Origin of the sequence: Flavobacterium sp. IB48 (assembly GCF_016405855.1) — a bacterium.
GTDB lineage: Bacteria > Bacteroidota > Bacteroidia > Flavobacteriales > Flavobacteriaceae > Flavobacterium > Flavobacterium ginsengisoli.
In genome coordinates this window covers 1-51,839 of record NZ_JAEFCA010000013.1, presented here as the reverse complement: position 1 = coordinate 51,839, position 51,839 = coordinate 1, and the positions used below count along the sequence as shown (strand labels likewise).

Below are 51,839 nucleotides of genomic sequence, written 5' to 3'. Positions count from 1 at the left end.
GCCTTTCTTTTGAAAACCCTATCCAAAACGGATAGGGTTTTTTGTTTTATACGCAGTTTTTAAAGTATCAGATTTAAGATGTGTCTTCTAATGTTCGTATTTACCTCTAGAGAATAATATGCTCCTCCAATAAAATACGCGTTAGGATGGAAATGGCATCTTTCTTTGGAAAAAGAACATTAGTATTATCCAAAAACTTCTTCCGTAGAAGATAGAGCGGATAGTTCGGTCCAAAGGGAGATATTATAATTTTTTTGTAGTCTGTAAATCAGTGCGTTATGTTTTTTTTGTTTTAATTGAATTTTTTGTCGTCAACATCATGTATGAACTGAATTACGCCATCCATAAAAACTTTTTGATCATCCCACATGGCCAAGTGACTTCCGTTTGGACAGTATAAATAACGTCCTTTTTTCACTAATTTACTTTGCTCTTCCATTGCTTTTGGATCCATTGTGTCATATTTTGCACCAATCATTAAGGTTGGAATTGTAATTTCATGTAATCGATTTTTAATGTCCCATTTGGCTAATCTTCCGCTTATTCCAAATTCGCTTGGACCTTGCATTAAAGTGTAAATTTCTCCATTTGCATGCTTGCTAGCTCGATTTAAACCGTCTGGCCATTCCTCAAGTCGACATAAATGCTCTTTATAAAAATTAGGAATCAATAACTCCATATATCTTGGATTATTAAAGTCTTTTTTGGCTTCCAAAGCCCTTATTTCTGCTAAAACTTCTGGTTTCATTTGTTTTGCTAGAACTTCGTCAGCATATTTTCCATATTCTGGAGCACTCGCCATCATGTTTGATACTAATAAACCTTTCATATTTTGCTGATATTTCAAAGCATATTCCATTGCTAGAATTCCTCCCCATGAATTTCCTAATACATAAAAATTCTCTTTATCTGCGTTAATAGCTTTTCTAACTTGTTCAACTTCTTCAACAAATCGTTCTGTAGTCCATAAACTGCTGTCTTTTGGCTGATCGCTGTAATAAGAACCCAATTGATCATATTCATAAAATTCAAAACCTTCCCTTTGAAAAAATGTTTCAAAACATTCCATATATTCGTGAGTCATTGCTGGTCCTCCATGTAATAATAAAACTTTTATTTTTGGATTGTTTCCAAATCGTTTTGTCCAGACTTTAAATTCTCCAATAGGTGTTTTTATTGGAATCATTTTTACTCCAGCCGATTCAACTTTATCTTGATTATAGGTAAAATAAGCAGGTAATATTTTAGCTTGATTTTCATTTTTGCATGATGTAATTAATAGTGTAAGTACTAGAATAGAAATGTAACGCATATGTTTTTGTTTGACGGTTTATACTAAATTACAAATTTTAAGATGTAAATTAAGAACTTTTTTGGATGTAAGTGCTGTTTTATCAATGTGTTATAGAGATAAATGTTTCTTAAATTAATTTGTAAGTGCTTTTTCTTATTGTAAATTAGTGAAAGTATACTTAAAAAGTGAAATTATGAAAACGAGAGTATTTTTTACTATTATATTGCTATGTATAACAATATGCGTCAGTGCGCAGAAGAAAATTGAAGTAACAGAACTTCCAAAATCAGCACAGGAATTTCTGAAAAAGCACTTTAGCCATACTTCAATAGAAATTGCTAAAAAAGATGCTGAACATGGAGAAAAAGGTTTTGAAGTAAAACTAAAAGACGGAACAGAAGTAGAGTTCTGGAAAGATGGTTCCTATCGAGAAGTAGATGGTGGAGATAATCCAATTCCAACAGATTTTATTCCAGATGCAGTTAAAGCTTATGTTGCCAAAAATTATCCTAATGAAAAAATTACTCATATAGACTATGGGCATAAAGATTTGGATGTCGATTTAACCAATAATATTGATTTGGAGTTTACGAAAGATGGTAAAATTTTAAAAGATAGGAAACATAGGTAATGTGTTTTATTTTTTAAGTGATTTTTGAAAATATAAACGTGAGAGAAAATAGTTTATATTTACATCTTCTATTAGTTGTTTTTATGGAAGAAAATAAACATGTAACGATTTATGATATTGCTGAAAGACTTAATTTGGCAACATCGACCATTTCACGAGCTTTAAAAGACCATCACACAATTAGTGATAAAACTATAAAGAAAGTGAAAAAAACTGCAGAAGAAATGGGATTTGTTCCTAATACTTTGGCTGCAGGTTTACGAGGTAATAAAACTAAAACCATTGGGGTTTTAATTCCAACAGTTACACAGCCCTTTTTATCTTCATTAATCAGCGGAATCGAAATTACGGCTCAAAAGTCTGATTATACTGTAATCATTATGCAGTCACATGACTCCTATGAAGAAGAAGTCAATATGGCGAAATCTCTTTACAGTAATCGTGTGAGTGGTGTAATTTGTTCATTGGCAATGGAAACGCGCGATACGTCACATTTTCATCAATTTTCAAACAATAATATTCCGTTAGTTTTTGTCGATAGGGTTCCTAAAGATTATAATACTTTTAGAGTTGTAATTGATAATTACTCAGCAGGTTACAAAGCTACAAAACATCTTATTGAACAGGGCTGTATTCGTATTGCCCACATTACGGCAGGATCAGAATTAGGAAATTTATATAATGAAAGAAAAAGAGGCTATATTGAAGCCTTGAAAGATCATAATGTTGATATAGACGAAAACTTGATTGTCAATTTAAATTCAGTTACTTACGAAGACGGTGTGAAAGCCAGCAATGCTTTATTTGATTTGAAACCAATGCCAGACGGATTATTTGCTCCTGGAGATATTATTGCTGTAAGCGCCGTACAAACGGCTAAAAAACGCGGTATAAAAGTGCCAGAAGAATTTAAAGTAATTGGTTTTAATAATGATCCGATTTCGCAGATTATCGATCCTAATTTGTCGACTATAACACACCCAGCTGAAAAAATGGGAAAGGCGGCAGCAGAAATCATTATCAAGAATTTGAAATCGGCTAAAAATGATGACGCTAAAGAAATTACTTTTTTAAACACAGAAGTACTCGCTAGAGAATCTACTCAGAAATAAAATCAAGAATATTTAAAATAATAAGGCTTATCGATTTATTTGGTAAGCCAATATTTTTTATGAAAACAATTACACTTCCAGACGAGATGAATTTAGAAAAATCACAACAGGTGCATGTTGTGGGTTACAATAGTTCTAAAGACGTTTCGAAACAGCAGATTATTTTAAATAAGAATATAATTAGTTTTTTGATTGAAGGAACAAAAGAAGTTATTTTTGATAATGAAGCCTTGTCAATAACACCTTCTAAGTTTATTATAATGAGATCTGGAAATTGTTTAATGACAGAAAAAAGAACTTCTGAAACTTCTCTTTATAAAAGTGTTCTTTTGTTTTTTTCTAACGAAATGCTTCATAATTTCATTAGAAAAATGGAATCTGAAAATTCAGAATCTAGTGAGCCAAAATCAGTTTATGCGTTTGATTATGATGATTTTCTAAAGCGTTTTGTAGAAAGTTTGGTCGATATTGCTAACCTTTCAAAAGCTATTCAGCCAAAATTATTAGAAGTAAAATTTGAAGAAATTATGTTCTATCTCATTGATAAATATGGAACTAATTTTCTTTATTCTTTAACTACAAACAGCGATGATGCTGCGCAAAAATTCATTCGAACTATCGAAAACAGTTATTTAAGCAAACTGACTTTAAAAGAATTAGCCTTTTTATGTAATATGAGTGTTTCGACTTTTAAAAGAGAATTCGAAAAATACTATTCAGAATCTCCTATAAAATGGTTTCAAAACAAAAGGCTTGAACATGCGCATTATTTGTTGAGTCAGGAAAAAAGCCCTTCTGAAGTTTATTTTGAAGCTGGTTACGAAAATCTTTCAAGCTTCAGTCAGGCTTATAAAATCAAATATGGCGTAACTCCAAAACATCATAAAGCAGTTTGAGCTTTTTGCAACAGTTTTTGAACCTTTTCCTAAAATTATTCAATTATTCCAAATCTAACTTTGCTTAAAATTTTAAATCAGATAAAATGAAAAAGCTTAGTTTAATTTTAGCGATGTCAGCGATTTTCTCGACATCTATTTTTGCACAAAAAACATTTACCTTAACTAGTAAAGATTTAGGAGGGGAAATTACTAAAGTTCAGGAATTCAATGGCTTTGGATGTTCAGGAGAAAACCAATCTCCACAGTTGTCTTGGAAAAACGCTCCAGAAGGAACCAAAAGTTTTGCTGTAACTATGTACGATCCAGATGCGCCTACAGGAAGCGGATTCTGGCACTGGGTTGTAGTTGATATTCCAGCAAATGTAAACGAATTGGTAACTAACGCAGGTACTAAAAATCTTGTTCCAAAAGGAGCAATTCAAAGTGTTACCGATTACGGTATTAAAGGATTTGGAGGGCCTTGTCCGCCAGTTGGTCACGGATATCATCAATATATCATTACCGTTTATGCTTTAAAAACTGATAAATTGGGAACAGATGAGAATACAAATCCGGCAGTAGTAGGGTTTAATCTTTGGAATCAGACTTTGGCAAAAGCCAGTATTGTAGCATATTACAAAAGATAAAGTATCAGTAAAGAATTCTAATCTCTGAATTCTTAAAATCTAAAATTTACGGTACTTTAGGCAGGATAGTTTTTTAAATTATCCTGCCTTTATTTGTTAATAAAATTATTTTTTTGAAAAAAGCAGCGTTAAAATTTTTTTCTTAAATAACAATCTTATATTTTTACGCAACCGATTGCAATTGTTGTTTTGTTTAAGATTGTTTATTTTTTAAATTAAAATTTTATTAAATATTCTTAATTGAGAATAAAACATTGATTCTTTTAAAATAGTGATTGTAAAGAATAAATTAAAACCAGATGACTTCATTAAGATTTGTTTTCCTGTTTCTTTTGATTTCCTTTTCGGCTTTGGCACAAAAGGATTATAAATTATGGCTTCAGTATAATGCCGTGAGTAATTCTGCAATGGCTTCAGAATACAAAAACAATCTTAAAGGAATTGTTGTTTTAGGAAATTCAGAAACCATTAAAATTGCGGAGAAAGAACTTAAAACAGCTTTTGAAGATATGCTGAGTGTTATTCCAGAAATCAAATCAGATATAAAAGGAGAAAATAATCTAATCGTTGGTTCGCAAATAAGTTTAAATGCTGAAATCAAAAATGAACTGAAATCTGATTTTGAAAAAATAAATGACGAAGGTTTTATTATCAGATCCATTTCTTTTAAAAACAAAAAACAAATCATTATTACAGGAAAAAATGACGTTGCCGTTTTATATGGAGTTTTCAATTTCCTGAGAATATTGCAGACTAATAAATCGATTAAGAATTTAAATATTGCTGATTCTCCAAAAACAAATATCAGAATTCTGAATCATTGGGATAATTTAGATAGAACAATCGAAAGAGGTTATGCTGGATTTTCGCTTTGGAATTGGCAGAAACTTCCAGATTTTATCGACGAGCGCTATATTGATTACGCTAGAGCGAATGCCTCAATCGGAATTAACGGAACGGTTTTGACCAATGTAAATGCCAATGCTTTAATTCTGACTCCACAATATTTAGAAAAAGTTGAAGCTTTGGCAAATGTCTTTAGACCTTACGGAATAAAAGTTTATTTAACAGCAAGATTTTCGGCACCGATCGAAATTGGAAACTTAAAAACAGCCGACCCAAAAGATGCTCAAGTAGTTGATTGGTGGAAAAATAAAGCAGCAGAAATCTATAAACGAATTCCAGATTTTGGAGGATTTTTGGTGAAAGCTAATTCTGAAGGTCAGCCAGGTCCACAAAACTATGGAAGAGATCACGTTGATGGAGCAAATATGCTTGCTGATGCCGTTGCGCCTTTTGGCGGTGTAATTATGTGGAGAGCATTTGTATATTCTGGGCATGATGCTAATGACCGCGCCAAACAAGCTTATGCTGAATTTCAGCCTTATGATGGAAAATTCAAAGAAAATGTAATTGTTCAGGTCAAAAATGGAGCAATCGATTTTCAGCCAAGAGAACCTTTTCATCCGTTATTTGGCGCAATGCCGAAAACGCCTTTAATGATGGAATTTCAAATCACGCAGGAATATTTAGGTTTCAGTACACATTTGGTTTTTCTGCCTAAATTATTTCAAGAAGTTCTGGAATCTGATACCTATCAAAAAGGAAAAGGTTCGACTGTTGCGAAAGTTGTAGATGGAACTTTATATCAAAATAAACTAACTGGAATTGCTGGCGTTGCCAATATCGGAAACGATTTAAACTGGACAGGACATCCTTTCGCACAGGCCAATTGGTATGGTTTTGGGCGATTGGCTTGGAATCCGTATTTGGATTCAGAAACCATTGCTGATGAATGGTTAAAATGTACATTTTCGAATGACGAAAACTTCATTAAACCTGTAAAAGATATCATGATAGAATCGCGCGAAGCCGTTGTAAATTATATGACACCGCTAGGTTTACATCATATTATGGATACGGGACATCATTACGGACCAGGACCTTGGGTTTCTAATTTATCAAGACCAGAATGGAATCCGACTTATTATCATAAAGCCGACAAAAACGGAATTGGTTTTGACCGATCAAAAACGGGAACTAATGCGACTGCACAATATGCACCCGAAGTTGAAAAACTTTTTGATAATTTAGAAACTTGCCCAGAAAAAGATCTTTTATGGTTTCATCATGTTTCATGGGATTATAAACTGAAAAACGGTCAGACACTTTGGAATGGCATGTCATTGAAATATCAGGAAGGCGTAAATCAGGTAAAAGAGATGCAGAATGTTTGGAAGAAAACCGAAAAATATATTGACAGCGAACGTTTTAACGAAGTAAAAATGCTATTAGAAATTCAGTATAAAGAAGCAAAATGGTGGCGCGATGCATGTTTGCTATATTTTCAGCAGTTTTCAGGGAAAGAACTTCCAGCGGGAGTAGAAAAACCAACACAAATTTTAGAGCATTTTGAATCATTAAAATTTCCTTTTGCGCCAGGAAATGGATAATAAATTTGAGTAATTGTAACGCGGATAAAACGGATTTGCTATCGCAAAGACACGGAAAAAAGGCGGATTTTTTTAATGAAATTGAGAAAAAAAATCCGCGTAAATCAGCGATTTCGCGATAACGAATCCGTTTCATCTGTATACAAAAAATATATTTTATAGAAAATTATGAGTAAGAAAACAGCAATTGTAACTGGAGGAAATTCAGGTTTAGGTTTTGCGACAGCAAAGAAATTATGTGATAACGGAATAAAAACTTACATAATTGGAAGATCAAAAGAAAAAACAGAAGATGCTTGTAAGGAAATTGGAGAAAATGCTATTCCAATAATTTTTGACTTAAATAATCTAGCTGGAATTCCTGCGATGATTGAAAGCATCACAAAAGAAAATTCAATTGATATTTTGGTAAATAATGCTGGAATCAACATGAAAAAAGAAATTCCAGGGGTAACTGATGAAGATTTTCTTTCGATAATTCATACTAATTTATTGAGTGTTTTTGCGGTAAGCCGCGAAGTCATAAAAAATATGAAATCTAACAGAAGCGGCAGTATCATCAACATTAGTTCGATGGCATCTCAATACGGGATCCCAAAAGTAATTGCTTATTCGGCAAGTAAAGGCGCAATTGAATCGATGACACGTGCAATGGCAACTGAATTAGCGCCGGCAGGAATACGTGTAAATTGTGTTGCTCCTGGATTTATTAAAACCAAAATGTCTGCTGCTGCTTTGGATAATGATCCAGAAAGAAAAAATAAAGTATTAGGAAGAACTCCAATGGGCTTTTTAGGAGAACCTTCAGACATTGCAGATGCGGTATATTATTTCGCTTTAAGCGAATCAAAATATACTACTGGTACAGTTTTGCCTGTTGATGGCGGAAATAGTATAGGATTTTAAGTCTAGATGAAATAGCTCGCAAAGGCGCGAAGCCGCAAAGTATTTTGCCTTTAAGTTTTTTTAAATAAAACTTTGTGACTTAGCACCTTCGTGGCATAAAAAAAGAGAAGTATGATAAAAATGCAACAAACCATGAGATGGTTCGGTCCAAGTGATAGCGTCAAGTTGATCGATATTCGACAAGCTGGAGCAACGGGAATTGTAACCGCATTGCATCAAATTCCGGTTGGAGATATTTGGACGATTGAAGCAATAAAAGAAAGACAGGAAATCATTCGCAATTATGGTTTGGAATGGACTGTGGTTGAAAGTCTTCCGGTTCATGAAGAAATCAAACGCGCTTCTGGAAATTATTTGCAATACATTGAAAATTATAAAATCAGTTTAAAGAATCTGGCAGATTGCGGCATCAAAATTATAACCTACAATTTTATGCCAATTCTGGATTGGGTAAGAACCAATCATAATTTTATAAATGAAGATGGAAGCAAAGCTTTACTATACAATCAGGATGCATTTACTTATTTTGATGTGTTTCTTTTGAAAAGACCGAATTCTGAAAATGATTATTCTGATACTGAAAAAGAAAAAGCTTTAAAATTTGGTAATCAATTATCTGAAGATGAAAAAGCTTTACTGTTTAAAAATGTTTTACTGGGATTGCCAGGAAGCAAAATCAATTTTACGGCAGAACAGATTTTATCGCTTTTAGATAATTATGCTGCTATTAATAACGAAAAACTAAGAGAAAACCTGATTTATTTTCTATCTGAAGTAACGCCAATTGCAGAGCAAAACGAACAAAAACTAGCGATTCATCCAGACGATCCACCGTTTTCGGTTTTAGGACTTCCAAGAATTGTTTCAACAGAAACCGATTTGAAAGCTATTTTCAACGCCGTTCCTTCAACAGCAAACGGATTGTGTTATTGTACAGGCTCATTAAGTGCAGATCCAAAAAATAATCTTGAAAAAATAATAGACGATTTTGGAGAGCGAATTCACTTTTTACATCTTAGAAATACTATCCGCGAAAGCGAAACTATTTTCAGGGAATCAGAACATTTAAACGGCGATGTTAAAATGGAAATAATTGTGGAGAAATTATTGTTGTTGATGAACAAAACCAAAATAAGTTTTCCAATGCGTCCGGATCATGGTTTTCTTCATCGAGTTGATGAAGCAACAGAAACTTATCCAGGTTATTCTTTAACAGGAAGATTAAAAGGTCTTGCTGAATTGAGAGGTTTGGAAATGGGAATTGGTTATAAATTGGGTCTATAAATAAAGTTAAGTATCCTAACATTTTTTTAAACCGGTTAGGTTTAAGATTATAAACGTACTGTTTTGTCATTTCGACGTAAGGAGAAATCTTTGTTAGTAGCTCCGAAACGTAAACCCAATCTTTGTAGAGTTTCTTGCGAAGATTTCTCCTTACGTCGAAATGACAAAACTGGTGCTAATTGTAATGAATTTAAACCTGTCGGATTTAAAACAGCAGAAACTATGTTTGTTTAAACAAATAAAATACCTTTTGCAGACAAAGAAAATCTATGATTCTATGTGTTTAAAAATTAAAACTTCATGTCTAATTCTATTACTTCTCCTAATCGGATTAAGTACAAATTCGTACGCTATAAATCCAGATAAATATGTAGTAAATCAGGCTTCTGCTGGAAACTTTCCTTTAGTAAGTAAAGGAAAAACGGCTTCGATTTTAGTTGATGATAAAGATTATGCAGGAGTTTTAAAAGTGGTTGGACATTTAGAAAACGATCTTTTTAAAGTTTCAGATTTACATCCAAAAAGAATTAAAAAAATTTCTGAAGGAGAAGATTTTGTTGTCATAATTGGAACATTAGGAAAAAGTAAAATCATTGATCAATTAGTCCAAAAAGGAAAAATCGACAGAAGTGCGCTTCAGGGAAAATGGGAAAAATTTACAACACAGATTGTTGAAAATCCGTTTAAAGGAATTAAAAAAGCGCTTGTAATCGCAGGTTCAGATAAAAGAGGAACGATTTACGGAATTTACGATTTATCGAATCAAATTGGAATTTCGCCTTGGTATTTTTGGGCAGATGTCCCAGTGAAAAAACAATCAGAATTACATGTTTTGCCTGGAGTTCACACGCAGGGAGAACCAAAAGTAAAATATCGTGGAATTTTTATAAACGATGAAGCTCCAGCTTTAACAGGATGGGCTTTTGAGAAATATGGCGGATTCAATTCAAAATTCTATGATACGGTTTTTGAATTGATTTTGAGAATGAAAGGCAATTATTTGTGGCCAGCAATGTGGGGCAGAATGTTTTATGTTGAAGATCCGCAGAATGCTGTTTTGGCCGATGAATACGGGATTGTGATGGGAACTTCGCATCATGAACCATTAACAAGAGCACACGCGGAATGGGGAAAATCAAATGGGAAATGGGATTTTAATACCAATTCGGAAGCCTTGATTAATTTCTGGAAAGACGGAATTAAACGAATGGGAAATAAAGAAACCATTGTTACAATCGGAATGCGTGGTGACGGTGACGAACCTATGACGGAAGGAACTGCAATTGATTTATTAGAAAATATTGTAAAAACCCAACGAAATATCATTCAAGAAGTAACTAAAAAACCGATTGAAGAAACGCCTCAAATGTGGGCGCTTTACAAAGAAGTTCAAGATTATTACGACAAAGGAATGACTGTTCCAGATGATGTAACACTATTATTGTGTGATGATAATTGGGGGAATATTCGAAAACTTCCAGAGCTTGATTCAAAACCAAGAAAAGGCGGTTACGGAATTTACTATCATTACGATTATGTTGGAGGACCGAGAAATTATAAATGGATCAATACGAACCAAATTGAGCGTACTTGGGAACAAATGGATTTAGCATATCAATATGGAGTTGATAAAATCTGGATTGTAAATGTAGGCGATATCAAACCAATGGAATTTCCGATTGCCTTTTTCTTGGATATGGCTTGGAATCCTGAAAAGTTTAATGCGGAGAATCTAGAAGATTATTATGTGAATTGGGCAAAAGAAAATTTCGGAAATCAGTTTACAGAAGAAATTGCCACTATTTTAAAATTATATACCAAATACAACGCGCGAAGAAAACCGGAATTATTAGATGCTAAAACATACAGCGTAACCAATTATAACGAAGCTGATCAGGTTGTTACTGATTATCAAAAGTTGGTAGAAAAAGCCAATTCTATTAACGAAAAATTACAACCAGAATATAAAGATGCTTTTTATCAGCTAGTTTTGTTTCCAGTTTTGGCTAGTTCCAATTTAAATGAAATGTATGTTGCAACAGCCAAAAATCAGCTGTATGCAGCACAAGGTAATGCCGTTGCAAATGCGTATGCTGAAAAAGTAAAAGAGTTATTTGAAAAAGATAGTGAGCTTACCAATTATTATCATACGAAATTGGCAAATGGCAAATGGAATCACATGATGGCACAAACGCATATTGGTTACGATAATTGGCAACAGCCAGAAAAAAATGTGATTCCGAAAACAAAAACAGTTGAAATTTCAATCAAAGCTCAAGCAAAAATTTCGACTGAGAATTCTCCAAAGGTTGAAACATCGATTACTAAAAATTTAGAAAATGCTCATGGTTTTATAGAGAATGACGGTTACATTTCAATAGAAAGTAAAAATTATTCTAAAGCTATAAATTCAGATTTAGTAAAATGGACTTTAATTCCAAATTTGGGTAAAACAGATTCTGGAATAACGATAAAGCCTTCAAATATTCAACCGTTTGAAATTTCAGAACAATCGCCAAGATTAGAATATGATGTTTGTTTTTTCAGTAAAGGAAAAGTAAAGGTAAAAGCATATTTTTCGCCGACAATCAATTTTAAAATAGGGGACGGATTAAAATACGGAATTGCTTTCGATTCAGAAAAACCTCAAATTATGAACCTCAACGAAGATTCTTCGGAGAAAAATTGGGCAGAATCGGTGGCAAACAATATTAAAATTATAACCTCAACTCATCAAATAGAAAATGCAGGAAATCATGTTTTGAAAATTTATGCGATTGATTCGGCTTTAGTGCTTCAAAAAATTGTAATTGAAACGGAAGAAAGAAAAGTTTTGGAGTCATATTTGGGGCCGCCAGAGAGTTTTAGAAAGGAATGATTCCATAACTTAATTTGTTCTGTTCAAGAATGGACAAAACTAAACGAATAAAAACTATTAACTATTAAACCAAAAGATATGAAATTTATTAAACCTTATTTATTTGCCGTCACGACTTTGTTGGCTATGAGCTGCACTTCGCAAAAAGAAACGCCTTCATTAAAAGATGCTTATAAAAATGATTTTTATATTGGAACCGCTTTAAGTGCGGATCAAATCGAAGTCAAAAATGCTAAAGAAGATTCTCTTATTCGAAAAGAATTTAATGCAATTACGGCTGAGAATATTATGAAATCTATGTATGTACATCCGCAAAAAGACAAATATGATTTTACTTTAGCAGATAAATTTGTCGCGTATGGAGAAAAGAATAAAATGTTTATTCACGGACATACTTTGATTTGGCACAGCCAATTGGCACCTTGGATGGAGAAAATCGCAGACAGCACAGAAATGAAAGCTTTTATGCAAGATCATATCAATACGATTGTTTCCAAATACAAAGGAAAAATCAATTCTTGGGATGTTGTAAACGAAGCTTTAAATGAGGACGGAACTTTGAGACAATCTGTTTTTTTGAAAACACTCGGAGAGAAATATCTTGTTGATGCATTCAAATTAGCGGCAAAAGCAGATCCTAAAGCAGAATTGTATTATAACGATTATAATATTGAAGAACCAGCAAAAAGGGCAGGAGCGATTGCCTTAATCAAAAAAATAAAAGCAGAAGGAGGAAAAGTAGATGGCGTTGGAATTCAAGGACATTGGAGGTTAGGAAGCCCGTCAATAGAAGAAATTGAGAAAAGTATTTTAGAGTATTCGGCTTTAGGAGTTAAAGTAGCGTTTACAGAATTAGATATTACAGTATTACCAAATCCGTGGGATTTAAAAGGGGCAGAAATTAGTCAAAATTTTGAAGGAAGCGCGAAAATGAATCCGTATCCTAAAGCATTGCCAGATTCTATTCAAAACAAGCTTGCAGAACGTTACGCTTCGATTTTTAAATTATTTTTGAAACACAAAGATAAAATCAGTAGAGTTACTTTTTGGGGCGTTCATGATGGACAATCTTGGTTAAATGATTGGCCAATAAAAGGAAGAACAAATTATCCGTTACCATTTGATGCAACTTTAAGACATAAAAAAGCTTACGATAGTATTTTAAATCTTAAAGAGACCAAAGAATAAATAATAAAATGGCGTAAGGATTGATGAATTACCCAACAATCGGTTGTGGTTTGAAAAATAACTTAAATAAAGTGAAGTAAATTTGCATAATATGTTTTTTTGTCTAATTTTACACAACCGATTGTTTTAATTGTAATTTGCATTCCTGCAAGGTTTTCATAACCTTGTAGGAATAAAATTGAAGAGCAGTTTTAATCAATAGGAAACCTACAAGGTTATGAAAACCTTGCAGGAGTAAAAACTAACTAACCAACAAAATGACCACAAACCCACCAATGACTAAAATTTCACAAAAACTATCCATCAAAGAAAAAATTGGATACAGTTTAGGAGATCTTGCTGCCAATCTCGTTTTTCAAACTTTGATGACCTATCTGGCGTATTTCTACACCGACATTTACGGATTATCACCAACTGATTCTTCCATTATTATGCTGATCGTTGGATTAATCGCCGCTTTTATTTTTAACCCAATTATTGGAGTTGTAGCAGATAGAACGAGTACCAAGTGGGGAAAATTCAGACCATGGATTTTAATAACAGCGATTCCGCTTGGAGTAGTGGCCTTATTAGCATTTTCAACTCCCGATTTCTCTTATAAAGGAAAAGTAATTTATGCCGTTGTAACATATACTTTATTGTTGCTTTTTTATGCAGGAAACAATTTGCCGTATTCTGCCTTAAGTGGTGTCATTACAGGCGATATGAAAGAAAGAAACAGTATGTCTTCGTACCGTTTTGTGGCGGTTATGTTTGCTCAGTTTTTTGTTCAGGTTTTTATGCTTGGAATTATTAAAAGTGCTGGAAATGGCGATAAAGCAATTGGAATCGAGAAAGTAATGACTGCTCTGGCAATTATTGGAACAATTATGCTTTTAATTACTTTTTTAACGACAAAAGAAAGAATCATTCCGAAACCAGAACAAAAATCAAGCGTTAAAGAAGATTTAAGCGATTTAATCAAAAACAGACCTTGGGTAATTATGCTTACCCTGACGACTTTGGTTTTTGTGACTCTGGCAATGAAAGGCGGTTCTTATGTATATTATTTTGAAAACTATGTAAACAAAGAACAGTTAGCCGTTTTTATTCAGCCAATATTAGATTTTCTAACTACGATTGGGCTAAATCATTTTGGTAATGATCCGGTTTCTGCGGGCTTCGGTTTATTCAATGCGGGAGGAATTATCTTTATGATTGTCGGTATTACATTATCTAAGAACTTGGCAGACAAATATGGAAAACGAAATGTTTTTGGAGTGTTTTTATTCATTTCGACTTTATTCATTATTGCTTTCTATTTCTTTCCGCCAGCTTCAATTGGATTGATGTTTTTTTCTCAAATCTTACACGGATTTTTCTACGGAATCACAATACCAATTCTTTGGGCTATGATTGCCGATGTTGCCGATTATTCAGAATGGCTGAATAACCGTCGTGCAACGGCCATTATTTTCTCTGCAATGATGGTCGGATTGAAAACAGGATTAAGTGTTGGTGGCGCTTTAACAACCTTGTTTTTAGGCTATTTCCATTACGTTCCAAATGCTTCTCAACAATCAGAAACAGCTATAAACGGAATCAAATTACTAGTGAGTATTTTCCCTGCAATCCCTTTTTTAATTGGAGCTGGATTGCTGTTTTTCTATAAAATCAATAAAGAAATGGAAGTGCAAATCGAAACAGAACTTAAAGAACGAAGAACTTAATTATTTAAACAAAATATCACTATGCCTGAAGATAGCATTGAACACATTAATTTTGAGGAAATTAATGAACTGGCGATTTCAAAGCCTTTAGTATCACATATTTATACAGCCGATCCTTCGGCACATGTATTTAATGGTAAAATTTATATTTATCCTTCACACGACATCGATGCTGGAATTCCATTTAACGATAATGGAGATCATTTTGGGATGGAAGATTATCACGTTTTTTCGATGGAAGATATTTCATCAGAAGCGGTTGATAACGGTGTAGCGTTACACGTAGACGATGTTGCTTGGGCAGAAAAACAAATGTGGGCGCCAGATGCAGCCCACAAAAACGGAAAGTATTATTTGTATTTTCCTGCCAAACGTGCTAACGGAATTTTCCAGATTGGAGTGGCTATTTCAGATTCGCCTGTTGGACCTTTTATTCCTGAAAAAGAGGCTATAAAAGGAAGTTACAGTATTGATCCAGCAGTTTTTGAAGACGAGGATGGCAAACATTATATCTATTTTGGAGGAATTTGGGGCGGACAGCTTCAGAAATACCGAAATAACAAATACGATCAGAATAATGAAGAACCTTTAGCAAATGAAAAAGAGTTAGGCCCTATTGTAGCTAGACTTCGAGAAGATATGTTGGAATTTGACGAAGAGCCAAAAGAGATTTTAATTCTGGATGAAAATGGAGAAGTTATAAAAGCAGGCGATAACGATCGTCGTTTTTTTGAAGCTTCTTGGGTTCATAAATATAACGGAAAATATTATTTCTCTTATTCGACAGGAGATACACATTTTATATGTTATGGAATTGGCGATAATCCGTATGGGCCTTTTACATATCAAGGAAGAATTTTGAATCCTGTTGTGGGTTGGACATCGCATCATTCGATTTGCGAAGTAGAAGGTGAATGGTATTTGTTTTACCACGATTCTAGTTTGTCAAAAGGAGTAACACATTTGCGAAGCATGAAAGTAACCAAAATCGATTATTTAGAAGATGGTTCGATTATCACAATAGATCCTTACGGAATAAGAAGATTAATAGATTAGTTTTTCTGTATAAAAAAATTTGAAAAAAAATACAATCGGTTGTGTTGTTTTTGAGTTTTATAATGATGTGTTATATGTCGCCCCACTGGAGCTTTTAATAGGTGAGGATTTTAATTTTATATAAATATTACGCTCTTCCAGAGCTATGATAGAAAAAAATACTATAGATATTTCATCTAGTTTGTCATTTCGACGGAGGAGAAATCTCCACAAGAAACTCGACAAAGATGGGAGTCTTATTTGGAGTTACTCGCGAAGTCCCAGAGGGACGAAATATTTATAGAATTTTTAGAACGCCCAATTGTAAAAAGCCTCAGCGGGGTGATATATTATTTTGCGATAAATGTGTCGCTCCGCCGGAGTTTTTAATCTATGTGCATTTTAATTTTCTATAAATATTACGCTCTTCCGGAGCTAAAAAAAAATAACATAATTCATGTAAAAAATAATTTTTTATAAAAGATTTTTAGCTACTTTAGCATAACAGAACGGAACAGAACGGTATGCTAAAAGAAGAAGAAAAATTTGAATTTATAATAAATCACGAAAGTGATATTCCGAAGTACCAGCAGTTGGTTGACGGAATTACAAATGCTATTGCGGAAAATATTTTGCAAAAGGGAGATTTGCTCCCGTCTGTAAATGTGATTTGCAAAACATATCAGCTTTCTAGAGATACGGTTTTTAAGGCGTATTCAATTTTAAAAGATCAAAAAGTAATCGATTCTGTGCCTAACAAAGGCTATTATGTAGCGGGTGAAACAAGAAAAGTGCTTTTGGTTTTGGATACCTTTAAAGCTTATAAAGAGGTTTTGTATCATTCGGTTGTGAATAATTTGCCTGATAATGTGATTATCGATGTGCAGTTTCACCATTATAATATTGATGTTTTTAAAACGATCATTAATAACGGAATCGGGAAATATTACAAATATGTGGTAATGAATTTTGACCACAAGGATATTCCGCCAGCATTGTCGGCAATCTCAAAAGATAAACTGCTTTTGATTGACTGGAATATTAGAGCAGATAAAGCGAATAATTATGTTTTTCAGGATTTTGGGAAAGCGTTTTATGAGTCTTTGAAAGAAGCAGGAGATCTGTTTAAAAAGTATAAAAAAATACAATTTGTATATCCAGATTTTACAAATCATCCGTGGGAAACGGTAGAATATTTTAAAAAATTCTGTGCCGATTTTGGTTTTGAATATGAAGTGATTACAGATCCAAAAAAGTTCAATATCGAGAAAGGAATTGCATATATCAGTGTAAGCGACCGAATTTTGGGACACTTTTTAGAACAGTGCAAGGAGAAAGATTATGAACCAGGGAAAGACGTTGGATTTTTATCTTATAACGAAACCCCAATGAAAAAGTTTATATACAAAGGAATTTCGGTTGTTTCAACTGATTTTAAAGAACTAGGAACCAAAGCAGCGGCATTTATCACGCATGACGAAGAAACGCAGTGTTATGTGCCAACAAAATTAATAATAAGAGAATCATTATAGTATGTATTATATCGGATATGATATTGGAAGTTCTTCTGTCAAGGTGGCCTTGGTAGAAGCAGAAACGGGCAAAAAAGTAATCGTTCTGAATGAACCGCAGAACGAAATGGAAATCCTTTCGATTCACCCAGACTGGGCAGAACAAGATCCTGAAATTTGGTGGCAGCACATTTGTACAGCGACTAAAAGAGCGATTAAAGAATCAAATATCGATGCTTCTAAAATTCAGGGAATTGGTATTTCGTACCAAATGCACGGATTGGTGATTGTGGACAATGACGGTAGTGCGCTTCGAAATTCAATTATCTGGTGTGACAGCCGTGCGGTTGAAATTGGAAATAAGGCTTTCGCCGAAATTGGAGAAGAAAAATGCATGTCGCATTTATTGAATTCGCCAGGAAATTTTACTGCTTCAAAGTTAAAATGGGTGAAAGAAAACGAACCTGAAGTTTACAATAAGATCTCTAAATATATGCTTCCGGGAGATTACATCGCTTTGAAATTAACGGGCGAAGTAACGACTACCAAAAATGGTTTGTCTGAAGGAATGCTTTGGGATTATAAAGAAAATAAAGTAGCCGACTGGCTTTTAGAATATTACGGAATCGATACAATATTAACTCCAAAAATTGTAGAGAATTTTACGAATCAAGGTGTTGTTACTGAAAAAGCTTCACAAGAATCTGGTCTTCCTGCAGGAATTCCGATCGTGTACAGAGCAGGAGATCAGCCAAATAATGCTTTGTCATTGAATGTGCTTCGTCCGGGAGAAGTTGCAGCGACTGGTGGTACATCAGGCGTTTTCTATGCTGTGACAGAAACAAATTCAGGAAAAAGTACTCGTGTAAACAACTTTGTTCATGTGAATTATACGGAATCAAATCCGAGAGTTGGGAAATTGCTGAATATAAACGGAGCAGGAATCCAATACCGCTGGATGCGAAACAATATCGGAAATGAGTCGTATGAAGAAATGAACGAAAAAGCATCTCAGATAAATGTTGGCTCACAAGGATTGGTTGTTATTCCATTTGGAAATGGAGCCGAAAGAATGTTCAATAATAAAAACATTGGATCTCATATTTTAAACTTGAATTTTAATATTCATACCAGCGCACATTTATTCAGAGCATCTTTGGAAGCAATTGCGTTTTCTTTTGTGTACGGAATGGAATGCTTGAAAGATGACAATGCAACGATTAATGTAATTAGAGCCGGAAATGATAATTTATTCCGTTCCGAAATTTTCTCTAATACAGTTGCCACATTAATTGGTCACGAAATCGAAATTTACAACACAACAGGAGCAGTAGGAGCGGCAAGAGCAGTAGGCTTGACAGATGGTGACTTTGAAAAATTTGGTTCAGGAATTACGACAAACGATCACGTAATGACCTTTTTGCCTCTAAAAAATAAAGAGGAATACGAAGCAGCTTATAAAAAATGGAAACAAGAATTAGAATTAATATTAACAAATAAATAAAAGAATCAAATGATAGTTTTAGGAGATAAAGAATACTACAAAGGTATTGGCCAAATTAAATTTGAAGGAAAAGAGTCTGACAATCCTTTGGCATTTAAATATTACAATCCAGACCAAGTTGTGGCTGGGAAAACAATGCGTGAGCACTTTAAATTTGCTATCGCTTATTGGCATACATTCTGCGGACAAGGTAGCGATCCATTCGGACCAGGAACGCAGCAATTTGCTTGGGATGCTTCATCAGATCCGTATCAGGCTGCAAAAGATAAGGCAGATGCTGCTTTTGAATTCATTAGCAAAATGGGATTCGATTATTTTTGTTTCCACGATTACGATTTGATTAACGAAGGGCCAACTTTCGCAGAATCAGAAAAACGTTTGGCTTTTATTACAGATTACTTAAAACAGAAAAAAGCAGACTCTGGAATTAAATTGCTTTGGGGAACTTCAAACTGTTTCTCAAACCCAAGATTCATGAACGGTGCGGCTACAAATCCTGATTTTAATGTAGTAGCAAGAGCTGGTGGACAAGTAAAATTGGCTTTGGATGCTACAATCGCTTTAGGAGGAGAAAACTATGTATTCTGGGGAGGTAGAGAAGGATATATGTCTTTGCTAAACACAGATATGGGAAGAGAATTAGACCACATGGCGCAATTCTTAGGAATGTCTAGAGATTACGCAAGAGCTCAAGGTTTCAAAGGAACTTTCTTCATCGAGCCAAAACCAATGGAACCATCTAAACACCAATACGATTTTGACTCAGCTACAGCGATTGGGTTCTTAAAAAATTATGGTTTAGATAAAGATTTCAAAATCAATATCGAGGTAAACCACGCTACTTTAGCACAACATACTTTCCAACACGAATTAGAAGTGGCTGCAAAAGCTGGAATGTTAGGAAGTATCGATGCTAACAGAGGTGATTACCAAAACGGATGGGATACAGATCAATTTCCAAATAACATCCAAGAAACTACTGAAGCAATGTTAGTTTTCTTAAAAGCTGGCGGATTACAAGGTGGTGGAGTTAACTTTGATGCTAAAATTAGAAGAAACTCTACAGACTTAGAAGATGTTTTCTTGGCGCACATTGGTGGAGCTGATACTTTTGCAAGAGCTTTACTGACTGCTGATAAAATCATTTCTTCTTCTCCATACGAGAAATTAAGAAAAGAAAGATACAGCTCTTTTGATTCTGGAAAAGGTAAAGATTTTGCTGACGGTAAATTAGGTTTAAAAGATCTTTATACTATCGCTCACGAAAATGGAGAATTAAATCTTCAAAGCGGTAAACAAGAATTGTTTGAAAATATCATCAATCAATATATTTAATTGATTTAGATTTTAAATATTCAACCTAACAGATTTCTAAAATCTGTTAGGTTTCTCCAAAATATTTAGTGAGAAAAAAATCTAGAAAAAGTTTTAATTTTTAAACATGATAGTTATAAAACGTTAAAATGTCTAAAAATGTTTTTTTAGATAAAAACTTCGAAAATGTGTATTAAGATTATGGCTTTTTTACATTAAGATTCAAGAAAAACAGATTGAAGGTTTAGTTACTGTTTTTTGAAAATTGAAATGAATAAAAAGTCAGTTTGATAAAATAATAAGTGAGTTTTTTTTATTGAAGGTTTTTTGAAGAGCAGAATCAATCGAAATGCACATTTTTCACTCACTAAAATTTCGACACACTACAGTGCATCTCTACTAAATTTATCTACACAAAGAAAAAAACGTACAGTTTTGTCATTTCGACGAAGGAGAAATCTCCGTAAGTAGCTCCACAAAGTAAATAACTAATCTTTGTCGAGTTTCTCGCGAAGATTTGCTTCGCCTGTTCGCTATCGCTCGGGTCTCCTTCGTCGAAATGACACACTATGCGATTCATTCGATGATAAAGAATTATTTATAACAACTAATAAACCAAAAAACTTATGAAATTTTTTATTGACACTGCCAATCTTCAAGATATTGAAGAAGCGCAGGCTTTAGGCGTTTTAGACGGCGTAACCACCAATCCGTCTTTAATGGCAAAAGAAGGAATTACAGGAAAAGAAAATATCCTGAAACATTATCTTGACATTTGTAATATCGTTGATGGCGATGTTTCTGCTGAGGTAATCTCAACCGACTTTGAAGGAATGGTAAGAGAAGGCGAGGAATTGGCCGCTTTACATCCTCAGATCGTAGTGAAATTGCCTATGATTGGTGATGGTGTAAAAGCCTGTAAATATTTTTCTTCAAAAGAAATTCGTACCAATGTAACTTTGGTATTTTCTGCTGGACAAGCCTTATTGGCGGCAAAAGCAGGAGCGACTTACGTTTCTCCATTTTTAGGACGTTTAGATGATGTTTCAACAGACGGAATGCATCTGATTTCGGAAATTAGAGAAATCTATGATAACTATAATTATCAAACTCAAATATTATCGGCTTCTGTGAGACACACGATGCATATTATCAATTGTGCAAAAATTGGTTCCGATGTAATGACAGGACCCCTTTCTGCGATTAAAGGATTGTTGAAACATCCGTTAACAGATATTGGTCTGAAACAATTTGTTGAAGATGCCAAAAAGATGAACTTATAATATTTTATTTTTCATTTTTTGTAGTTTTTAAACTCCCTTCTAGTTATTTAGAAGGGAGTTTTTTTATAAAATAAAAGCAACCGATTGTTTCTTTCTTAAGTTTTGTAAGAAATATACATTATAGGGTCTAGTGTATTGGTTTTCAGTATTTAATATTTCTTAAGTCCCGTTTTATAAGGGATTGACAAAGATTTATTTTATGACGAATTTTACGACGGTTACTACATCGTTTTAGTACTTGCTTAAAAAAAATAAGAATTTAACATTTTATGTTTTTTTTAAGATTTTGAATTAAACGATTTATTATCTCTAACGTTTTCGTGATATTAAATACTGTTTTTGATGATTGTTTAATAATTTTTAAATTTTACTGCGTATAATTCTTTTTTTTAATGATATTTTTTTCAAATTGAGAATAAAAATTAACGCAACCGATTGTGTATTGTTGTTTTTTGCATATATTTGTTTTGACTATAAGTTGTTATTCGCTTGAAATGTTAAAAATTGAAAGCAATACTATAGTCGCCAAATAGAAACTAACTAAACCAACTATTAACTCATTAAACCAATTATTTATGACTAACTTTTTAATTACTAAAAGCAGATCTAAATACTTTAAGAATTTGGGGTTCTTAATCCTGATGATGGTATTTTCTGCTTCGGTAAATGCACAAATTACTGTTACAGGTACTGTAACTGATGGTGCCGGACCAATACCGGGTGTCAATATTATTGTAAAGGGAACTAAAACAAGTACAGTATCGAATTTTGACGGAACTTATACGCTCCAATCTATTCCTACTAATAGTATTTTAGTTTTTAGCTTTATCGGATATAAACCGCACGAAGTAGCGGTGAACAATAAAACTAAAATTGATGCTGTACTAGAAGAAAATTTAAATGACTTGAAAGAAGTTGTTGTTATTGGATACGGAACTGCAAAAAGAGCAGATTTAACAGGAGCTATTTCTTCTATATCTAGTGCAGCAGTAACACAATCTGTTTCTACAACTATAGATCAGGTATTACAAGGACGAGCTGCTGGGGTGCAGATTCAGCAGAATAGTGGTACACCAGGCGGAAGTTCTTCGGTGCGTATTCGTGGTATAAGTTCTATTACAGGTTCTAATGAGCCAATTTATGTAATTGATGGTGTCATTATAGATGGTAATTCTGGTTCATTAAATACAAATCCGCTTTCAGGAATTAACCCGCAAGATATCGCTTCGATCGATATTTTGAAAGATGCTTCTGCAACTGCTATTTATGGATCTCGAGCTGCAAATGGAGTAATTATGGTGACAACTAAAACAGGTAGAAAAGGAGATTTGACTTTAAATTTTGACAGTTATGTAGGATGGCAGCAAATGCCTAAAGAATTGCAAGTGCTAAATTTGCGAGAATATGGAACGCTTAAAAACACAAGAGCAGATTTAGGAATCGTACAAAGAGACCCTTATTTTATTCGTCCTGATTTATTAGGAGAAGGAACAAATTGGCAAGACGAATTATTTCAAACAGGTTTAATCCAGAGTTATAATTTATCTGCTTCAGGCGGATCTGATACTACCACTTATGCATTAGGAATGTCTTATTTTGATCAGGAAGGAACAATAATCGGATCTTCATTTGATCGTATGACGATTCGAGCTGTAGTCGATTCTCAAGTAAAAAAATGGATGAAGGTTGGAGTGAATTTAAATACCTACAAAACCAATCAGGTAACAACAGTTAATGATGATTCTGTGATTTTAACGGCACTAAAACAAACTCCAAACGTAGCGTCTCGTAATGCTGATGGAACTTTTGATGGACCAGATACAACTGAATTCGTTCAAACCAACCCACTCGGAATTGCAATGCTTAAAGATAATCACGGAAAAGATTACGGAATTAGAGGGAATGTGTATGCAGAAATTGGTTTTACAAAAGATTTAAAACTTAAAACACAATATTCTATAGATTATGGTTTTGGAAATAGATATACTTTTAATCCATCTTATACTTTTGGAGCATTATCAAACGAAGTAAGAGAAGGATCAAGAACAAAATCTACTAGCGAAAACTGGATTTGGACAAATACATTGACTTATAATAAAGTATTCGGAAAAAGTAATGTTAATGCGATGTTGGCTCAAGAGCTTCAAGAGCAAAACTGGGAAAATCTATACGGTTACCGTTCAGGCTATTTAACAAACGGAGCAACAGATTTAAATGCAGGTGACCCAACAACAGCAAGAAACTCAAATGCAAGTTCTACAAAATCGCTTAGTTCTTATTTTGCAAGAGCAACTTATACATTTGATGATAGATATATTCTAACAGGAACAATTAGAAGAGACGGATCTTCACAATTTGCTGAAGGCAACAAATGGGATTGGTTTCCATCTGCTGCATTAGCTTGGAAAGTTTCAAATGAATCATTTTTGAAAGAAAACCAGACAATTAGCAACCTAAAATTACGTGCTGGATGGGGAGTAACAGGTAACTCAAGCGTACCAAATAATGCTTACACTTCTGTTTACGGTACTTCTGCTACAAATTGGGGAAGCGGACAAATTGCAACTAATACAGCAAATCCAGACCTTAAATGGGAAAAATCAAACCAGACTAATATTGGTTTAGACATCGGACTTCTAGACAATAGAATTGAAATCACAGCAGATGCTTATTACAAGAAAACAGACGATTTATTATTAAGATTATCACTTCCTGCTTATGTAGGAACAACAGGGCAAGGAGCTACAACGCCACCTTTTGCTAATATTGGATCTCTTGAAAATAAAGGTTTTGAGTTCACTATTAACACGATTAACATGCAGAGAAAAGATTTTCTTTGGAAATCAAATTTCAATATTTCAGTGAATAGATCTAAAGTATTGAAACTGAATTCAGAATCTGGTGTTTACGATCAGACCTTACAACAAGGTTCAGACGTAACGGTTGTTACTCGTACTGCTGTTGGACAGCCATTAGGACAATTTTATGGCTATAAAGTAATCGGACGTTTTGAAAAAGCAACAGATTTCTATTATAAAGATGCCAACGGAGTAGTAAAACCAACAGCATTGCCTGAAGGAATGGCAATTGGTGAAAATGGTGTTTGGATTGGAGATTATATGTTTGAAGATGCGAATAAAGATGGTGTAATCAACGAAAAAGATGCTGGTTATATTGGTAATCCTAATCCAGATTTTACATTCGGACTTAATAATAGTTTTTCTTTCTTAGGATTTGATGTAAGCATTTTATTTACCGGTTCTTACGGAAATGAAGTTCTAAATTACCAAAGAAGATGGTTAGAAAACCCTCGTGAGAATACCAACTTATTAAAAACTGCTTTAGGATATGCACAATTAGAACTAATCGATCCGAACGGACCAAATGATTATCGTAACGTTCAGATTGTAGGTGGAGATCCTTACATGACTAGAATTGCAGCTTCTTCGGCTTCTTCGGCATCTAATTATCGTTTAAGCAACAGATTTGTAGAAGATGGATCTTATGTAAGACTTAAAAACATTTCAATATCGTATAATCTTCCTAAAGACTTATACTCTAAGTACGGAATTTCAAATGTAAAAGTGACCTCAAACATGCAGAATGTTTTAACCTTTACGAAGTATAAAGGATACGATCCAGAAGTTGGAGCAATAAACCAAAATCAGCTTTTAAATGGTGTAGATAACGGACGTTATCCTTCACCAACAATCACTACACTTGGATTAACTGTTAATTTCTAAAAAACGCACAATGAAAACAAAGAAAATATTTTATACGGCTTTAATTATTGCATTGCCATTTGTTTGGACGAGTTGCAGCGACATTTTAGATGTTGAACCGAATGATGTAATAACAAAAGAGAATTTTTATAAAAGCGAGTCTGATTTTCAGGCAGCAACAGGACCATTGTACAACAAAGTATGGTTCGATTTTAATGATAAATTTTATTACGGATTAGGAGACGGACGTGCTGCAAACATGTATGCGCCTTTCTCAGATTACGTTTATCCGTTTACAGATTTAACAGAAACAGGATTAACAGGACCTTTGGTTTCGGCTTGGGCATCATTGTATAATGTAGTGCAACAGTCTAATAACGTGATCATCGGGATTTCTGGAAGCCCGTTGAGTGATGCAGTTAAGGATAGATACATTGCCGAAGCTCGTTTTATGAGAGGAACGGCTTATTGGTATTTGGCTTCACTATGGGGAGATGTAATCATTTCTACAAATCCAAGCGAATTGGTAAAAAATCCAATTGTGAATAAAAATCCAATGAAAGATGTTTATGAATTCGCTATACGTGATTTAGAATTTGCAGCAAAATATCTTCCTGAAACTGCTGGTCAATCTGGACGTTTAACAAGATATAGCGCATTCGGAATGCTATCTCGCGTTTACTTGTCATTTTCGGGAGTAAGCGACAACCCAAACAGCGGAACCCGCAACCAAGAATATCTTGATTTGGCTAAAAAAGCTGCAGAAAAAGTAATGAGTTCTGGGCCATATAGTTTAATGGCAAATTATGAAGATTTATTCATGATTGATAATAACAATAATTCAGAATCAATGTTTGCACTGCAATGGGTTCCAAACGGAGATTACGGAGTAAACAATACGCAGCAAGCTTATTTTGCTTTAGGTTCTGATATTACAGGAGACGATGCCGCTTGGGGATACTGGACAAGAGCTTCTTATAATGTTTTACAAGAATATGAGTCAAAAGATCTTCGCCGTAGAGCAACTTTTATGGGAGATGGCGATCATTATGCTGAAATTAATAAAGCAAATGGCGGTTATACTGTAGATCACACTGCAGATTTCCTAACGGTTAAAAAAGGTGTCGTAGGTTCTACAAAAGATAATTCTAAAATTACCCGTATGAATTCTGCTTTAAACACTTATATGTTACGTCTTGCAGAAGTTTATTTGAATTACGCAGAAGCAGCTTTAGGAAACAATGCTTCAACAGCAGATGCAACAGCCATTTCAGTCGTAAATAGACTTCGTGCACGTGCAGGCTTAGACCCAAAAACAACTTTGACTTATGCAGATATTATTCATGAAAGAAGAGTTGAATTATGTATGGAAGGACAATATTGGTACGACTTAGTTCGTAGAGCTTACTACAAACAGCAAGAAGTAATTAACTACGTTACAGGACAAAACAGAGGAACAATAACTCCAATTTTGTACGATACGGCCACAAATACAGTTACGGTTGATGCTTCAAAAGCGACAAGTCCGAGAGCAATTGGTGTAATCGACGCGACCATTTTCACTCTTCCTTATCCAGAATCTGAATTAGTTCAGAATCCATTATTGAGAGAAAATCCTGTTCCGTATCAGTTTACAGAAGAGAAAATAAAAGACTTATTCTAGTTTCAGAAATAAAAAACTAAAAGATATAAATATGAAATATATTTTAAATAAAAAGTATTGGGCGCCCATCGCACTTCTTAGCATGATGGTTTTCAGTATGCTGTTTACTTCTTGCGATAATAACGATTCAGAAGGAAGCACAATTACAATTACAAAAGTGTTTTTAGAAGATGTAAATTCATCTGTACCTGATAGAGAAGTTAGTTTTGCTCGTTTAGGACAGCTATTGCGTATTGAAGGTTCTGGATTTGCAGGTTTGAAGAAAGTATATATTAACGGATATTCTACTTATTTCAATGTTGTTTTTGTTTCTAATACCTCAATGTTAGTGAGCATTTCAGCAGATACTCCAATTACAGATGCAGATCCATCAGTAAGAAATACAATTCGTTTTGTAAACGACAATAACGAAGTCACATTTCCTTTTCAAATTCGCGCAGGAAAACCTTCTATTATAAGTATGTCCAATACAATGCCAAATCCAGGAGAAACAATTATTGTTTCAGGAACAGGCTTAACAGAAGTAAGCAAAGTAGTTTTTCCAGGAAATGTTGAAGTAACAACAGGAATCACTTCAGACGAAGAAGGAGAATCTTTTACAGTAGTTGTTCCAAACGGAATTTCAGATTTAGGAGGTTCAATTTACGCAGAAACATCAAATGGAGGTGTTTATTCTCCAAGATATTTTAACTTCAAAAAAGGAATATTATTAGATTTTGACGGACAAGGTTCTCATGGATATTGGGGAACTTCAACAAGTATGATTCAGCCAACAGATTTAGAATCGGCAGTTTTAGGAACAGGAAACACATCTCAAGGAAAATACGTACCTCATCGTCCAGCTCGTATCGCTTCTTTTGATGCCGCTAAAAACCGTTGTTCTGAAGTTTGGACAGCAGGAAATGGAGTAGACAATTGGAGAGCACAATTAACCCCATACATTCCAGCAAGTACAGCATTAGACAAAGTAGCATTTCAGTTTGATATCTATGTGCCAGATGTTTGGAGAGAATCAGGCTTCTTAAAAATTTGTATGATCAATAACTTTAATGGCGGAGAATGGGCAGGAGCTTGTTACAATTATGTTCCTTGGATTAAAGATGGTAAAGCAATTGGCGTAAATACAACAGGATGGATCACAGTTACAATTCCGTTAAACAAATTCTATGCATGGTCTAAAGAAGCATTTACTTTCGAAACAGTTTTAGCATATCGTGAAGCGGCAACGTACCAAAACTTTGGAATTTACTTCGAAAATTCTGATGTAAAACTATCTAACGTAACAGGAAACGCAAGCGAAGTAGAATTCCCTTCAAAAGCAACTTCTGTAAAAGTGTACACTGACAACTGGAGAATTGTACCATTAGATACGCCAGTTTACAATGATTTTAACTAACCCAACAACCACAAAATGAAATATAAATATATCATACCAATAATTGCTTCATCACTAATGATTTTGTCATCATGCGATGATAATTTGATGGAGTGGGGAAAAGACCCAGAGCACGGAGAAGTAACAGGAGCTGAACTTCCGCTGGCTTTAGTAGAAAAAATTAGCCGTTACGAACCATTAAAAAACTACTCTGATTTTACTTTAGGAAACGGAATCGGAATAAGTTTATACATGAGCGATGCTGCTTATAGAAAAATCGTAAACGAAAATTTTGACGAAGTAACGCCAGGTTACGAAATGAAGCACGGTGCAATGGTAAACTCTAAAGGAGAAATTAACTTTACCACCGTAGATGCTTTTATTGCAGCAACAAAAAGTGCTGGATTAACAGTTTTCGGACACACTTTAGTTTGGCATTCCAATCAAAATGCTAGTTATCTAAACGGTATTATTGCCCCAACAGTAATTCCAGGTTCAAGCGGTACAAATGTCTTGGATCTAACACCTATTAAAAGCGGAACTTTCACAGGATGGGCTAGAAATAACCCAGGAAAAGGCATTACAACAGTTGCTAATGCTGGACTAACAAGCACTTCGTCTGCAATTCAATTAGAATCTAGCGCAAGTTCTTCTGCAGCTTACAATTTGCAATTAACTTCGCCAAATGTGCCAATAGTTGATGGGCATAATTATGAAATTTCATTTTATATAAAATCAGATGTTGCCGGAAAAGGACGCATTTCGTTCAATGGATCATTAGCTAATCAATATCCATATAAAGATTGGTTTAGCACTGGAGGAACGTGGACAGAAGCTTTTGAAACGACTTCTTCTTGGCAGCAAGTTAAAATTAAATTAGCGCCAGGCGATTTTAAATCAGGAAGCACAAGTTTTCAGTTTAATTTAGATTTAGGATATCTTCCAAATGTAACCTACTTGATTGATGCCAATACACTTGCAGTTGTTGATCTTGATGCGGCTACAGCTGTAACCAATTTGGTGACCAACGGTAATTTTAATTCAGGAATAACCGGATGGGCAAAATACAATGGAGCTACAGATGCCTTGAGTGCGGCATCGGCATCAGAGGCTTACGAAGGAAACGGCGCAATGAAAGTAATCAACGCAACCGATAATTCTGGTGGAGAATGGAAAACGCAAATTCATGCAGATTTTACTTCAACATTAACAGCAGGAAAAAATTACACAATTTCGTATATGATTCGTTCAGAAGCACCAGGTTCTGTACGTTGTTCAACAACAGGAGGGTCAGCTCAATACCAAGGAAATCAGGCAACTTCTACAACTTGGAAATTAATTGAGTGGAAAATAACAGCAGCTGGAACAGAAACAGGTTTCAATTTTGATTTAGGATTACTTGCTGGCACTTATTATATTGATAATGTTACAGTAACAGACGGATCATCTGCTGGTGGCGGTGCAACAGCTCCAGTGACAATTGAAAAAACAGATGCTGAGAAAACTAAAATTATTGGAGATGCCATGACCGATTGGATTTCTAAAATGATGACACATTACAAAACAAGCGTTTTTGCTTGGGATGTTGTAAACGAACCAATGAAAGAAGATGGAACGCTAAGAAACGGAACAGAAGGCGATACAGCTGCAGATTATTTCTCATGGATTAAATATCTAGGAAAAGATTACGCTGTAACAGCTTTCAAACTAGCACGTCAATACGGAAATGAAACAGATAAACTTTTCATTAACGATTACAACCTAGAATCTAGATTAGACAAATGTGACGGATTAATCGAATACGTAAAATACATTGAAGGCAAAGGCGCTAGAATTGACGGAATTGGAACACAAATGCATATTGATTTAAATACAGATAAAGACAAAATTGCTCAAATGTTCCAAAAATTGGCAGCTACCGGAAAATTGATTAAAATTTCTGAATTAGATATCAGATTAGGAACTGCTACACCAACAGTTGCACAGCAAGCCTCTCAGTCAGAAATGTACCAGTATGTTATTGATATGTACAAAAAATACATTCCTGCAGGTCAGCAATACGGAATCACAATTTGGGGAGTATCCGATAATTCAAAAGAACATGAATACTGGCTTCCAAACGAGTCTCCAAATATTTGGGATGCAAATTATGTTCGTAAACATGCATATAAAGGCACAGCAGACGGTCTTGCCGGAAAAGATGTGAGTTTAGGTTTCTCAGGAGAATTACAAAAACCTTAAATATTTAATTAGTAATATATCCATAGTGCAAGTCTGAAAAAGGTCTGCACTATGGATTGTTTATTTTCTTAACTTTTATCGCTCAAGATTTATCAGAGCAAAAAAACAAATCAAAATGGCTTTCAATCGTAAAACAAATCGAGTAAGAGTTTTTACAAAAGGCAAATTGTTTCTCATTGCATTCTTGACAATACAATTTGGTTTTAGTCAAAACATACCACATCTTCAAAAAACAGGAAACAAAACACAATTAATTGTAAACCAAAAACCATTCTTAATACGAGGCGGAGAATTAGGAAATTCCTCTGCAACAAGTATGGAAAGCATGGAACCCATTTGGTCTAAATTGACAGATATGAACCTCAACACGGTTTTAACACCTATTTATTGGGAATTGATAGAACCGCAAGAAGGTAAATTTGATTTTCAGTTAGTAGATGACTTAATTCGCCGTGCAAGAAAAGAAAACTTAAAACTCGTTTTCCTTTGGTTCGGATCATGGAAAAACAGTATGTCAAGCCACGCTCCAGAATGGATAAAACTTAACCAAAAAAAATATCCAAGAGTTAAAGACGATAAAAATAAAAGCCATGAAATTTTGACGCCTTTTAGCGAAAATAATCTTCAAGCCGATTTGAATGCTTTTAAAAAACTGATGGCTCATATTAAAGATTTCGATCAAAAAGACCAAACCGTAATCATGATTCAGGTTGAAAACGAAATCGGAATGTTGCCAACAGCTCGTGATTATCATACTTTAGCGAATGCTGCATTTCAGAAACCAGTTCCAGATGAATTGATCAAATATTTAGAAAAAAACAAGCAAAAACTAGTTCCAGAATTTTTAGAAATCTGGAAGAAAAACGGATTCAAAACCAAAGGAAACTGGGAAGAAGTTTTTGGAAAAGGACTGCATACAGACGAAATTTTCATGGCTTGGTATTTTTCTAAATTTACCAATATCGTTGCCAAAGCAGGAAAAGATGCTTATCCAATTCCGATGTTTGTTAATGCTGCTCTAAATGCACCAGAAAAAAAGCCAGGACAATATCCAAGTGCAGGACCATTGCCTCATATTATGGACGTTTGGAAAGCCGCTGGAAATTCAATAGATTTTTTAGCGCCAGATTTCTACAATCCGTCATTCAAACAATGGAACGATTTGTTTACACGTCAAGGAGATCCACTTTTTATTCCAGAGCATCGTTTTGATGAAACAGCTCCATTTAAAGGATTATATGCTATCGGACATTATGAAGCAATGGGATTTTCTCCATTTTCAATAGAATCTGTAGCCGATGCAAAAAAAGAACCTCTAGGTAAAATCTACGATTTGGTGCAACAATTAACTCCGACAATTGAAAAATACAAAGGACAAGGAAAAATCGATGGTGTTTTATTAGACAAAGAAAATAATACGCAAATCATAAAAATGGGCGATTACGAATTCACTTTCAAACATGATTATACCTTAAATTGGTCTGATGGAGCAAAAGCTGAAACATGGCCAATGTCAAGCGCTATAATTATAGAAATCGCTAAAGATGAATTTTATATTTCAGGTTCAGGAATTGTGGTAACTTTTAAACCTTTAAAAGAAAATGTAAATGCTGGAATTCTAAAAACAGATTTTGGTAAATTCGAAAATGAAGTTTGGAGAACCATAAGACATTTCAACGGAGATCAAACGCATCAAGGAAGACATTTAAGAATCTCAGTTGGAGATTTCGAAATTCAAAAAATAAAATTATATAGTTACGAATAGTTTTTTTTCGCCGCGAATTTCACGAATTTCCACTAATTATATTAGCCACAGATTAAAAGGATTAAAAGGATTTTTTTTAAAATTAATCTATGTTAATCTTTTTAATCTGTGGCAAAAAAAAGATATCAAATGAAAAGCAAAATAACATTACTAGCAGTCCTTTTAAGTTTTGCGATTAATGCGCAAATAAAACTTCCGCGATTGATAAGTGACGGAATGATATTGCAGCGCGATACAAAAGTCAATATTTGGGGCTGGGCGTCGCCAAACGAAAAAGTCGAACTCGAATTTAATCGTAAAACATACAAAGCCACAACAGCTCAAGACGGAAAATGGACCATTCAGATTCCTTCTCAAAAAGCAGGCGGACCGTATGAAATGACTTTAAAAGCATCCAATACAATTGTTTTAAAAAACATTCTTTTTGGAGATGTTTGGCTGTGCTCTGGACAATCGAACATGGAACTTCCAATGGATCGTTTGAAAGACAAATACAAAGAAGAAATTGCAAAATCTGCCAATACTAATATTCGTCAGTTTTTAGTTCCTGATGAATATTATTTCGAAAAAGAAAGAAACGATTTTTCATCTGGTTCTTGGGTTGAAGCAAATCCAATTAATGTTTTACAGTTTACAGGAGTTGGATATTTCTTTGCTTTAGAAATATACGAAAAGTATAAAATTCCAATTGGATTAATCAATAGCGCTTTGGGCGGTTCTCCTGCCGAATCATGGATTAGTGAAGAAGGCATTAAAAAGTTTCCCGAATATTATCAAGAATATTTAAAATTCAAAGACGGAAAACTCGAAAAACAAATAGATGAAAACGATCGTAAAGTCAGTTCAGAATGGTACAAATTATTAAACAATACCGACATTGGTGTTAAAAATAAATGGGCAAATTCTGCAGAGACTTCAGATTGGAACGAAATGCAAATTCCGGGTTATTGGGCTGACGGAGAACTCGGAAAAACAAACGGTTCGGTTTGGTTTAAGAAAGAGTTTATACTAGAAAAAGTAAATGAAAATCAGGCAAAATTAATTTTAGGACGAATTGTTGATGCCGATTCCGTTTTTGTAAACGGACGTTTCGTTGGAACAACTTCGTACCAATATCCGCCAAGAATTTATTCTTTTAATGCTGCTATTTTAAAAGAAGGAAAAAATGAAATTACAGTTCGCGTTATCAATAATTCAGGGAGAGGAGGTTTTGTAACCGATAAACCATATGAGCTGATTGTTGGAGATAAAACTATTGATGTAAAAGGAACTTGGAAATACAAATTAGGCTCAAAAATGGAACCACTTCCTGGACAGACTTTCGTTCGCTGGAAACCTGTTGGGCTTTACAATGCGATGATTGCACCTTTGAAAAATTACCCAATAAAAGGCGTTTTATGGTATCAAGGAGAAGCTAATACCAAAAAGTCTTTGGAATATGGAGCTTTAATGGAAACCTTAATTGAAAATTGGCGTACGCAATTGAAACAGGAAAAATTGCCATTTTTATTGGTGCAGCTTCCAAATTTTATGGAGTCAAAAACAGAACCAACAGAAAGCAGTTGGGCTACCTTAAGACAACAGCAATTAAATACGCTAAAAGTTCCAAATACAGGATTGGCCATAACAATAAATTTAGGCGAATGGAACGATATTCATCCTTTAGACAAATATGATGTTGGAAAAAGATTGTCATTGCAAGCTAGAAAATTGGTTTATGGAGAAAAAAACTTAACTGCCTCAGGTCCGATTTTTCAATCTATGAAGCAAAATGGGAATAAACTGATTTTAAGCTTCTCAGATATTGGAACAGGTTTTATGATTAAAAAAGGAAACGATTTAAAAGAATTTGCCATTTCAGGAACAGACGGAAAGTTTGTTTGGGCAAAAGCAATTTTCGAAGGTGATAAAATCGTAGTTTGGAATGACTCGGTTGCAAATCCTGTAAAAGTTCGTTATGCTTGGGCAGATAATCCTTCTGAAGCTAATTTATACAATAAAGAAGACTTGCCAGCTTCGCCTTTTGAAGCAGAGTTGAAATAAACTATAGATACGAGAACTTTGTCAAAGTTTTAAACTTTGACAAAGTTTGCCGTAAACAATTTTTTCTCAGGACAAATTCCGGAGGAATGAAATATTTATAGATTAATTGATCCACAGTTGGCAAAAGCTCCAGAGGAGCGACATAATTGTTTCTATAAATATTTCGTCCCGCTGGGACCTGCAGTAAAATACTGATGTTTAAAAATTACTTCAAATTTTCTACGAGCATTTTCAAAAACGCCGTAACCGCTTTTTTCTCATATACTTCTTTTAAAGAAATAAGCATCGCAGTTCGTGTCATATTTTTGCCTTGTATAGGAATTGCGTACAAATCTTTCTCGTCTTCAATAGTGGTTTTGGTCAAAATAGTATGCCATTTTCCCGTTTTAATCAGTTCGAGCAAAGTGGGAATATCATTTATTTCAATCGTAACTTTTGGGTGTAAACTACTTTTTTCAAAAGCTTTATTGATAAATTGTGTGGTACTGAAACCACTCGACGGAAGCGCAAGCGGCAAGGAACTTACCTCATCTAGAGAAATACTTTTTTTATAGGTCAAAGGCGTCTCTGATGCTGTAACCAAAGCCATTGGCGATGTAAACAATTCCAGATATTTAAAATGTGCTTCAGAAGCAATTTCTTCAAAAGTCAGAATAACATCAAGCTGAAAATGATTTAGTTTTTGAATGAGTTCTTGCGAAGTTCCAAAGATAATTTCGAATTGTATTTTTGGATATTCAGAACTAAATAAAATCAGTGCTTTTGTAACCACATGACGTAGCGCATACGTTACGCCAATTGCCACTTTTCCAGTTTCGAGTTTATTTAAATCTTTTAATAATTCCAATCCGTCAGAAGCTTTATTGACCGATTGCTGCGCATAAACGGCAAACAAATCTCCAGCTTCTGTCAAAGTTATTCGTTTTCCGATTCGGTTAAAAAGAGGAACCTGCAATTCATCTTCCAACTGTTTTATTTGTTGCGATAATGTACTTTGACTGATGAAAAGCGCCGAAGCAGCTTCAGTAAAATTCAGTAATTCTTTTGCTTTCAGAAAATATTTAAGCTGGCGAAGTTCCATTTCTAAATCGGTTTTATCGATTGATTTTATCGAAAAATAAGGTTTTACAAATATAGAAATTCTTAAGAACTTTGTCATGTTGCAAAATTAAAGCAGAAACAAAATGGAAATTATAGCATTACAAGAAGGAAATTATGTTGCCAATTCTAAAAAAGAATTTAAACTTTTGTCAGAGGGATCAAACGATCCAGGTTTAAAAATGGCCATTCAGCCTTTTGTTGTTATCACCGATAATGATGTTATTTTATTAGATTTCGGATTAGGATTTGTAAATAATGGCATTCCTTTTATTTATGAAATTTTACGAAAAAACAATATCGAACCTCAACAGATAACAAAAGTTTTGGTTTCGCATTTGCATAAAGATCATATTGAAGGAATTGGTTATTTTGAAAATGGAAATCTGATTCAGAATTTTCCAAATGCAACGATTTATATTCAAAAACGCGAAATAGATTTTGCTTTAGAACAAATCAATAATCCGTCTTATGTTCCTGAAATATTGAATCAGCTAGAAAAACTTCCAAATGTGGAATTATTAAATGCTGACAGCGGACAAATTACCGACGAAATTTTCTATGAAGTTTCGGCTGGGCATACCCAATTTCATCAAGTTTTTTGGATCAAAGCCGATGACGAAATTGTTTTTTATGGAGCCGACGATTTACCGCAAAAAATATATTGGTCAATGCATGTTGCCTATAAAACTGATTTTGACGGAAAACGCGCTAGAGAATCTCGTAAAAAATGGGAACAGCAAGCAAAAGATGAAAACTGGAAAGTGCTTTTTTATCACGATATGAAAGAGCCAATTCTAGAATTTATCGAAGAAAAAATGAAATACGTATCCTAAAGCTTTACAATCAATTTCAGCTTTAAAACAATAAAAGGAAAATTCAGATTAAATTATTTAGTCTGAATTTTTTTTTAGCAGAAAATAGAAGAAACAAAACACTTTTTACTTTTTCTTCTAAAGAAGTACGCAGAATTGAAAATGCTTTGGTAATCTGCGCTTCAACCGTTTTGATGGAAACATCCAAATGTTCTGCAATTTCTATATTGGTCAGACCCTCTTTTTTGCTTAAAATAAAAACTTCTTTACATTTTGGAGGCAGGTTTTGAATTTCTTTATTCACAGCATTCAAAACCCTTTGAAAAGATTCCGAATCTTCTTCCTGAACAATTCCGTTTAAGGCATCATAATACGATTTTTCTAAAGAAAATAAAGACTGGTTTTTTCGGTATAAATCGATAAACTCATTATAAACCAGTTTATAAAGAAAGCTTTTTAAAGAATGGTCTACTTTTAATCTTGTACGCTGTTCCCAAACTTTAATAAAAACATTTTGCACAATATCTTCTGCGCTGTAAACATTCTTAACCAAGCTGTTAGCATATACACAAAGTTTATGATGATAAGTGTCGATAAGATACGTGTAAGCGCTTTCATCTCCATTTTGTAGAGACTCAATTAGAATAGTATTATCGCTGTAATCATCCATCTTCATAAAAACAAATATATAAATTAATAGTTTTTGAGGTCAAAAAGTGAATTGAATTTGCTCAAAACGCCCTCTTTTTTGCCTTTCTATTCGAAAATTATTACAAATAAAAAAGGAATAAAAATGCAAATATAAATCTTTTACCTTATAAAATCTATCAAATTAATCGAGTTTTATTGAGAGAAAAGACTTGTGAAAAATAAAAAAATCAGTAAAATGAAAAAAACTTTATCAAATTGTTAGGGTTTTGTTTTTTGGCTTCGTAATAATATTAAAAACGACTAAAATGACAGTAAAAAAGTCAGAGAGACTAATTGTTAAATTTATCACAAATCAAGCTTCTCAAGAAGAGATTGAGCAGCTCACAGAGTGGTTAAAAGAAGAAGAGAATCAAATTGTATTTAAGGATTTTGTGCAAACCAATTATGCAATTGATACTGCTTTGAACACTTTTGATTCGACTGAAGTTAGAAAACAGCTTTCGGAACGAATCAATAAGGAAAATAATGTTTTTTATAAACGAAGATTTTCATCATATTATAAATATGCAGCGGTTTTAATTGTGGCTTTGGGAGGATTTTATTTCTATAAAAATTCTAGCTCAGAACAAGTTAAACAAAATGTTATTGTACCGAGAGTTGACGAAATTGTTTTACAATTTGGTAACGGAGCATCTGAAAACATTGATACTTCAAAAGAGAAAAATGTTACGGATAAAGATGGAAATATTATTGGAAAACAAGAGAAAAACAAACTGGTTTATAATAAAGCTTTCGCTAATGGAGAGTTGGTTTACAACACTCTGAAAATCCCGTACGGAAAAAAATTCGATGTACAATTATCAGACGGAACTTTGGTGCATTTAAATTCAGGAACTTCATTTAAATATCCAGTTCAATTTGTCAAAAATAAAAACAGACAAGTGTATTTAACCGGCGAAGCGTATTTTGAAGTTAGCAAAGACAAAAATCATCCGTTTACGGTAAATGCACAAGAAGTCAATGTTGAGGTTTTAGGAACTAAGTTCAATGTAGACTCATATAGCAATAATAGCAGTACAAATGTTGTATTGGTCGAAGGCAAAGTCTCACTTTATAAAGATCAAAAAACAAGTCAAAATCAGGTTTATTTAACGCCAGGTTTTAAAGGATCAACTCAAAAAGGACAGAAGGTAATAAATATCGAACAGGTTAATACAGACTATTATACTGATTGGGTAAAAGGAAGTCTGGTTTTTAAAAATGCATCTTTTGATGATATTATCAAAAAGTTAGAACGTCAATATAATGTGACTTTCATCAATAAAAATAGAACACTCGGAAAAGAAATTTTCAATGCCCGTTTTGATAATGAGCCAATTGAGGTGGTCTTGAAATATTTCAGCGACAGTTATGCAATTGATTACAACATTGACCAAGACAAAATAACGATTAAATAGAGAGCGAGAAAAAGAAGAAAGATCAAAGAAGAAAGACAAAAAATATAAGAAGCGAGATTGAGAAATCTAAAATCAAGAATCTAAAATCTAAAATAAAGAGGCCTATGTAACAAAAATCCAAAATGAAAAGGATCGTTATAAAAAAACCGGAAAATGCGCCAACATTTCCCGGTAGAGTATATGCGGTCAGTTAATTAACCAACCAACATTAAAAAACATTTTAAAAGTATGAAAAAACTCTTGAACAGAATCAGGTTTGATAAGCCTTTTTTGAAATTTGATTTGAAAATGAAATTGACCACATTATTTCTGCTAACTGCCTTAACAGTAATGCACGCCGGAACCACTTATTCTCAAAAAAGCAAGATTTCTTTTAATGCCAGCAACATGACCGTTGCCAAAGTAATTGAAAGGCTTGAATATACTACAGATTATAGATTTGTTTACAATGTAAGATCTGTAGATTTAAACAGAGTAATCGACGTAAATGCATACGAAGCTTCAATCGAAGTTATATTAAATAAAATTTTTAATAATACAAGTACCGATTTTAAGGTGTCTGGAAACCATATTGTCTTGACGCCTAGAAAAATCGCTCCCGAAAAAACCGAGGAGAAAAAACCTGTTGCAGATTTTATCGTAAAAGGTAGAGTAACAGATGCAAAAGGAATGCCTTTGGTAGGTGCAGCAGTTGCAGATAATGGTTCTGGAAGAGGTGTAAATACCGATTTTAATGGAGAATATCAAATTATTGCAGTAAGCAGCGAAACTACTTTGGCTTATTCTTATTTAGGATATGTAAGACAAGAAATAAAAGTTGAAGGAAGAAGCGTTATCAATGTTGTTTTAAAAGAAGACGTGCAGGAATTAGAAGGTTTGGTTTTAACGACTGGATATCAGAATATTTCTGCTGAAAAAATAACAGGTTCTTTCTCCAATTTAAAAGCAAAAGAGTTTCAGGAGCAGCGTTTGAGCAGTATGGATAAAATCTTGGAAGGACGTATTGTTGGATATCAGGATGGTAAAATTCGTGGTACAACAACTATGCGAGGTGTCGTTTATCCTTTGTATGTTATTGACGGATTTCCTGTAGAAAGTACAAAACTAACGCCTTATGCCACTATAGAAGAAAATGTGCCGAATCTGAATTTAGAAGATATTGAAACAATTACAGTTTTAAAAGATGCAGCGGCGGCTTCTATTTATGGTTCTCGTGCAGCAAATGGAGTTGTCGTTATTACAACCAAAAAAGCAAAAGCTGGAAAAACAAATATCTCGTTTTCAAGCAATTTAACCGTTACACCTTATAGAAATTATACCGGAAACCTTACCGATTCTGCTGATATTATTGGTTTAGAAAAAGGTTGGGCGGCAGGAAACCCAAATTTACAAAGTGCAAATGCTGGAACTTATGCGCAATCATTATTAAATAATGCTGCATTTACAAGTTTAGGAATGAATACTTTATTAAATGGTTACGCAGGCAAAATTTCTATGACAGAAATGAATAGGCGTTTGAATACTCTTGGCGCACAAGGATATAAGTATTATGACGATATTGCAAAATATGCAAAACGTGATCAGTATTTTATACAGCACAACCTTAGTTTAGGTAAAGCTACAGAAAACAATACTTTTAATGCATCGATTACTTACAAAGACAATCAGCTTGAAGATCGATATTCTGAAAACCAGTCAGTAGGAATCAATTTGAAAAACTCTACTCAAATTAACAGCTGGCTATCTTTAGATTTAGGAACTTATTTAAACTACGGAACTGGCGATACGCAAAGTTATCTTGCATCATTGCCTGGGTTTAAATTTCAGCCGTACAATCAACTGGTAAATAACGATGGAACTAATTTTGTTTCGACTGCTGCATCTCGCTACAATAATTTTACGCTTCAGTCTATGCAGAATTACGGACTGTACAATATGGATATTACGCCAATGGATGAATTTGGAAGAAATCTGGTTGAAAATAAAAACTTCCTAAACAGAACGTACGCAAAGTTTAACGTTAAATTCAGCAAAGCCTTTACGTACAATGCGATGTTCCAATACGAATATGGTTCAGATCGTGCAGAACAGCTTAATGAAAAGGATTCTTATTACGTAAGAAAGAGAGTAAACGAATTGGTTACTATTGTAAACAATAAAGCGGTTTACAATCTTCCTTATGGCGATATTATAAAAGAAACCAATCAGTTTACAAACGCTTATAATTTCCGTCAGCAGTTAAATTTCAATCAGACTTTTAATGAAAAACATGATTTTTCTGCCATTGCAGGTATGGAAATTCGTCATACAAAATTAGAATTTAGCAATAATACACGTTATGGTTATGACTCGCAGACTTTAGGTTTTGCTCCAATAAATCAGGCAGATTTGCTTAAAGTATACGGAGGAGTTTTTGGAGGCTACATGATTCAAGACGATTTTTCATTAGAAAAAGAAATGCTAAACCGTTTTGTATCTGTTTACTCAACAGGAGGATATACATATGACGGAAGATACACCGTTTCTGGAAGTATACGTATGGATCGTTCTAATCTTTGGGGAACAGACAGTAAATATCAAAACAAACCAACTTGGTCTGCAGGTGCGGGATGGAATATTGATAAAGAATCTTTCTTTAAAGTTTCGTGGGTAGATGCGCTTAAAGTACGTGCTTCTTATGGTATTTTAGGAAATGTTGCTAAAGATACAGCGCCTTATTTAACAGCGTATTACAACTCTAATTCAAATGTTGGAGGAACTCAAGGAACAGTAAGATCTAGACCAAATCCAGAATTATCTTGGGAAAAAACAACAACAACCAACATTGGTTTGGATTTTTCATTGTTCAAAAGCAGATTAAACGGAAGCTTAGACCTTTATAACAAAAAAGGAGAAGATTTATTAGCAAGCAGCCAAGGAATTCCAACAGAAGGATGGGGCTATTCTACTTATACCATCAACAACGGAGGAATGACAAATAAAGGAATCGAGGTAACTTTGAGAGGAACAATCGTAAAAACACCTTCATTCTCATGGGATGCTGCTATTTTGTATGCTAATAATAAAAATAAAGTAGATTTTATAAACGTAAAAGCACCGGTTTATTATTTACAGTTAGATCAAGCACAAGCTTTTCCAAGAGTAGGAACAAGTTTTAACTCAATTTATGGTTACCAATGGGCAGGACTAAGCAGCACAGGATTGCCACAGGTTTATGACGCAAACGGAACAGCTGTAAAATACAATCCGGGTCAGGTCGATGCTATTAAAGATTTTGGCTCAACAGTACCTATTCACAGCGGTTCGTTTCATACTTCTGCCAATTACAAAAACTTCTCGCTTTCGGCACTTTTTGTATATGAGTTAGGCCATAAAATTAAAAATACATTCTTGCCAATGCTCAACAACAACTACAATGGCGCAATGGGTGGTTATGTAACAGATATTACGGTTGTAAACAATCATATTAGAGATCGTTGGCAGCAGCCAGGAGACGAAGCATTTACAAATGTTCCAAGAGTTGTTTATGAGTATGAACCCGATTTCAGTTCAGATTCACAAACTATTTATTCATACGCAGACATTAACATTCTAGACGCTTCAAACATTAGATTAAGCAACGTTTCATTGGCTTACCAAATGCCAAAAGAATTGATGAAGAGAGTAAAATTAGACGGAGTGCGTTTTAATCTAAATGCCGAAAATGTGTTTACTGCAGCAAAAAGCAGAGATGCCAAATTCTTATTGAATGGTTTCCAATCTCCAAGTTTTGTTTTTGGTGTAAATGTTAACTTTTAATTTTTAAAGACTAGACGATGAAAAATATATATAAAAAGGCAGTGTGCCTATTGGCTTTAGGATTGACTTTGGCATCTTGCGAAAATTATTTGGACGATATTCCAAAAGGATCAAAAACACCAACCACTTTGGCAGATTTTGAAGCTTTTTTAAGAGACGAATACACCAACCAAAGAGTAGATGTTTTACCTGCTTTGCACGTATTAAACGACCAATTTGTAAACGCAGCAACTTTATCGAGCAATAGATTGTATAATGCAAATTATATGTGGGATGAAAATGCAAATCGTATCGAATTGAAACCATCAGATGAAGGAACTTACTATGGAGGCTATCAAGGAATTTCGACTTTTAATTTAATAATCGAAAATGCTTTAACAGCAACAAAAGCAACAGAACAGGAGCAAAGAGTTGTTTGGGCTCAAGCAAAATTGTTGCGTGCCATGAATTATTTTAATCTGGTAAATTTTTACGCAGATACGTATGTGGCTTCAACAGCATCGACAAAATTATCAGTTCCGTTAATTACGAGTGCTAATATTAATGCGCCAAGCAAACAGGTAACCATTCAGGAATTATATGATTTTATTTTAAATGATATTAAAGATGCGCTGCCTTATCTGCCAAAAGTTTCTCAGACGGCGCTGCACCCAAATTTAGGCGCTGGTTATGCTTTCAATGCAAGAGTAAATCTGCAGATGAATAATTATACAGAAGCTTTAAAAAATGCCGATTTAGCATTAGCAGAAAACAATAAATTATACGATTGGATTGGATATTACAATGCCAATAAAGCAGTGATCGATGTTCCGAATTCGTACACTACAACTCCGTCTCCAATGGGATTCAATTATGTAGAAAATTACACATTTCGTCACGGAAGTTCTTCAAATTTAGGAGCAGAATTTGACATTCCAGTAGAACGTGCACAGCGTTTTGAAACGGGCGATGCAAGATTTATTTCTCGATGGAAAATTAGAACAGTAGGTGCTGAGACTTCATATAGAAGAACTTTGACCGGAGCTTTCAATTTTGGAGGAATCACAACAGTAGAAGTATATTTAATAAAAGCAGAATGTCTAGCACGTGCAGGACAAATTGCAGATGCATTAACCGTTTTAAATACCGTTCGTAAAACACGTATTCTTCCAGCTTCTTATCAAGATATTTCAACTACTGATAAAACAACAGCTCTGAATGCCATTTACAGAACGAAAAACAACGAACTAATCATGACGCTTATTCCATATGCAGACGCACGCCGTTTAAATGCAGAAGGAGTTTACAAAGTTAGTTTCACAAAAGTGGTTGGAGGTAAAACATATACACTTTCTTCAGACTCTCATTTATGGACATCTCCGTTCCCGCAAGGAGCAATAAATAATCCAGGAAACGGAACAATAACGCAAAACGTAGACAAATAATAACTGTAAAGCTTCCTGATTAGGAACTCCGAAAAGGAAGCTTTTCTTAAAATATCAATCAAAAATGAATACAATTAAATATAAAATATTAGGATTGTGCATCTGTTTGTTTATGATTTCAAACAATGGTCAGGCACAAAAGAAAAAAACAGCTTCTCCTGCAGCAACGTCTTATTCTATTGAAGGAAATGTTACAGGGTTAATCGATGGAACAGCTGTAAAATTAATACCAGGGGGAACACATACTTCTGAACTGCCAGTTGCTGAAACAACGCTTAAAGACGGTAAATTTACTTTTTCAGGAAAATTAAATGAGCCACGTTTTTTCTATGTTGTCTTTGGTAAAAACAAAGGAAATATTTCTGTAATGGTCGAAAATGCAAAAATAAAAATATCGGCAGCTGGTACGGTTTCAGATAAAGAAGGAGAGTGGATAACTTTTAAAGATGTAGTTATTACGGGCTCTAAATCACATGATTTTTATGCAAAAGAAATTGTTTATAAAGATCAGCTTGATAAAGACTATAAAGCGTATCACACCAAAGATTCAGATGAATTGAGCAAATTAATCGGTGCGGCAAGACGCGATAAAAATACAAAAGCGGTAGATTCACTTCAGAATCTTCCAGTTTGGAAAAAATTTGAAGCAGATGAAAAAGCTTTTTTTACAAATGTCGAAAAAACAACATTGGCTCTTATTGCGAAACATAAAGCAAATTGGTGGGGACCATTTTTTATGATGACTTCATACAGTTATTTTACTCCAGAACAAAAGCCAATTTACGAGCAATTTTCTGATGTGGCAAAGAAAAGCTACTACGGACAGATTTTAGATAAAGATTTGAATCCGAAATCTTTAGTAGGAACAAGCATTGCCAATTTCGGATTAAAAGATAAAGATGGAAAAACATTTAATGCAAAAGATATCGTAACAGGTAAAAAGTATATTTTGGTAGATTTTTGGGCATCTTGGTGCGGTCCATGCCGAAAAGAAATTCCGAATTTAAAAACAGCTTATGCTGAATATTCAAACAAAGGATTTGAAATTTTAAGCGTTTCAATTGATAAGGACGAAAAAGCTTGGCAAAAAGCCCTTGGACAGGAAAATATGCAATGGCACAATCTTCTAGACGACGATAAAGTGAGTAAATCATTTAACGTAAAAGCTATTCCAGCAACCTATTTAGTAGACGGTAAAGGTGTAATTATCGGAGAAAATTTGAGAGGTGCAGAATTAGAAGCTAAGTTGAAAGAACTTATGAAATCTTAATTAAGTCTCAGTTTTTAAACTTTGACAAAGTTGAATTACATTGAATAAAAATTAAAAAAATAACAAACAAAAAATATCAACATGAAAAGTACAATCTTAAAATCGTCGTTTTTGGCATTGGCGCTTACGGCATTTACTTCTTGCACAAAGAAAGAAGGATATACAATAAACGGGAAAATTGCCGGATTAGATAAAGGAACGGTTTATCTGGAATATGCCGACGAAAAAGGAGAGAAAAAAATCATTGATTCGGCTGAGGTAAAAGAAGGTGCATTTTCTTTTGCAGGAAAAACAGGAGAACCTTTATTTCATACCATTAAAATTAAAGGACAGGAATATGGAGCTTATTTTCTTTTAGATAATGAAGATATTACGATTGAAGCCAAAAAAGATTCTGTTTTTAAAGCCAAAGTAACTGGAGCTACTCAAAACGGACTTTACAAATCGTATTACGATAACGAATTCAAAAAAATACAAGCAGTTGCTGGTCCGATTTACAAATTATCTGATTCGCTGACACAAGGCGGAAAAGTAAAATTGACTCCAGAACAGCAAACCATGATGGATAAAAAATGGAAAGATCTTGGCGCTTTCGCAGATGATTTGACAGATAAATTCATCAGAAAAAATAAAGACAATTTAGGTGGAGCATTAGTAATTGAAGATCGAATTGTATCTTACGGAACTCCAGAAAAAGTAAAAGAATATTATGCAGTTTTATCTCCAGAAATTCAAAAATCATTTTACGGAAAAAAATTAAAAGCATCGATTGATCTTAACGAAAAAACAGCAGTTGGCGTTGCAGCTCCTGAATTTTCTCAAACTGATATTAACGGAAAAGTAGTAAAATTATCAGATTACAAAGGTAAATATGTTCTAGTAGATTTTTGGGCAAGCTGGTGCGGTCCATGCCGAAAAGAAAATCCTAATGTAGTTGTGGCTTACAAAACCTATCACGATAAAGGATTTGATGTTTTGGGAGTTTCTCTAGATGATAAAAAGAAACTTTGGGAAAAAGCAATCGAAAAAGACGGTTTAACCTGGACACATGTTTCTGATTTAAAAGGATGGCAAAATGAAGCAGCCGTTTTATACGGAGTAAAAATGGTTCCAACCAACTACTTAATTGGACCCGACGGAAAAATCGTTGCCAAGAATCTTAGAGAAGCTGAATTGCAATCTAAACTAAAAGAAATTTTCAGTAAATCTTAAGCTTTTTAAAAATGCAAGATCAACTTTGTCAAAGTTTAAAACTTTGACAAAGTTACTTCAAGCTAAATATCTCAATCAACAAAAAATGAAAAAACACATCTTTCTGGGCTATTGCTCATTAGCTTTCTGCGCGCTTGTTTCAGCGCAAAGTAAATCGGTTAACTTTAAGAAAATAAAAGAGTTAGGCGGAATTGAAGAATATTTATATCAGCCAAACGGAATGAATGTTTTGCTTTTGCAAGACAATGCTTCGCCAGTTGCAACGGTACAAATTGTATATCGTGTTGGATCTAAACACGAAGTTTTAGGAAATACAGGATCAACGCACCTTTTAGAACATTTAATGTTTAAAGGAACTCCGACTTTCAATAAGAAGAACGGAAATACAATTACAGATGTGCTTCAAAATACAGGAGCACAGTTAAATGCTACAACTTGGTACGACCGAACCAATTATTTTGAAACATTGCCAAGTGATAAGATAGAACTGGCAATTCAAATCGAAGCCGACAGAATGCGTAATTCTTTATTATTAAAAGAAGATAAAGAAGCAGAAATGACGGTGGTTCGTAACGAATTTGAGCGTGGCGAAAATGATCCGAACAGTTTATTGGATAAAGAAATTTGGGCTTCGGCGTATATTGCACATCCATACCATCATTCTACAATTGGTTGGAAATCGGATATAGAAAAAGCTCCTATTGAAGTATTGAAAAATTTCTATAATACCTATTATTGGCCAGATAATGCGACTTTAACCATTATTGGAGATTTCAAAAAAGAGAATGTTTTTGAATTGATCGAAAAATATTTCGGCAAAATTACAAAAGCGCCAAATGCTATGCCACAGCCTTATACAGAAGAACCTCAACAATATGGCGCACGTAAAATTATCGTTAGAAAACCTGGAGAATTAGGCGTTGTAAACAAAGCTTATAAAATTCCTGGAGCTTTGCATGAAGATCTTCCTGCGTTGAATATTTTGGCTCAGATTATTGGTGTTGGGCCATCAGCAATTTTAAACAAAACTTTTGTTGACACTCGTTTAGGAATTTATACTTATGCAAGTGCAACTAATTTTAAAGAAGTTGGACTTTTTACGATTAGTGTTGGTTTTCCGACGACTTCAAAACATGAAGATATCGATACTAAAATTAGTGAAGTCGTGGCTAAAATTCAAAAGGAAGGCGTTACTCAGGATGAAGTAAATAGAGTTGTAGCAAAAATTAGCGCACAGACTATTTTAGCGCGCGATGGTTCTGGCGTAATTGCATCAGCATTAAACGAAGCAATCGCTTCTGGCGACTGGACAGCTTACATTACAGGAGTTGACCGATTGAAAAAAGTAACTCCAGCTGATGTTATGCGTGTGGCAAATAAATATTTGGTTGAAGATCAAAGTACAACAGGATATTTTATTCCGAAACAAGCTGGTGCTCAAAATAATGATTCGGCGAAAGCCAACAATTATATGCCAGAAAATGGTCCGTTTTATTACAGACATTCAGATGAAGGACATATTCATGAAGAGTCTTCATCTGCTCCAGCTTTAGTAAAAAATACAACAGAAGAATTAATTTCTGAATCAAGTTTAATCGAAAAATCGGCTTCAGCTTTTAAAAGAGAAAAAGTATCTGGAATTGATGTGGTTTCAGTAAAAACTTCAGCAAAAGATTTTGTTACGGTTGCCGCAAGTATTTCGTTAGGAAATTATGCCAGCGAAACTAAAAATGATGTTATTCCAGCGCTAACAGCTTCAATGTTATCAAAAGGAACAACGCTGAATGACAAATTTAAGTTTTCAGAAAAACTGCAAAAACTAGGAGTTTCATTAAACGTAAATGCTTCGACTTTCAAAATCAATATCGGATTTAAATGTTTGAAAAAAGACTTAGATCAAGTAATTACTTTATTGGCAGAAGAACTGAGAAATCCGTTGTTTGATGCAAAAGAATTCGAGAATCTTAAACAGCAGTTTATTGGAAATACACAGCAAGATCTGAACGATCCTGGTGAAAGAGGAAGTATTGCTTTATCTCAGGCAATTTATCCAAAAGGAAATCCAAATTACAGTTTAAGTGTAGAGGACAATATTGCGAATATCAAAAACGCGACTTTGGACGAAGTAAAAGCTTTCCACAAAAAATATTTCGGCACAGCTTCTATGAGACTTGTAATTGTGGGAGATACCGATGGAGCAAACTTAAAAGCTTCATTACAAAAATCATTCAAAAATTGGAATGGAGGAGTTACAGAAAAATTAAAATTTGAAGAAGCTACAAAAGCAGCATCAAAAACAGAAGTAGTAACCATTCCAGAAAAACCAAGTGCAGAATTATTCATAGGACAATTTACAGGTTTAAAAAGAGCCGATGCCGATTATATTCCGTTTTATATCGGAAATTATACTTTAGGTGCAGGTTTTGCAGGCCGTTTAATGCAGACAGTTCGCGATAATGACGGTTTAACTTATAACATTTCTTCTGGTTTGGGCGGAAATATAGAAACTGGAGGCTACTGGTTTGTCAACGCTTCTTTCAACCCGAATTTATTTCAAAAAGGTCTAGATGCAACAATGGTTCAAGTTGATAAATGGATAAAAAACGGAATCACAGCAGACGAGTTGCAAAACAAGAAAACCAATTTAATAGGAAGCTTTAAAGTAGGAATGGCAACCACAAGCGGAATGGCAAGAACGATTTTAAGTTTTATCGAAAGAGGTTTAGAACCAAGTTATATCGATCAATATCCAAAAGATATCGAAAAAGCAACTTTACAGCAAGTAAACGATGCCATTAAGAAATACATTCAGCTGGATAAAATGATCATTATCAAATCGGGTTCTCTAGCTAAAGATGGGAATCCGTTGAAGTAGTTTTTAGTATTCAGTCTCGATAATTCAACTTTGACAAAGTTTGCGGCTAAATCTAAAATCTGCAATCTAAAATCAACAATTTTTAATAGTCGTCTTTCATTATTTCATTTTAGAATCTGAATTAGTAAGCCATTTTCGGTGAAAGACCAAAAGAGCTGTTTTGCCGACAGCTCTTTTTTTTCAAAAAATTAAACCAAAAACAAATGAAAAATACCATAATTGCATTTCTGTTATTGATCTCGTTTTCCATGTTCGGACAAATGTATAATCCGGTAAAATGGACGACAACTGTAGAAAAAATTTCAGATAAAGAATATATTTTAAAAGCTCAGGCGAAAATACAATCTGGCTGGCATTTATACGGACAATATATCGAAGAAGGCGGGCCTTCGCCAACGGTTTTTACTTTTAAAAATCAGCCTAAAAAATTCGAATTAATCGGAAAAACAACCGAAGATAAAGGACACGAAACAGTTGATAAAATCTTCGATATGAAAATTAAATATTTTGAAGATAAAGCACTTTTCACGCAAAAAATCAAATTCATTTCAGACGATATTTCAGATGTTGCTGCCGAGGTCGATTTTATGGTTTGCGACGATAGTAATTGCTTGCCACCTTCTACAGAAGAATTAACTTTTAAAATTCCGAAAGAAAAGAAATTGGCTTCTGCCGAAGAAACTGCAGTCGTAAAAAATGATTCTGTAACTAAAGAAGAAAAATCTGTTTCTCAGACAGAAGAAAAAAAATCAAAACAAGAAATTGCCAGCTCATCAAAGAAAACCGAATCTAGAGGATTGCTGACGATTTTTATTTTAGCATTTTTATCTGGATTTGCCGCATTGTTGACGCCTTGTGTTTTTCCAATGATTCCGATGACGGTAAGTTTTTTTACCAAACAAAGTAAAAGCAAAGCGGCAGGAATTAAAAATGCCCTGATTTACGGAATTTCAATCGTAATTATTTATGTTTTATTGGGTTCAATCGTAACAGCAGTTTTTGGTGCCGATTCGTTAAACGCACTTTCAACCAATGTTTGGTTCAATCTGATTTTCTTTATTTTATTGGTTGTTTTTGCTTGTTCGTTTTTGGGAGCTTTCGAAATTGTACTGCCAAGTTCATTAGCCAACAAAGTAGATTCGCAAGCCGATAGAGGAGGACTGATTGGGATTTTCTTTATGGCTTTGGCTTTAGCGATTGTATCATTTTCGTGCACAGGACCAATTGTTGGAACACTACTTGTTGAAGCGGCATCCAAAGGCGGAATTGCACCAATTGTCGGAATGTTAGGTTTTTCAATTGCAATCGCATTACCGTTTTCATTATTTGCTGCTTTTCCGGGTTGGTTAAACGCTTTGCCAAAATCGGGCGGGTGGCTGAATACGGTAAAAGTGGTTTTAGGATTTCTGGAACTGGCTTTGGCTTTCAAATTTTTATCAAATGCCGATTTAGTTTTACAATTGCATTGGTTGGAAAGAGAAGTTTTCCTTGCCATTTGGATTGCTGTTTTCGGAATGCTGGCTTTTTATCTATTCGGAAAAATTACGTTGCCACATGATTCTCCTTTAAATCATATTTCAGTTGGAAGATTAGGTTTTGGATTGATTGTTTTAAGTTTTACGATTTATCTGATTCCAGGACTTTGGGGCGCTCCATTAAAATTAATTAGCGGATTTCCTCCACCAATGCAATACAGCGAATCTCCAAACGGATTGGGAGTTTCGAGCAATTCAGAACTAAAAACTACAGGTTCGTTGCCAGAAGGAGCAGAGCACGGCCCGCAAAATATTATTACATTTCATGATTATAATAAAGGAATGGAATATGCTAAAAAAGTCGGGAAACCAGTCTTATTAGATTTTACAGGTTATGCTTGTGTAAACTGCCGAAAAATGGAAGAGTTAGTTTGGTCAGATCCTAAAGTTTTAGGTGTTTTAAATAACGATGTGGTTTTGATTTCATTGTATGTTGATGATAAAAAAGAGCTTCCAGAAACCGAACAATACATTTCTGAAACAACAGGAAAAAAGATTAAAACAATCGGCAATAAATGGAGCGATTTACAGATTAAAACCTATAAAGCAAATGCGCAGCCGTTTTATGTAATTGTAGATCATAATAGTGTGAACTTGACAGAGCCGTCAGCTTATAATCCGAATATTGAGGAGTATTATGGATGGTTGCAGAGTGGAATTGGGAAGTTTAAGAAGTAAATAAAAAACCTCCAAAATCAATTTGATTTTGGAGGTTTTTGTTTTTAAACAAGTTTTAAATCGTATAGTTCTTAATAAAATGCTTTTCTTATTTCTAAACTTCTTTAGATTGTATTAGCTCCAAAACCATCATTTTATATATTTGGAGTACTTTTTCTTGTAAGTTAGTAGTAATGAGAAAAAAAGTTTTTCTCTTTAATAGGAATCCACAGGATCGGAATCTAAAGAAGATTTAATTATCATCAAATTAGAATAGTTTGTTTTTATATATAATTTATAATTGCATTTCTAGAAGTTTGAGCATAAACCAAATCACCATCTGGTGCTCCTGCGTTTACGGTCTGTAAGGCGACAGGTACAGTTATATTACAACCCAATTTGATTCCAAAAAATACATTGTTGTTTGTTATGGTATCACCACAGATAGTTAAAGCTCGAAGACTTATATTATTAATGCCAGTACAATTATAAAAGGCATTTGTTCCAATTGACGTTACATGATTAAGAATTAAAGAAGTCAGAGAAGAGCAATCATAAAAGCATCCTCCGCCTATGCTTGTAATCGGGCCTACTGTAAATTCATTTAATGC

At 34.1% G+C, this 51,839-nt stretch carries 33 protein-coding genes; 29 read left to right on the top strand and 4 right to left on the bottom strand.

Annotated elements, in window-relative coordinates:
- Positions 1 to 292 precede the first annotated feature (292 nt).
- The gene (locus JC605_RS23230; protein WP_198858460.1) at positions 293 to 1,312 is read right to left on the bottom strand and encodes a proline-specific peptidase family protein; all 1,020 of its coding nucleotides are present in this window, start codon (positions 1,310 to 1,312) and stop codon (positions 293 to 295) included.
- A gap of 175 nt (positions 1,313 to 1,487) precedes the next feature.
- Between JC605_RS23230 and JC605_RS23225 the strand changes: the two genes are divergently transcribed.
- The 21 genes from JC605_RS23225 to JC605_RS23125 all read left to right on the top strand — a co-directional run bounded on the left by JC605_RS23225 (position 1,488) and on the right by JC605_RS23125 (position 34,436).
- Positions 1,488 to 1,925: a PepSY-like domain-containing protein gene (locus JC605_RS23225; RefSeq protein WP_198858459.1), complete on the top strand. Its 438-nt coding sequence runs from the start codon at positions 1,488 to 1,490 to the stop codon at positions 1,923 to 1,925.
- An 83-nt stretch (positions 1,926 to 2,008) separates the two neighbouring features.
- Positions 2,009 to 3,037 carry a LacI family DNA-binding transcriptional regulator gene (locus JC605_RS23220; RefSeq protein WP_198858458.1) on the top strand — a complete coding sequence of 343 codons (1,029 nt, stop codon included), beginning with the start codon at positions 2,009 to 2,011 and terminating at the stop codon, positions 3,035 to 3,037.
- A gap of 59 nt (positions 3,038 to 3,096) precedes the next feature.
- Positions 3,097 to 3,933, top strand: coding sequence for an AraC family transcriptional regulator (locus JC605_RS23215; RefSeq protein WP_198858457.1), 837 nt, complete (start codon positions 3,097 to 3,099; stop codon positions 3,931 to 3,933).
- A gap of 86 nt (positions 3,934 to 4,019) precedes the next feature.
- Positions 4,020 to 4,562, top strand: a complete 543-nt coding sequence (locus tag JC605_RS23210; RefSeq protein ID WP_198858456.1) for a YbhB/YbcL family Raf kinase inhibitor-like protein — start codon at positions 4,020 to 4,022, stop codon at positions 4,560 to 4,562.
- Between the two features lie 299 nt (positions 4,563 to 4,861).
- A complete protein-coding gene (locus tag JC605_RS23205) occupies positions 4,862 to 7,015 on the top strand; it encodes an alpha-glucuronidase family glycosyl hydrolase (RefSeq protein ID WP_198858455.1) in 2,154 nt (717 codons plus the stop codon).
- A gap of 168 nt (positions 7,016 to 7,183) precedes the next feature.
- On the top strand, positions 7,184 to 7,921 hold the full coding sequence (locus JC605_RS23200) for an SDR family NAD(P)-dependent oxidoreductase (protein ID WP_198858454.1): 738 nt from the start codon (positions 7,184 to 7,186) through the stop codon (positions 7,919 to 7,921).
- A gap of 120 nt (positions 7,922 to 8,041) precedes the next feature.
- Complete coding sequence (gene uxuA, locus JC605_RS23195; protein ID WP_198858464.1) at positions 8,042 to 9,205, top strand: mannonate dehydratase; 1,164 nt, start codon at positions 8,042 to 8,044, stop codon at positions 9,203 to 9,205.
- A 277-nt stretch (positions 9,206 to 9,482) separates the two neighbouring features.
- On the top strand, positions 9,483 to 12,083 hold the full coding sequence (locus JC605_RS23190) for a glycosyl hydrolase 115 family protein (protein WP_198858453.1): 2,601 nt from the start codon (positions 9,483 to 9,485) through the stop codon (positions 12,081 to 12,083).
- Positions 12,084 to 12,161: 78 nt separating this feature from the next.
- Positions 12,162 to 13,271: an endo-1,4-beta-xylanase gene (locus JC605_RS23185; RefSeq protein WP_198858452.1), complete on the top strand. Its 1,110-nt coding sequence runs from the start codon at positions 12,162 to 12,164 to the stop codon at positions 13,269 to 13,271.
- Positions 13,272 to 13,546: 275 nt separating this feature from the next.
- Positions 13,547 to 14,980 carry an MFS transporter gene (locus JC605_RS23180; protein ID WP_198858463.1) on the top strand — a complete coding sequence of 478 codons (1,434 nt, stop codon included), beginning with the start codon at positions 13,547 to 13,549 and terminating at the stop codon, positions 14,978 to 14,980.
- Between the two features lie 21 nt (positions 14,981 to 15,001).
- Positions 15,002 to 16,036 carry a glycoside hydrolase family 43 protein gene (locus JC605_RS23175; protein ID WP_198858451.1) on the top strand — a complete coding sequence of 345 codons (1,035 nt, stop codon included), beginning with the start codon at positions 15,002 to 15,004 and terminating at the stop codon, positions 16,034 to 16,036.
- A gap of 503 nt (positions 16,037 to 16,539) precedes the next feature.
- The gene (locus JC605_RS23170; protein WP_198858450.1) at positions 16,540 to 17,547 is read left to right on the top strand and encodes a GntR family transcriptional regulator; all 1,008 of its coding nucleotides are present in this window, start codon (positions 16,540 to 16,542) and stop codon (positions 17,545 to 17,547) included.
- A gap of 1 nt (position 17,548) precedes the next feature.
- On the top strand, positions 17,549 to 19,030 hold the full coding sequence (locus JC605_RS23165) for a xylulokinase (protein WP_198858449.1): 1,482 nt from the start codon (positions 17,549 to 17,551) through the stop codon (positions 19,028 to 19,030).
- A 9-nt stretch (positions 19,031 to 19,039) separates the two neighbouring features.
- The gene (xylA, locus tag JC605_RS23160) at positions 19,040 to 20,365 is read left to right on the top strand and encodes a xylose isomerase (protein ID WP_198858448.1); all 1,326 of its coding nucleotides are present in this window, start codon (positions 19,040 to 19,042) and stop codon (positions 20,363 to 20,365) included.
- Positions 20,366 to 20,970: 605 nt separating this feature from the next.
- On the top strand, positions 20,971 to 21,627 hold the full coding sequence (gene fsa, locus JC605_RS23155) for a fructose-6-phosphate aldolase (RefSeq protein ID WP_198858447.1): 657 nt from the start codon (positions 20,971 to 20,973) through the stop codon (positions 21,625 to 21,627).
- Between the two features lie 575 nt (positions 21,628 to 22,202).
- Positions 22,203 to 25,370 (top strand): TonB-dependent receptor, encoded by a 3,168-nt coding sequence (locus tag JC605_RS23150; protein ID WP_198858446.1) that lies wholly within the window; start codon positions 22,203 to 22,205, stop codon positions 25,368 to 25,370.
- A gap of 10 nt (positions 25,371 to 25,380) precedes the next feature.
- Positions 25,381 to 27,012 (top strand): RagB/SusD family nutrient uptake outer membrane protein, encoded by a 1,632-nt coding sequence (locus JC605_RS23145; RefSeq protein ID WP_198858445.1) that lies wholly within the window; start codon positions 25,381 to 25,383, stop codon positions 27,010 to 27,012.
- Between the two features lie 31 nt (positions 27,013 to 27,043).
- The gene (locus JC605_RS23140) at positions 27,044 to 28,408 is read left to right on the top strand and encodes a glycan-binding surface protein (protein ID WP_198858444.1); all 1,365 of its coding nucleotides are present in this window, start codon (positions 27,044 to 27,046) and stop codon (positions 28,406 to 28,408) included.
- Between the two features lie 15 nt (positions 28,409 to 28,423).
- Positions 28,424 to 30,628, top strand: coding sequence for an endo-1,4-beta-xylanase (locus JC605_RS23135; RefSeq protein WP_198858443.1), 2,205 nt, complete (start codon positions 28,424 to 28,426; stop codon positions 30,626 to 30,628).
- 115 nt (positions 30,629 to 30,743) lie between these two features.
- Positions 30,744 to 32,393: a DUF5597 domain-containing protein gene (locus JC605_RS23130; RefSeq protein ID WP_198858442.1), complete on the top strand. Its 1,650-nt coding sequence runs from the start codon at positions 30,744 to 30,746 to the stop codon at positions 32,391 to 32,393.
- Between the two features lie 129 nt (positions 32,394 to 32,522).
- A complete protein-coding gene (locus tag JC605_RS23125; protein WP_233074220.1) occupies positions 32,523 to 34,436 on the top strand; it encodes a sialate O-acetylesterase in 1,914 nt (637 codons plus the stop codon).
- Between the two features lie 205 nt (positions 34,437 to 34,641).
- On the opposite strand, the gene JC605_RS23120 is transcribed toward JC605_RS23125, so the two are convergent.
- Positions 34,642 to 35,595 carry a LysR substrate-binding domain-containing protein gene (locus tag JC605_RS23120; RefSeq protein WP_233074219.1) on the bottom strand — a complete coding sequence of 318 codons (954 nt, stop codon included), beginning with the start codon at positions 35,593 to 35,595 and terminating at the stop codon, positions 34,642 to 34,644.
- Positions 35,596 to 35,620: 25 nt separating this feature from the next.
- Here JC605_RS23120 and JC605_RS23115 point away from each other — a divergent pair, with 25 nt between their 5' ends.
- Positions 35,621 to 36,370 carry an MBL fold metallo-hydrolase gene (locus JC605_RS23115; protein WP_198858441.1) on the top strand — a complete coding sequence of 250 codons (750 nt, stop codon included), beginning with the start codon at positions 35,621 to 35,623 and terminating at the stop codon, positions 36,368 to 36,370.
- A gap of 43 nt (positions 36,371 to 36,413) precedes the next feature.
- Here the strand turns inward: JC605_RS23115 and JC605_RS23110 are convergent, their stop codons facing one another.
- Positions 36,414 to 37,025 (bottom strand): RNA polymerase sigma factor, encoded by a 612-nt coding sequence (locus JC605_RS23110; protein WP_198858440.1) that lies wholly within the window; start codon positions 37,023 to 37,025, stop codon positions 36,414 to 36,416.
- Positions 37,026 to 37,305: 280 nt separating this feature from the next.
- Here JC605_RS23110 and JC605_RS23105 point away from each other — a divergent pair, with 280 nt between their 5' ends.
- The 7 genes from JC605_RS23105 (at position 37,306) to JC605_RS23075 (ending at position 51,249) form a co-directional block, all read left to right on the top strand.
- On the top strand, positions 37,306 to 38,457 hold the full coding sequence (locus tag JC605_RS23105) for a FecR family protein (RefSeq protein WP_198858439.1): 1,152 nt from the start codon (positions 37,306 to 37,308) through the stop codon (positions 38,455 to 38,457).
- Between the two features lie 228 nt (positions 38,458 to 38,685).
- Positions 38,686 to 42,255 carry a SusC/RagA family TonB-linked outer membrane protein gene (locus JC605_RS23100; RefSeq protein WP_198858438.1) on the top strand — a complete coding sequence of 1,190 codons (3,570 nt, stop codon included), beginning with the start codon at positions 38,686 to 38,688 and terminating at the stop codon, positions 42,253 to 42,255.
- Between the two features lie 17 nt (positions 42,256 to 42,272).
- The gene (locus JC605_RS23095; RefSeq protein ID WP_198858437.1) at positions 42,273 to 43,679 is read left to right on the top strand and encodes a RagB/SusD family nutrient uptake outer membrane protein; all 1,407 of its coding nucleotides are present in this window, start codon (positions 42,273 to 42,275) and stop codon (positions 43,677 to 43,679) included.
- 64 nt (positions 43,680 to 43,743) lie between these two features.
- The gene (locus JC605_RS23090) at positions 43,744 to 44,949 is read left to right on the top strand and encodes a TlpA disulfide reductase family protein (protein WP_198858436.1); all 1,206 of its coding nucleotides are present in this window, start codon (positions 43,744 to 43,746) and stop codon (positions 44,947 to 44,949) included.
- 81 nt (positions 44,950 to 45,030) lie between these two features.
- Positions 45,031 to 46,161 (top strand): TlpA disulfide reductase family protein, encoded by a 1,131-nt coding sequence (locus JC605_RS23085; protein ID WP_198858435.1) that lies wholly within the window; start codon positions 45,031 to 45,033, stop codon positions 46,159 to 46,161.
- An 85-nt stretch (positions 46,162 to 46,246) separates the two neighbouring features.
- Positions 46,247 to 49,036 carry a pitrilysin family protein gene (locus JC605_RS23080; RefSeq protein ID WP_198858434.1) on the top strand — a complete coding sequence of 930 codons (2,790 nt, stop codon included), beginning with the start codon at positions 46,247 to 46,249 and terminating at the stop codon, positions 49,034 to 49,036.
- A 203-nt stretch (positions 49,037 to 49,239) separates the two neighbouring features.
- Complete coding sequence (locus JC605_RS23075; RefSeq protein ID WP_198858433.1) at positions 49,240 to 51,249, top strand: cytochrome c biogenesis protein CcdA; 2,010 nt, start codon at positions 49,240 to 49,242, stop codon at positions 51,247 to 51,249.
- A 263-nt stretch (positions 51,250 to 51,512) separates the two neighbouring features.
- Here the strand turns inward: JC605_RS23075 and JC605_RS23070 are convergent.
- Positions 51,513 to 51,839, bottom strand: a 327-nt coding sequence (locus JC605_RS23070) for a leucine-rich repeat protein (protein WP_198858432.1), incomplete at its 5' end; no start/stop codon positions are given.

Coding starts and splice junctions, on each gene's coding strand:
- JC605_RS23210 (WP_198858456.1), top strand. CDS start 4,020: ATGAAAAAGCTTAGTTTAATTTTAGCGATGTCAGCGATTTTCTCGACA.
- JC605_RS23165 (WP_198858449.1), top strand. CDS start 17,549: ATGTATTATATCGGATATGATATTGGAAGTTCTTCTGTCAAGGTGGCC.
- fsa (WP_198858447.1), top strand. CDS start 20,971: ATGAAATTTTTTATTGACACTGCCAATCTTCAAGATATTGAAGAAGCG.
- JC605_RS23180 (WP_198858463.1), top strand. CDS start 13,547: ATGACTAAAATTTCACAAAAACTATCCATCAAAGAAAAAATTGGATAC.
- uxuA (WP_198858464.1), top strand. CDS start 8,042: ATGCAACAAACCATGAGATGGTTCGGTCCAAGTGATAGCGTCAAGTTG.
- JC605_RS23185 (WP_198858452.1), top strand. CDS start 12,162: ATGAAATTTATTAAACCTTATTTATTTGCCGTCACGACTTTGTTGGCT.
- JC605_RS23130 (WP_198858442.1), top strand. CDS start 30,744: ATGGCTTTCAATCGTAAAACAAATCGAGTAAGAGTTTTTACAAAAGGC.
- JC605_RS23080 (WP_198858434.1), top strand. CDS start 46,247: ATGAAAAAACACATCTTTCTGGGCTATTGCTCATTAGCTTTCTGCGCG.
- JC605_RS23190 (WP_198858453.1), top strand. CDS start 9,483: ATGTGTTTAAAAATTAAAACTTCATGTCTAATTCTATTACTTCTCCTA.
- JC605_RS23095 (WP_198858437.1), top strand. CDS start 42,273: ATGAAAAATATATATAAAAAGGCAGTGTGCCTATTGGCTTTAGGATTG.
- JC605_RS23105 (WP_198858439.1), top strand. CDS start 37,306: ATGACAGTAAAAAAGTCAGAGAGACTAATTGTTAAATTTATCACAAAT.
- JC605_RS23230 (WP_198858460.1), bottom strand. CDS start 1,312: ATGCGTTACATTTCTATTCTAGTACTTACACTATTAATTACATCATGC.
- JC605_RS23085 (WP_198858435.1), top strand. CDS start 45,031: ATGAAAAGTACAATCTTAAAATCGTCGTTTTTGGCATTGGCGCTTACG.
- JC605_RS23145 (WP_198858445.1), top strand. CDS start 25,381: ATGAAAACAAAGAAAATATTTTATACGGCTTTAATTATTGCATTGCCA.
- xylA (WP_198858448.1), top strand. CDS start 19,040: ATGATAGTTTTAGGAGATAAAGAATACTACAAAGGTATTGGCCAAATT.
- JC605_RS23115 (WP_198858441.1), top strand. CDS start 35,621: ATGGAAATTATAGCATTACAAGAAGGAAATTATGTTGCCAATTCTAAA.
- JC605_RS23075 (WP_198858433.1), top strand. CDS start 49,240: ATGAAAAATACCATAATTGCATTTCTGTTATTGATCTCGTTTTCCATG.
- JC605_RS23220 (WP_198858458.1), top strand. CDS start 2,009: ATGGAAGAAAATAAACATGTAACGATTTATGATATTGCTGAAAGACTT.
- JC605_RS23135 (WP_198858443.1), top strand. CDS start 28,424: ATGAAATATAAATATATCATACCAATAATTGCTTCATCACTAATGATT.
- JC605_RS23110 (WP_198858440.1), bottom strand. CDS start 37,025: ATGAAGATGGATGATTACAGCGATAATACTATTCTAATTGAGTCTCTA.
- JC605_RS23150 (WP_198858446.1), top strand. CDS start 22,203: ATGACTAACTTTTTAATTACTAAAAGCAGATCTAAATACTTTAAGAAT.
- JC605_RS23175 (WP_198858451.1), top strand. CDS start 15,002: ATGCCTGAAGATAGCATTGAACACATTAATTTTGAGGAAATTAATGAA.
- JC605_RS23120 (WP_233074219.1), bottom strand. CDS start 35,595: ATGACAAAGTTCTTAAGAATTTCTATATTTGTAAAACCTTATTTTTCG.
- JC605_RS23125 (WP_233074220.1), top strand. CDS start 32,523: ATGAAAAGCAAAATAACATTACTAGCAGTCCTTTTAAGTTTTGCGATT.
- JC605_RS23200 (WP_198858454.1), top strand. CDS start 7,184: ATGAGTAAGAAAACAGCAATTGTAACTGGAGGAAATTCAGGTTTAGGT.
- JC605_RS23140 (WP_198858444.1), top strand. CDS start 27,044: ATGAAATATATTTTAAATAAAAAGTATTGGGCGCCCATCGCACTTCTT.
- JC605_RS23225 (WP_198858459.1), top strand. CDS start 1,488: ATGAAAACGAGAGTATTTTTTACTATTATATTGCTATGTATAACAATA.
- JC605_RS23205 (WP_198858455.1), top strand. CDS start 4,862: ATGACTTCATTAAGATTTGTTTTCCTGTTTCTTTTGATTTCCTTTTCG.
- JC605_RS23100 (WP_198858438.1), top strand. CDS start 38,686: ATGAAAAAACTCTTGAACAGAATCAGGTTTGATAAGCCTTTTTTGAAA.
- JC605_RS23215 (WP_198858457.1), top strand. CDS start 3,097: ATGAAAACAATTACACTTCCAGACGAGATGAATTTAGAAAAATCACAA.
- JC605_RS23170 (WP_198858450.1), top strand. CDS start 16,540: ATGCTAAAAGAAGAAGAAAAATTTGAATTTATAATAAATCACGAAAGT.
- JC605_RS23090 (WP_198858436.1), top strand. CDS start 43,744: ATGAATACAATTAAATATAAAATATTAGGATTGTGCATCTGTTTGTTT.